Source organism: Gordonia sp. Swx-4, from assembly GCF_030316175.1.
GTDB lineage: Bacteria > Actinomycetota > Actinomycetes > Mycobacteriales > Mycobacteriaceae > Gordonia > Gordonia alkanivorans.
The window spans coordinates 1-56892 of record NZ_CP128198.1; the positions used below are offsets into that span (position 1 = coordinate 1).

Annotated in this window: 63 protein-coding genes (1 of these 63 only partly in view); 32 read left to right on the forward strand and 31 right to left on the reverse strand. The window is 65.7% G+C overall.

What is annotated here, in order from left to right:
• Positions 1-465 precede the first annotated feature (465 nt).
• Positions 466-894 (forward strand): DUF6615 family protein, encoded by a 429-nt coding sequence (locus tag PWF70_RS23565; protein WP_286353027.1) that lies wholly within the window; start codon positions 466-468, stop codon positions 892-894.
• A 65-nt stretch (positions 895-959) separates the two neighbouring features.
• On the opposite strand, the gene PWF70_RS23570 is transcribed toward PWF70_RS23565, so the two are convergent.
• Entirely contained in the window at positions 960-1877 is a 918-nt protein-coding gene (locus PWF70_RS23570) for a XamI family restriction endonuclease (protein ID WP_286353028.1), read from the reverse strand.
• Entirely contained in the window at positions 1846-3507 is a 1662-nt protein-coding gene (locus PWF70_RS23575; RefSeq protein WP_286353029.1) for a methyltransferase domain-containing protein, read from the reverse strand. The genes PWF70_RS23570 and PWF70_RS23575 overlap by 32 nt, the downstream gene beginning before the upstream one ends.
• Positions 3508-3945: 438 nt before the next feature.
• On the opposite strand from PWF70_RS23575, the gene PWF70_RS23580 reads away from it, so the two are divergent.
• On the forward strand, positions 3946-4302 hold the full coding sequence (locus tag PWF70_RS23580) for a hypothetical protein (RefSeq protein WP_286353030.1): 357 nt from the start codon (positions 3946-3948) through the stop codon (positions 4300-4302).
• A 249-nt stretch (positions 4303-4551) separates the two neighbouring features.
• Here PWF70_RS23580 and PWF70_RS23585 read toward each other — a convergent pair whose 3' ends face one another.
• The 14 genes from PWF70_RS23585 to PWF70_RS23645 form a co-directional block, all read right to left on the reverse strand.
• A complete protein-coding gene (locus PWF70_RS23585; RefSeq protein WP_286353031.1) occupies positions 4552-4818 on the reverse strand; it encodes a hypothetical protein in 267 nt (88 codons plus the stop codon).
• A complete protein-coding gene (locus PWF70_RS23590) occupies positions 4815-5225 on the reverse strand; it encodes a WhiB family transcriptional regulator (protein ID WP_286353032.1) in 411 nt (136 codons plus the stop codon). Before PWF70_RS23590 ends, PWF70_RS23585 begins: the two co-directional genes overlap by 4 nt.
• Positions 5222-7210, reverse strand: a complete 1989-nt coding sequence (locus PWF70_RS23595; RefSeq protein ID WP_286353033.1) for a ribonuclease catalytic domain-containing protein — start codon at positions 7208-7210, stop codon at positions 5222-5224. The genes PWF70_RS23590 and PWF70_RS23595 overlap by 4 nt, the downstream gene beginning before the upstream one ends.
• Positions 7211-7214: 4 nt before the next feature.
• Positions 7215-7697, reverse strand: a complete 483-nt coding sequence (locus PWF70_RS23600) for a hypothetical protein (RefSeq protein WP_286353034.1) — start codon at positions 7695-7697, stop codon at positions 7215-7217.
• A 27-nt stretch (positions 7698-7724) separates the two neighbouring features.
• The gene (locus PWF70_RS23605; RefSeq protein WP_286353035.1) at positions 7725-8291 is read right to left on the reverse strand and encodes a MerR family transcriptional regulator; all 567 of its coding nucleotides are present in this window, start codon (positions 8289-8291) and stop codon (positions 7725-7727) included.
• A gap of 127 nt (positions 8292-8418) precedes the next feature.
• Positions 8419-8712: a hypothetical protein gene (locus PWF70_RS23610; protein ID WP_259936288.1), complete on the reverse strand. Its 294-nt coding sequence runs from the start codon at positions 8710-8712 to the stop codon at positions 8419-8421.
• Position 8713: 1 nt separating this feature from the next.
• Positions 8714-9490 carry a hypothetical protein gene (locus PWF70_RS23615; protein WP_286353036.1) on the reverse strand — a complete coding sequence of 259 codons (777 nt, stop codon included), beginning with the start codon at positions 9488-9490 and terminating at the stop codon, positions 8714-8716.
• On the reverse strand, positions 9490-11184 hold the full coding sequence (locus PWF70_RS23620) for a hypothetical protein (protein ID WP_286353037.1): 1695 nt from the start codon (positions 11182-11184) through the stop codon (positions 9490-9492). The genes PWF70_RS23615 and PWF70_RS23620 overlap by 1 nt, the downstream gene beginning before the upstream one ends.
• 64 nt (positions 11185-11248) lie before the next feature.
• A complete protein-coding gene (locus tag PWF70_RS24160) occupies positions 11249-11683 on the reverse strand; it encodes a ParB family protein (protein ID WP_353507334.1) in 435 nt (144 codons plus the stop codon).
• Positions 11680-12597 carry a ParA family protein gene (locus tag PWF70_RS23625; protein ID WP_286353038.1) on the reverse strand — a complete coding sequence of 306 codons (918 nt, stop codon included), beginning with the start codon at positions 12595-12597 and terminating at the stop codon, positions 11680-11682. The genes PWF70_RS24160 and PWF70_RS23625 overlap by 4 nt, the downstream gene beginning before the upstream one ends.
• 601 nt (positions 12598-13198) lie before the next feature.
• The gene (locus tag PWF70_RS23630; protein ID WP_247452245.1) at positions 13199-13450 is read right to left on the reverse strand and encodes a redoxin NrdH; all 252 of its coding nucleotides are present in this window, start codon (positions 13448-13450) and stop codon (positions 13199-13201) included.
• A gap of 2603 nt (positions 13451-16053) precedes the next feature.
• Positions 16054-16245: a hypothetical protein gene (locus PWF70_RS23635; protein WP_286353039.1), complete on the reverse strand. Its 192-nt coding sequence runs from the start codon at positions 16243-16245 to the stop codon at positions 16054-16056.
• A gap of 998 nt (positions 16246-17243) precedes the next feature.
• Entirely contained in the window at positions 17244-17543 is a 300-nt protein-coding gene (locus PWF70_RS23640; RefSeq protein ID WP_075863452.1) for a WhiB family transcriptional regulator, read from the reverse strand.
• Complete coding sequence (locus PWF70_RS23645) at positions 17540-17929, reverse strand: hypothetical protein (RefSeq protein WP_247452242.1); 390 nt, start codon at positions 17927-17929, stop codon at positions 17540-17542. Before PWF70_RS23645 ends, PWF70_RS23640 begins: the two co-directional genes overlap by 4 nt.
• A 528-nt stretch (positions 17930-18457) precedes the next feature.
• Between PWF70_RS23645 and PWF70_RS23650 the strand changes: the two genes are divergently transcribed.
• Genes PWF70_RS23650 through PWF70_RS23665 form a run of 4 tightly spaced genes read left to right on the forward strand, consistent with a single transcriptional unit; the run spans position 18458 to position 21013 of the window.
• On the forward strand, positions 18458-19087 hold the full coding sequence (locus tag PWF70_RS23650) for a hypothetical protein (RefSeq protein WP_247452241.1): 630 nt from the start codon (positions 18458-18460) through the stop codon (positions 19085-19087).
• A 26-nt stretch (positions 19088-19113) separates the two neighbouring features.
• Complete coding sequence (locus PWF70_RS23655; RefSeq protein WP_247452240.1) at positions 19114-19515, forward strand: hypothetical protein; 402 nt, start codon at positions 19114-19116, stop codon at positions 19513-19515.
• Complete coding sequence (locus PWF70_RS23660) at positions 19499-20053, forward strand: ImmA/IrrE family metallo-endopeptidase (RefSeq protein WP_075863456.1); 555 nt, start codon at positions 19499-19501, stop codon at positions 20051-20053. The genes PWF70_RS23655 and PWF70_RS23660 overlap by 17 nt, the downstream gene beginning before the upstream one ends.
• Positions 20054-20056: 3 nt before the next feature.
• A complete protein-coding gene (locus tag PWF70_RS23665; RefSeq protein ID WP_286353040.1) occupies positions 20057-21013 on the forward strand; it encodes a hypothetical protein in 957 nt (318 codons plus the stop codon).
• A 7-nt stretch (positions 21014-21020) separates the two neighbouring features.
• Here the strand turns inward: PWF70_RS23665 and PWF70_RS23670 are convergent, their stop codons facing one another.
• The 8 genes from PWF70_RS23670 to PWF70_RS23705 form a co-directional block, all read right to left on the reverse strand.
• Complete coding sequence (locus PWF70_RS23670) at positions 21021-21887, reverse strand: SAM-dependent methyltransferase (RefSeq protein ID WP_075863458.1); 867 nt, start codon at positions 21885-21887, stop codon at positions 21021-21023.
• Positions 21881-22576 (reverse strand): MBL fold metallo-hydrolase, encoded by a 696-nt coding sequence (locus PWF70_RS23675; RefSeq protein WP_247452238.1) that lies wholly within the window; start codon positions 22574-22576, stop codon positions 21881-21883. Before PWF70_RS23675 ends, PWF70_RS23670 begins: the two co-directional genes overlap by 7 nt.
• A gap of 67 nt (positions 22577-22643) precedes the next feature.
• Positions 22644-23090, reverse strand: coding sequence for a helix-turn-helix domain-containing protein (locus PWF70_RS23680; RefSeq protein WP_286353041.1), 447 nt, complete (start codon positions 23088-23090; stop codon positions 22644-22646).
• A 124-nt stretch (positions 23091-23214) separates the two neighbouring features.
• The gene (locus PWF70_RS23685) at positions 23215-23964 is read right to left on the reverse strand and encodes a hypothetical protein (protein ID WP_286353042.1); all 750 of its coding nucleotides are present in this window, start codon (positions 23962-23964) and stop codon (positions 23215-23217) included.
• A complete protein-coding gene (locus tag PWF70_RS23690; protein WP_075863462.1) occupies positions 23961-24197 on the reverse strand; it encodes a hypothetical protein in 237 nt (78 codons plus the stop codon). The genes PWF70_RS23685 and PWF70_RS23690 overlap by 4 nt, the downstream gene beginning before the upstream one ends.
• 1 nt (position 24198) lies before the next feature.
• Positions 24199-24597: a hypothetical protein gene (locus PWF70_RS23695; RefSeq protein WP_075863463.1), complete on the reverse strand. Its 399-nt coding sequence runs from the start codon at positions 24595-24597 to the stop codon at positions 24199-24201.
• A 217-nt stretch (positions 24598-24814) separates the two neighbouring features.
• Positions 24815-25441 (reverse strand): hypothetical protein, encoded by a 627-nt coding sequence (locus PWF70_RS23700; RefSeq protein WP_286353043.1) that lies wholly within the window; start codon positions 25439-25441, stop codon positions 24815-24817.
• A gap of 22 nt (positions 25442-25463) precedes the next feature.
• The gene (locus PWF70_RS23705) at positions 25464-25838 is read right to left on the reverse strand and encodes a hypothetical protein (protein WP_286353044.1); all 375 of its coding nucleotides are present in this window, start codon (positions 25836-25838) and stop codon (positions 25464-25466) included.
• An 85-nt stretch (positions 25839-25923) separates the two neighbouring features.
• On the opposite strand from PWF70_RS23705, the gene PWF70_RS23710 reads away from it, so the two are divergent.
• Complete coding sequence (locus PWF70_RS23710) at positions 25924-26127, forward strand: helix-turn-helix transcriptional regulator (RefSeq protein WP_247452236.1); 204 nt, start codon at positions 25924-25926, stop codon at positions 26125-26127.
• A gap of 73 nt (positions 26128-26200) precedes the next feature.
• On the opposite strand, the gene PWF70_RS23715 is transcribed toward PWF70_RS23710, so the two are convergent.
• From PWF70_RS23715 to PWF70_RS23740, 6 genes are all read right to left on the reverse strand, one after another.
• Positions 26201-26641 (reverse strand): hypothetical protein, encoded by a 441-nt coding sequence (locus PWF70_RS23715; protein WP_286353045.1) that lies wholly within the window; start codon positions 26639-26641, stop codon positions 26201-26203.
• An 85-nt stretch (positions 26642-26726) separates the two neighbouring features.
• Complete coding sequence (locus PWF70_RS23720) at positions 26727-26906, reverse strand: hypothetical protein (RefSeq protein ID WP_247452234.1); 180 nt, start codon at positions 26904-26906, stop codon at positions 26727-26729.
• A 106-nt stretch (positions 26907-27012) separates the two neighbouring features.
• Positions 27013-28398 carry a hypothetical protein gene (locus PWF70_RS23725; RefSeq protein WP_286353046.1) on the reverse strand — a complete coding sequence of 462 codons (1386 nt, stop codon included), beginning with the start codon at positions 28396-28398 and terminating at the stop codon, positions 27013-27015.
• 79 nt (positions 28399-28477) lie between these two features.
• Positions 28478-29629 (reverse strand): DUF8176 domain-containing protein, encoded by a 1152-nt coding sequence (locus PWF70_RS23730; RefSeq protein ID WP_286353047.1) that lies wholly within the window; start codon positions 29627-29629, stop codon positions 28478-28480.
• Positions 29630-29676: 47 nt separating this feature from the next.
• Positions 29677-30075 (reverse strand): hypothetical protein, encoded by a 399-nt coding sequence (locus tag PWF70_RS23735; RefSeq protein WP_286353048.1) that lies wholly within the window; start codon positions 30073-30075, stop codon positions 29677-29679.
• Positions 30076-30104: 29 nt separating this feature from the next.
• Positions 30105-32366, reverse strand: a complete 2262-nt coding sequence (locus PWF70_RS23740) for an FtsK/SpoIIIE domain-containing protein (protein WP_286353049.1) — start codon at positions 32364-32366, stop codon at positions 30105-30107.
• A 1081-nt stretch (positions 32367-33447) separates the two neighbouring features.
• Here PWF70_RS23740 and PWF70_RS23745 point away from each other — a divergent pair.
• From PWF70_RS23745 to PWF70_RS23855, 23 genes are all read left to right on the forward strand, one after another.
• Positions 33448-34479, forward strand: a complete 1032-nt coding sequence (locus PWF70_RS23745; RefSeq protein WP_286353050.1) for a conjugal transfer protein — start codon at positions 33448-33450, stop codon at positions 34477-34479.
• 53 nt (positions 34480-34532) lie between these two features.
• Positions 34533-34961 (forward strand): hypothetical protein, encoded by a 429-nt coding sequence (locus tag PWF70_RS23750; RefSeq protein WP_286353051.1) that lies wholly within the window; start codon positions 34533-34535, stop codon positions 34959-34961.
• A 52-nt stretch (positions 34962-35013) separates the two neighbouring features.
• Positions 35014-35490, forward strand: coding sequence for a hypothetical protein (locus PWF70_RS23755; RefSeq protein ID WP_247452227.1), 477 nt, complete (start codon positions 35014-35016; stop codon positions 35488-35490).
• A gap of 26 nt (positions 35491-35516) precedes the next feature.
• Positions 35517-38105, forward strand: a complete 2589-nt coding sequence (locus PWF70_RS23760) for an ATP-binding protein (RefSeq protein WP_259936715.1) — start codon at positions 35517-35519, stop codon at positions 38103-38105.
• Entirely contained in the window at positions 38105-40327 is a 2223-nt protein-coding gene (locus tag PWF70_RS23765) for a hypothetical protein (RefSeq protein WP_286352998.1), read from the forward strand. Before PWF70_RS23760 ends, PWF70_RS23765 begins: the two co-directional genes overlap by 1 nt.
• A 12-nt stretch (positions 40328-40339) precedes the next feature.
• A complete protein-coding gene (locus PWF70_RS23770) occupies positions 40340-42022 on the forward strand; it encodes a peptidoglycan DD-metalloendopeptidase family protein (RefSeq protein ID WP_286352999.1) in 1683 nt (560 codons plus the stop codon).
• A 38-nt stretch (positions 42023-42060) separates the two neighbouring features.
• Positions 42061-42690, forward strand: coding sequence for a hypothetical protein (locus tag PWF70_RS23775; RefSeq protein WP_259936718.1), 630 nt, complete (start codon positions 42061-42063; stop codon positions 42688-42690).
• Entirely contained in the window at positions 42687-44054 is a 1368-nt protein-coding gene (locus PWF70_RS23780; RefSeq protein ID WP_075863226.1) for a hypothetical protein, read from the forward strand. Before PWF70_RS23775 ends, PWF70_RS23780 begins: the two co-directional genes overlap by 4 nt.
• Before the next feature lie 154 nt (positions 44055-44208).
• Entirely contained in the window at positions 44209-46233 is a 2025-nt protein-coding gene (locus PWF70_RS23785) for a cutinase family protein (RefSeq protein ID WP_286353000.1), read from the forward strand.
• Positions 46230-46496 carry a hypothetical protein gene (locus PWF70_RS23790; protein WP_286353001.1) on the forward strand — a complete coding sequence of 89 codons (267 nt, stop codon included), beginning with the start codon at positions 46230-46232 and terminating at the stop codon, positions 46494-46496. The genes PWF70_RS23785 and PWF70_RS23790 overlap by 4 nt, the downstream gene beginning before the upstream one ends.
• Before the next feature lie 37 nt (positions 46497-46533).
• Complete coding sequence (locus PWF70_RS23795; protein WP_075863223.1) at positions 46534-46728, forward strand: hypothetical protein; 195 nt, start codon at positions 46534-46536, stop codon at positions 46726-46728.
• Positions 46729-46752: 24 nt separating this feature from the next.
• The gene (locus PWF70_RS23800) at positions 46753-47421 is read left to right on the forward strand and encodes a hypothetical protein (RefSeq protein ID WP_286353002.1); all 669 of its coding nucleotides are present in this window, start codon (positions 46753-46755) and stop codon (positions 47419-47421) included.
• A gap of 215 nt (positions 47422-47636) precedes the next feature.
• A complete protein-coding gene (locus PWF70_RS23805; protein WP_286353003.1) occupies positions 47637-48173 on the forward strand; it encodes an HNH endonuclease family protein in 537 nt (178 codons plus the stop codon).
• A gap of 20 nt (positions 48174-48193) precedes the next feature.
• Entirely contained in the window at positions 48194-48586 is a 393-nt protein-coding gene (locus PWF70_RS23810) for a hypothetical protein (RefSeq protein WP_286353004.1), read from the forward strand.
• A 59-nt stretch (positions 48587-48645) separates the two neighbouring features.
• Complete coding sequence (locus PWF70_RS23815) at positions 48646-48951, forward strand: hypothetical protein (RefSeq protein WP_286353005.1); 306 nt, start codon at positions 48646-48648, stop codon at positions 48949-48951.
• Positions 48952-49185: 234 nt separating this feature from the next.
• On the forward strand, positions 49186-49356 hold the full coding sequence (locus PWF70_RS23820) for a hypothetical protein (protein WP_158037506.1): 171 nt from the start codon (positions 49186-49188) through the stop codon (positions 49354-49356).
• On the forward strand, positions 49353-50066 hold the full coding sequence (locus PWF70_RS23825) for a hypothetical protein (RefSeq protein ID WP_286353006.1): 714 nt from the start codon (positions 49353-49355) through the stop codon (positions 50064-50066). Before PWF70_RS23820 ends, PWF70_RS23825 begins: the two co-directional genes overlap by 4 nt.
• Before the next feature lie 163 nt (positions 50067-50229).
• On the forward strand, positions 50230-50538 hold the full coding sequence (locus tag PWF70_RS23830) for a hypothetical protein (RefSeq protein WP_139319486.1): 309 nt from the start codon (positions 50230-50232) through the stop codon (positions 50536-50538).
• Complete coding sequence (locus PWF70_RS23835) at positions 50535-51251, forward strand: hypothetical protein (protein ID WP_286353007.1); 717 nt, start codon at positions 50535-50537, stop codon at positions 51249-51251. Before PWF70_RS23830 ends, PWF70_RS23835 begins: the two co-directional genes overlap by 4 nt.
• 70 nt (positions 51252-51321) lie before the next feature.
• Positions 51322-51654 (forward strand): hypothetical protein, encoded by a 333-nt coding sequence (locus tag PWF70_RS23840; protein ID WP_259936728.1) that lies wholly within the window; start codon positions 51322-51324, stop codon positions 51652-51654.
• Between the two features lie 117 nt (positions 51655-51771).
• Positions 51772-52437, forward strand: a complete 666-nt coding sequence (locus tag PWF70_RS23845; RefSeq protein ID WP_286353008.1) for a hypothetical protein — start codon at positions 51772-51774, stop codon at positions 52435-52437.
• A 29-nt stretch (positions 52438-52466) separates the two neighbouring features.
• Positions 52467-52880: a hypothetical protein gene (locus tag PWF70_RS23850; protein ID WP_286353052.1), complete on the forward strand. Its 414-nt coding sequence runs from the start codon at positions 52467-52469 to the stop codon at positions 52878-52880.
• The gene (locus PWF70_RS23855) at positions 52880-53743 is read left to right on the forward strand and encodes a hypothetical protein (RefSeq protein WP_286353009.1); all 864 of its coding nucleotides are present in this window, start codon (positions 52880-52882) and stop codon (positions 53741-53743) included. Before PWF70_RS23850 ends, PWF70_RS23855 begins: the two co-directional genes overlap by 1 nt.
• Positions 53744-53784: 41 nt before the next feature.
• Here the strand turns inward: PWF70_RS23855 and PWF70_RS23860 are convergent, their stop codons facing one another.
• Positions 53785-55152: a hypothetical protein gene (locus tag PWF70_RS23860; RefSeq protein ID WP_286353010.1), complete on the reverse strand. Its 1368-nt coding sequence runs from the start codon at positions 55150-55152 to the stop codon at positions 53785-53787.
• A 276-nt stretch (positions 55153-55428) separates the two neighbouring features.
• Here PWF70_RS23860 and PWF70_RS23865 point away from each other — a divergent pair, with 276 nt between their 5' ends.
• Both PWF70_RS23865 and PWF70_RS23870 read left to right on the forward strand, forming a co-directional pair.
• The gene (locus PWF70_RS23865) at positions 55429-56121 is read left to right on the forward strand and encodes a Csf3-related protein (protein WP_286353011.1); all 693 of its coding nucleotides are present in this window, start codon (positions 55429-55431) and stop codon (positions 56119-56121) included.
• A 160-nt stretch (positions 56122-56281) separates the two neighbouring features.
• Positions 56282-56892, forward strand: the 5' portion of a protein-coding gene (locus PWF70_RS23870) for a hypothetical protein (RefSeq protein ID WP_286353012.1). Its footprint extends 919 nt past the window's final position; only the first 611 of its 1530 coding nucleotides appear in the window; it begins with the start codon at positions 56282-56284; its stop codon lies beyond the right edge, outside the window.

The following is a 56892-nucleotide window of genomic DNA, read 5'->3' on the forward strand; positions in this document are numbered from 1 at the left end:
CGCAAGCGCCCTGTCGGGGTACGGCGCGCAAGCGCGCCCGAAGGGGCGCCGCAAGCGGCGCCGTGGTGGCGTGCGTTTCGGCGTCCCGCTCCCCATCGGCCTACGGCCGATTGGATCGAAGGTGGTTGTAGTACACCGTGTTTCATGTCGCCAACTCTATCACGACTCCCGTCGGGCAACGGTCCTGGACGCCGCCAGTGTCGGCCTGCGGCCGACCCTGCACCCACACCCACCGACCGCCCTGCGGGCGCTCTCTGACTCCATATGAAACATACTACCGCACAACAGAATTAAAACCCATTGCCACACAACCAATTCCCCTACGGGAATCTACGCCTGACGCGACCGATACTCGCACATCCAACCAAAAGGCCGGCGGCTTCCACCGCCCTCTGCGCTAGCGCTGCTCCCAAAACTCCTTTCTCCCCCCGTATAGAATTCGGGACTCCAAGGGAAAGGACCGTCATGGCGAAACGGGGGGCGAAACCTGTGATTGATCCGAGTCACTATGCGGCGTTACTCCGTGCTGCCGGCAGTCTCGATCAGCTTTCGCATAGCGCTTGGGATATCAGCAAGGGCTCCTACCTATCAGGCAAGGGGCGGGTGCGCCGAAGCGAGACGACCATCACCGATACCTTCCTGGAGTCGCTGGACGCCATAGGCGTCATCGAGTACTACAAGTTCGATGCCCACGACGAGGAACCTCGATTGGGCGCCGACTGGGAGTGGTGGATCGGGTCGGACGCAGACGGCTGGCGCTGTGCACGTATCCAGGCCAAACGCGCAAAACACTATGCCCCCGCCACCTCCGATGTGACGCCGGCCTACTCCGAACTCAAGCACAAGGTGAACGGCCAGCTGCAGCAACATCGAGTTGTGCACGTGTCCAAGTAGGAGCATCTCCGCGACTCATGGTGCGGGTTCATCAAATAGGCAAGTGCCACATAGCAACTCGGCAATCATGGCTGCGTGCTTTCAATGAAGGAGATCATTGAGCGGAGGTCGTGCGCCCAGAATAGTGTGAGGCCGTCAGCCTGTGCGCTCCGCAAGTTATGAATCTTGAAGACTCCTGAGAGTACCGCCGTCGGTACGACATTGTTGGTTCCGAACTCGTGGTTCCATGTTGTCGCCTTCGCTGCGGCGTCATTGTTTAGGCGCTTCACACTGTTCGTGGCGGAATTGCTGACTTTGCACTCGATAGGCATTGCGCGGCCGTCCCACAGCCTGGCGATGATGTCGGCTTTGCGGGTGCCGAAGAGGCTCTCACGGCAGAACTCGCCTGCTTCTGGGAGGTCTGCGGAGTTCTGGACGTGGCGGCGATCAACCTCGACGAACTCGTTGTCGACCAGCGCGTCAGCTACCGCATTCTCTTGCTCATCCTTCGCCGAGTTTCGCCGGGCGGTCTGTACCTTTTGGGTGGCGATGAGCGCCGCCGTTGAGATGACAGCCGCACCGCGTTCGGCTTCTGTCGGCTCACGTTGCTCCGAGACCCAAGGGAACCTGTTTCGGTCGAGACCTAGCAGAATCGTGTCGATTATTCGCTGCGCTGCAGCAGGTTGCGTCGTCAGGATCTTTCGACTGAGCGACGTATTGGCCAGCACCTTCAGGTCGTCCTCGCTGATCGCTGGCGAGGCCAAGTAGCGGATCGCTGTCAAGAAGTCCGGTTGGGTCAGCAAGTCCACAGCCTGAGCGTGCAGATCCGTGAGGTCGACGGTGCCTTCGATCAGGTCCTCAACGGTCTGCCGATAGTCTTCGAACGAATCGAGATACTGCTCAAGGGGTTCCTGTACACGCATTTCACGAAACGCGGCCATCGCCGTTTGAGACGCATCCGTCAGTTCTTCGTCAGTCCATCTGGGTGGAACCACCTGTGCCATCCGTTGCCGCCTCTCGAAGCAGATCCAGGCTCGGAATCGGCAGGCGTTCCATTTCCTTTGGCTCGAACTTAGTCAAGCCGCCCGCATACATCCGGCCCTGAGACAGGGTAACGGCAGTGCGCAGGTGGCTGGCAAGGGTGTCCAGAATCGTGTCGTCCAGTTCCTCACGGGGGTATAAGCCGTGCGCGATATTGATGTGGCGAGCGCTGATGTCGTTGCGGACGAAGGCCGGTGGTCGGCGGGCCATATACGTGGCCAACACGGGCGCAGCAGCTCTCAGACCGACGCTATACCATGCTTTCCGGTTGGCTGCCACATATCCCTTATGGACGTTGAGCTTCTTTGCGTCGGCAAGGAAGATGTCGATGCGCTCGCGGTCGGTTCCCTCGAACTGAGAAAGATCGGTCGGCAAATCGATCACGTATTTCAGGTCAGCGGGTTCCGACAGACGTATGCCCGCCTTGAACAGATCCCGCGCCTTGGTGACAGATCGATAGAGAACAGAGTCCGGCAGATCGATGTCACCACTCGAACTCACCCACACGTTGTTGGCGCCAGTAACCGCTCCTCGATGGACTCTGCACAGCTCTCCCAGCTCCATATACCCTAGGGGCAGTTTCGGATTGACGCGGGTGAACACTGACCACCGATTTGACTCGACGAGGCGATGACGTGCGACTCTACGACCACCATCGAGAGCGCCCAAGTCTGAAACTTGCTTGACATGGCGAAGTTTCATTGAAGAGGGTTGTTCGCCGATCTTGAAGCACGCGATCGCGCCAGTGGTTGTGGCATCCGCAAAAGGAGCAACAGTCGGGTCAATTACGTGCAGTGATTGCCCGCCGAGTTCACCGAGAAGGAGCTGGCGCACCAGGCTTCCGTAATTGACGTCGAGCCACTCGGAGCTGGTGATGAATGCGCCGATATCGCCGGATCGACCCAGAGTTGCAGTTGCCAGGAAGAAATGGACATGCAGCCCGGCAAGAGAACTCGCAGCCAGGCCGCGCTCCCGCGCAGTCTCTTGCAACCATCGCTTCCACGACGGATCAATCTGGTGATGCCGGACATACGGAGGGTTGCCCAAAAACAGTGTCGGGCCGTCGATTTCATCCAGTTCGAGTTCACGGTAATCGCCGAGGTGGACTGCCGATCGCTCCGCAAGGCCAGCTGCGGTGAGGTTTGCGCGCAGCATCAGCGTCGCTATCGGGTCGATGTCGCATCCAACGACACTCGCGTTGGGGAACCGCCTCGCAGTAGCGAGCAAGTAGCGTCCTGACCCGGTTCCTGGATCGACGATGCGTTGCGGGTCGCCGTTGTTGGCCGCCCAGTTCACCATCGCATCGACGATCGGCTCCGGCGTGTACGTCTGGCCCAGCGGCCTTCGCTCCTGCGTACTCACGATTCTGCAGTACGCATCGCCCAAGGGGTCACCACCACCCGCGATGGCCTTGCGAGTGGTCGCCAGGACGCCAGCAGTGGGAGGTTCTCCAGCGGCATACTTCTTGATGAGGCGCCGTTCGTCGGCCGTCAGACCCTCCCATTCCGCGCCCAGTGCAACACTCAGGCGGACCAGCGCACCCAAGTCGGTCACCCATTCCACGCCTGCGATGGTGGCATCCGCGTCTGACATTTATCGCCCTTAACCCTCGCTGCGCAGGCGAAATACGCCACGCGTAACGCGCTCGAAGTATCGTTCATCCTGAAGAGCACTACGATACGAGGACTCGGGCGCGGTCCCGACTTTGGGCTCGACTCCGGCCTTGATCTCCTTGATGGACGCTGGTTTGCCGTCGAGGCCAGCCAGGTACTCACGCATCGCGCCTTTCAGCTCGCCGTGTGGCCGGCGCCGTCGCTCAGTACTCGCCATTAGGTCGTCCTCCTCAGGTTACTGACTAGTCGACGTTATAGCGTCGACAATACCACGGCTTTGTCACGCAGGGAGCAAATCGCCACGCCGGGGACAGGGTAGCCACCGTTCCGGCCACTACCGCGACGTAGGTCGCCACACATCGAAAGAAAATGTTGAAGAAAGACTTTTCTTTGGCCCTAGATGGGCTACTATGTTGATGTGACCGCAGAGTTCAAAGCACTCAGAGACTCCGTCCAGCAAGCTGGAGGTGTTCAAACCGTCTACGCATCGGAACTCCGCGACGCCATCGGTGCCGGAAGGCTCACCCAAGGCGTCAACTCCAAGATCAGCGACGAACTCCGGGCCCAGGGCCTCGGGCATGTACCCCATGACCCCGAAGATTTGCCGACATCACAATGGGAGTTGGTCCGTCTGTACGATCTCGGCTCTGCAGTCGGAAAAGTTGTGCTCGCAGCGCAATTGCCTGGCGAAGCCAACGATCGCACCCTCATCGAATCGGTGACCGGTGACGCGGCAGACATTCTCGAAAAGGTTCGGGTGCTGGTGGCCGAGTGATGTGGTCATCAACAGTCCCAATCTCGACACTCGGCAATGGCGCGATGCGCTGCGCCCTTCATCACGACTGGAGTCGATCATGCGAGAGCCGGTAAAGAACCTGCCCGCCACCATGTGCGGACTGGACGGATGCCCGTATCCCAAGCATTCGGGCACAATCCTGGGAATCCCTCTCTGCCAACAACATCAACGCATGTACGTGAACCGAGGGACTCTCGGCGACCCGCTAAACCTGGGTTCAGTTGAATGTCAATACACCCGAGATGGATACCCCATCAAGGACTTTCGACCTCGCAATCCGGAGACGGGGGACCTGGTCTGCTGAGTCGACCCCGCGACGACGGGCAGCCCCACGATGATCCCGACGGTGAGGGTGACTCCGAGCCAGTCGCCGTGGCGATACCAGTCGATCGCGAACGGGAAGCACATCAGCCAGATCCAGGCGAGCATCCCCGCCCAGGCAACGCTGCCGGCGAGGGCGTGTAGACCGGTCACGATCCGCGCGAGCGTCGTCATCGCTCCACCGATCGCCGGCCGGGGTAGGCGATGGCGCGGAGCTGCTCGATCGCGGTCACACGGACGGCCTTCTGGCTGGCTGAACCGGGCGGGGAGATGTAGACCCCGGCCCAGAAGCCGGTGAGGTGGGCGGTGTCGTCCAGGGCGACGCGGGCGCATCCTTGCCGGATCGGACAGCGACGGCATTCGGCCATCTCCGCGTGCCCGGCACCCGCCCGGGCGGTGGACAGCCGATCGGGGAACCAAGCGTCGGGGTTGCGGGCACACGCCGGGATCACGTCGGCGGGTAGGTGGCGGGCTGGGGATTCCACGAGCGCCCAGGTGGGGCCTTGGGTGGCCGCGCGCCGATGACGGCTGGGATACAGCGGCGCGGTGCTCACATCACCAGGGATGACGGTTGTGCTCATGCCCCGCCATCGTGGGAGGCGGTGGCGGCCACCGCTGGTGGGTTGTCGAAAAGGCCGGTGACTGCGGCGTGGGCGGCAGCGGTTTTGGCCGCCTTGATCGTCGATGCGGCCGCGGTAGCGCGGGCGGGTCCGGCGGTGAGGGTGACGGTGAACATCCGCTGATGGGGTGGGCCGTCGGGGTGGGTGTCGACGTGCAGCTCGCCGGCGCCGATCGACGCGGCGAGGGTGGTCAGCCAGCCGACGGGGTTTTTCAGGGCGTTCGCGCGGCGGCGGGCACGCCGGGTGTCGTCGTCGCCGCCGAGCGCGGCGTGCAGTGCGAACGCATCCCAGGTTCCCTCGCCCGGCACGGAGATCGTCGGGGTTGGCGGCTCGGTAGGGGTGGCGGTCGGCGGCGGCGCCGGCACGGACTCGCACTCGGTGCCAGGCTCGGGCTCGGGCTCGGGCTCGGGCTCGGGTTCGGGTGGTGGTGTGGTGGGGTCGGCGCTTGGGGTGTGGTGGCCGATGATGTCGAGCAGGTCCCACAGGGCGGCGTGTTCGGTGGCTTTCTTGACCGGACCGGTGTGCCAGCGGGTGGTCATGGCCTCGAGGTGGGCGCGGGTGGCGAAGGTGCGTTGGTGGGGTGGGCCGGCGATGTCGGTGTCGAGGGTAGGGGTGACGATCTGTCCGCCGTCGATCTGCTGGAGCGCTGAGATCGCCGAGGGCGCCAGGTACGCGTGCTCGGCGCGTAGCTGTGCAGTGAGGGTGGCGCGCAGTGTTTTCCAGTCGGGGTGATCGGTGGTGTAGAGCACCGCGATGTGCCCGGCGTGTAACCGCCCATCCTGGGCGCGTTCGGTCAGTTCGGTGGCCACCGAGGCCGGTGGCGTTGCTTGGGTGCCCAGGCGCAGCACGCGCAGGAACTCGCGGTCGTTCATGTGCGACAGGTCGCCGGCGGCGATCGCCGCTTGGTTCGCTCGGCGGGTGCGGGCTTTCTGCGCTGTCTCCGAGTCGGCATCGCGTTCGGCGGTGATCGCGGCCAGGGCGTCGGCGATGGTGGCCAACTGTTCTGCGGTGTAGGGCAACCTGGTGCCGTCGAGGTGGGCCAGGAGTTGGCGTTGGGTGACCAGATCGGCGTAGCGCCGCAGCGGTGAAGTCGCGTGCGTGTATGCCGGGATCTGCAATCCGATGTGCCCGCGGACGGTTGCGCCGTAGGTGGCCTTGGAGATCGCGGTGTTGAGCTGTCCTTGCAACGCGGCCAGTTCGGCGGTGGTGGTGACCGTGGACAGCGCGGCGGCCAAATCCGCGAGCCGGTCGACGTCAGCGGGTGCGACGGGGTTGCGGAGGTGGTTGCGGAACAGGATCGGCAGCTCGGCGTCGATGGCGTACTGCGCCACAACGGTATTCGCGGCGATCATCAGCTCCTGGACGATCACATACGCCGCGGCGTTGTGGCCCTCGGGCAGTGCCAGCAGTCGGCCGTCTTCGCCTGAGACCAGCCCGCGGGTGAGGTCGTAGACCACGAACGCCCCGGCTGCGCGCCGCCGGCCGGTGAGCACCTGCGCCAACTGGGCGGCCGTCGACAGCTGTTCGTGGTGCACATGCGTTGGGTCGTCGAGGATTGTGGTGACCTGATCGTGGGTGATCGCCACGCACGATCCGGCGGCTAGGACCTCGCGACCGAGGCCGGCCAGAGCCACGTCGCCGTCGGCGCTCACCCGGAGGCGGATGGTCAGGGCGTCGCGGTCACCGGTGGCCGACAGGGTTGCGGTGTGCTCGAGCTGCGCCCCGAGCATGGGCAGTGTGCCCTTGGCGCGGTAGCGGGTTTCGACCCGGGTTGCTGCGGTGCGGTCTGCTGGCGATCCGGTCGGCACCAGGTCGGCGACGTTGGCCACGAACACCGCGACGTCCCAGCCGGTGGCGGTGGGGGTGATGGTGATCGCGTCGTCACGGTCCTGGGTGGTGGACGCGTCGATCATCAACGCGCACTTCGTGGCAGTGGTCGTGGTCATCTGGTCACTCGCGTGGCCACCGGCTCGGACTGCGGCCCTGGTGGATGGCGTGGGTGTTGTAGGTGTGGAAGTGCTCGGCGATCTGTTGGGAGACGGCGGGGTCGGCAGCGTCGGAGGGCGGGAGCTTGGTCACCATGTCGATCACCAGATGGTGTTGGCGGTTCACGGCGTCGGGGTCGGTCTCTGCGGCCATGGCCGCGGTTGCCTGCGGCAACCAGTGGGAGGGGTGCTGCACGCCCGCTCCCCCACGGCGCGCACGGGTTGTGACACACCACTGCGCGAGCAACTCGCGGGCAGTCTCGTCTTCGGACGCCGCATGCACCGCAGCACTGCGCTCTCGCGACACACTCATGTCCGCGGTGGCGTCGAGAAATCCTCGTGCGGTGAGGATGTCGGCGAGTTCGGCATTGGCGACCTCGTCGCCGCGGGAATGCCACCACAGCGTCATCATGTAGACGCCCACGGGCTTCGACAGCACGTCAACCACTACACAGACCTCCAGTTGCTTCGTTGATCAGACTGCTTCGGACACGGCTGCATTGCGTCGCTGCGCGAGGTCGTCGACGGCCGCCGCTGCGGTGGGGGTGGCGTCTTCGGCGGGGAATTGGTGCACGGTGCCGGCCAGATCGGTCAGGGTGTGGCCCACGGCGATGGCGAACACGCCTTGCCCGCCGTGGAGCAGGTCGATGATCTCGGCATCAGAGGTGGCCTCGTAGACGGTGGTGCCGTCGCTGATCAGGGTCGTCTGCGCGAGGTCGGTGGTACCGCGGTCGGCGAGGAACTCGACCGCGGCGCGAATGTTGCGCAACGAGATCCCGGCGTCGAGGAGTCGTTTGACGATCTTGAGCGCGAGGATGTCGCGGAAGCTGTAGAGACGTTGCGACCCCGACCCGGCGGCGGCCTGCACACTCGGGGTGACCAGCCCGGTGCGGGCCCAGTAGTCGAGCTGGCGGTAGGTGACGCCGACGATCTCCAGCACCGCCGGCACCCGGTAACCGGTCGTGGGGGTGTCGACGGTGGCCACGGTGAACAGCTCGGGGGCCAGCTCGTCGAACGAGCCCTGGCCTGCATCGTGTGCCATCGGCTATGTCCCTTCGGTGTGGTGATCGTGGATCTCGGGTTGATGTCAGCGTATCGGGCCTCAGGCGGCCACGGCTGAATCGCAGGTGTTTGCTCGATCGCGCGCTGCTGGGCGGCCTGAGGCCCGTTCAGGGCGCGGGAGCGGGCGATTGCGTGCCGGCGCGGTGGGTGCGGAACTGTTCGGCGAGGTCGGGGTTGGTGGTGGCCAGGAGTGCGTAGAACCGGTCAACCTCGACGCCACGGGTGTAGCTGGCGGTAGGCGGGCTGACCGAACCGGCGGCATGGAAGGCGGCTTTGACCGCCGAGGACTCCCCTATCGCCAGGGCCTGGCCACGTGCGTGTTCGACCCTGTCGACCAGTTCTACGAGACAGTCGAGGGTCAGTAGCAGATCTGGGCTCGTCGGTCTGGTTGCGTCCGTCATGTCAGTTCCAGTCGATGCGGAAGTCGCGGACGCCGTCGAAGTGGAATCCGGTGTCGTCGTCGAAGTCGTCGAAGGCGGCGAAGTTGACCGAGGCGTGTTCTTCGAGGATGGCGGCGACGCGGGCGTGGTCGTCGCGGGCCAGGGCGTCGCCGAGGGCAGCGATCTGTTGGCGGCTCATCTGGGTGTGGTCGAGGCCTTGGGGTCCGCCGAAGTCGAAAGATTTGGCCATCCGGTAGTCGTAGTTGCCGCCGTCGGTGCGGGCGTGGACGTCGGCGGTGAAGTGGATGGTCGGTCGCATCCGGGAGACGTCGACGCCGCTGTCGACGAGGCGCTGCGCCACCTGCGCATCGACGAGGCGGCCTTGAGCGTCGGGCCGCAGGCTCTTGGTGCGCCCGGCCCGCCAGTCATAGACGGCACTTGGTGAGCGGCCGAGTTGGCGTGCGGCTCCGTCAACCCCGCCCATGCGGGTGATCTCCGCGCGGCGAGCGACGAGGTCGGCGGTGCGGTCATCGGGGATGCGGCCCTGTTGTTTCCAGCGACGGAAGGTGCGCCGCGAGGGCGGGCGGCGACCGGCATCCTGGGCGGCCTTGCAGGCGGCGTCATAGCCGATAGTGCCCAGGTGATCGGTAGGGGTGCGCTCACCCACCAGACCCGCATCGGCGCGCGCGAGATCAGCCGCGGTGCCGGCAGCGACCGAGACCTGCCGGCCGGCGGCCGCGGTGGTGGTGGCGGTGGGCTCGTCGCGGCGTTCGCGACGGCGCGGCCGGAACTGGGCCATCAGCTCACCACCTCACTGGTGGTCACTGAGTCGTGGTCAGGGATGGAATCACTTGCGGCAGTGCCGTCGTCGTCTGGTTGCCCAGAGGCCGTGTAGGCGGTGTTGATGGCTTTGCGCACCTCGGTGGGTGTGGTAGCCGTCAGCAACGCAAGGATGACGTCGTCATCAAGAGGGCGCCGCTTCTCGACCACGAATTTGCCGAGGTAGGTCAGTTCGTCGGCGAGCTCCACGCCTGCGGGCGCGAGGTAGGTCCAAGCGTCGGTAAGGCCTTTGATGGGCCAAATGTTGTGTTCGCGTGCAAGTTTCATGGCTTTGGCGCGGGATCGGTGGCGGGCGTGAGCTTTGATGGCCGCGGCCCAGATCGGCTGGTAGTGGTGGCGCATGTGGGAGTCCCAGTTACGGTCACCGGCGATGCGTCCGAGGTAGCCCTTGTAGATGTCAGTAACCATCGACTTGAGGATCGGGTCATCGGCCTCCACGGCAGCTTTGCGGGCGGCAGCGAGCAGTTCCTTCCACCGCTTGAGCACTTGCCCCTGCTCGGTGGTGGTCCAGGCCTCAGTGATCGCCAGATCGGCGATGTCGAGGCCCGCTCCCCCATCCGGGATGGGTGCAGTCAGGCTGATGATCGTTTCGGTAGTCACCCAGGTCGTCACGGGCCGGTCGGTGCGCATCCGCGGATGCGGCAGGGGCAGCTTGTCCGGTAGGGCGAGGGTGTCGGCGGCCGGCAGCGTGATCTGCCAAACACCGAACGGAAGAGGGCTACTGGTGTGGGCGAGTTCCTCAGCGTCGGTGCTGTGGTGAACCAGTTCGCCGTATCCCAGGTTGATCATGCCGGCACTGGCCAGATACGAGGCACGTTGGTCGATCGTCACCAACTCGTCGGCGGCGTCCACCTCCTCGGTGTCGATCCAGCCACGCGACCACACGATGACCGGTTCAAGCTCGTCGGCATCTGTGATATCGATGGGCGGCAACGGAACTGGCGCATCGACGATGATGCCGCGCCCGGTCTTGCGGCGGTCCCGAAAGATCCGGTCGAGGATCACCGCCCCGGTACGTGCCGGGGTGATCCCAGGCAGGACGCCGAGGTTCTCGACATGCCAGCACAACCGTCGGGCCAACTCCCGGGCGGTGTCCATCTCGTCATCGAAATCGATGAGCGTGCCTGCGGTTTCCGAGCCAAGGATGCCCATCCGGTCGTGGTTGATGCGTGCAGTCCACGCCCAGCCCTCGAGGATCACATCGACCATCAGCTTGCGGTTCCCGGCCGTGTGAGACAGGTGCAGGCGATAACCGATCTCCTCCCCCGGCTGGTACAGATGCCAGCCGTCCTCACCCTGCGGCGTCAGGAAGGGGCCGAGCAGTTCGCGGGTGGCGTCATCGAGACGAGCGATCACATCGGTCTTCATCCGGCCCTCACGCAACTCCTCATCGGAGTAATCCGCCTCGTCACCCGGATCGACATCGTCCGGGCCCCAGCCGAGCTGTGCGCACGCGGCGTCGATCACCCACACCTGCGCCGGCAACCCCGCCGGGGACAACGGCTGCCTGCGCTGACGCCACTCCAACACCTTCAAGAGCTTGTCGACCGAATCCACCGGCTTGTCCACCAACACGATCCCCGACGGGGACAGCACCTTCGTGGAGGTGACGATCATCGCGTGATCGTCAGCGCTGGTGGCTCGTCCGGTCACGGCGCTCGACCCACCTTTCACTGCTTGGCGTTATTGCTGTCATTGACGTTTCAGAACTGGCTACTTAGGTCTCCAGGGGTCGACCTGCGGCTAGCGGCCCGTCAGGGCCTCCGAAGTCGTCGCCGTGGTTGTGCGCGGCTTCTCGTCGCCGTGTTTCGGCGGCCACAGCTTTGTCAACGAAGTCTGACCACGATCGGTCTCCTTCCAGGTGCTGTGTGGCGCGGAATGCGCGGCGGGCTCGTGTGAGGTTGGGTTTACGGAAGTAGATCGTCGACCGCGTTGTGAGTTCTTCCTGCGGTTCGGACCGCTCCGCAGGGGCAGTAGGTGCAGCCTGAGTGGTTGCCGGCGCTCGGTTCTGCGGACCAGTTGCCGTCACCCGGGGTTGTTGCTCGCGGTTCTTCTTCCGTAGGCGGCGAAGGTCCCCTCCAGCAGGTTCGGCCGCCTTGGTAGGACGGCTGGGTAGGCCTGAGATGATGCGATCCGGAGTCTCCTCGGTCATGCTGTTTCGGCCTCGCTTTCTGCGGCAGTCACACGTTGCACCAGTTCCTGGGCGACAGCCATTAGGTCGTCGGCAACAGATGACGATGACTGGGGGGCCAGAGACTGGGGTTTGGCTTCGCCGCGGCGAATCTCATACCACTTCGGCCCTGTGCGTACCACGTTGTCCAGCTCGTGAACCAGCAGTCCACGGGCCCGGGTTGCCTCTGCGGTGGCTTCGGAGTGCCGCACCGCCGCTTCGAAGACGACAGCGTCGTCGTCGAAGGCCTCAGAAATCGCTGTCCGGGCGCGCTTCTTGACTGTGGTGGCCGACGTGCTGACGCCGGCCAGCACGACGCCCAGTAGGTCGAGATCGGGATTGATGTCGAGGACCGACTCGAGTCGTTTCGCGACTGCGTACAGGCCTTTCAGGCTTGAGGCGTCGGTCTTTGTGGGCACCAACGCCCAGCTAGCGGCGGCGACAGCCGCTGTTTGAAGGGTTTCATCGCCGGGCGGGCAGTCGATGAGCACAAGGTCGTATTCACTGGTCAGTGGGCTGAGAATGGAGGCTAGCGCGAGCTTCGCCCCCACCGCATCACGGCTCGCCCTGGCGACCAGCGCGGCGGTCGCTTCCTCCAACTTCGTGCCTCCGGGAAGGACGTCGAGGTTAGGGCGAACGTCTTTGACGACCTCTATGTCGCCTCCGACGATGAGGCCTCGCGCTAGGGCCGCCCCCTCGTCATCGGTAGATGTTTCCGTGTAGCCAAGGTCTTCGGCCAGGTTTCCCTGTGGGTCGAGGTCCACCAGGAGCACGTGATACCCGCTGTGAGCCAAGAGGCCGCCGATGTTAGCTGTGAGGGTGGTCTTGAGGACTCCCCCTTTGCCGTTGATCACGGCTACCACTCTGTCTCGATGAATTGCCTCAGACGCTGCCATGGTGTGCGTGCCTCTCCGTGCCTGTCGTTCGGATCATGTGGTCATAGACGTTAATAGCAGCATTGACTGTTTAACTGCCGAAACCGCTAAAGCTGCCATAGGAGCCGTTCCCGCTATTAGCGGTATGAGCACTATTATCACCAACCACACCTACGCTGTCAATACCCTTAATGCCATCATTACAGTCATAGGTGACACCCGCCTGCCCGCCCTTAAGCGCCGACCGCCTGCATCTTCCTCGACAGCCAGCGCTGCCACCGCAAGGCGGGTTAGGCAGTAATGCTGCTATTGATGTCGTTAGTCGCCGCGTCAAGAGGGGGGAACGCGAGGCCGTCTCCTGGTGACCCCATTGGTTGCCGACAGTCAATTCCCTATGTCCTGCGTCGCTAGGGCTGCTAATACCGTTATTACCCTCATTGACTGCGTTAGCAGCGTTGCTGCCAAACGCACCGCCAGCCGAAGCTGACCGACTGTCCATGTTCTGATGCAGGAGCCCCCAGTGGCCACGATCGACGATTGCCCGGACAGACGCCGGGCGGCGTGAGCCAGCGGCCCTAGCCCGGTCGCCTGATCTGCGGGAACTGTCATGGTCTAACCGTGCTCATGAGGCAACTGACGACAACGATGCCTCTTTCGCCAGTGCCTTGATGTGGTCGGGCCGGAAGCCGGACCAGTGCTTGTCGCCGGCGATGACGACGGGGGCTTGGAGGTAGCCGAGGGCCATGATGTGGTCGCGGGCTGCGGGGTCTTGGGTGATGTCGACGATTTCGTAGTCCAGGCCTTGTTTGTCGAGGGCTTTGTAGGTGGCGTTGCACTGGACGCATGCGGGTTTGGTGTAGACGGTGATGGTCATCGGTGCGCTCTCTCTTCTAGGGGTGGGCGGGTTGGACGCCGGCGTGACGTGGGTGCGGGCGGGGCCGGTGGGGGAGCAGCGGATCGGGGTGTAGAGGTGTGCGTCGCCGCGGAGGTGGAGGTCTGCGGTGGGTGCGAGCTCGGGTGCGGCGATGAGGACGCGGGTGTGGTCATTGGCGCTGATGACCGGTTCGGGGTCCCAGGCGATGATGCTGGTCTGATCGGTGCCGGCTGCTCGAGCGCGGTCGCAGAGTTGCAGTTGGCTGTGGTGGTGTCCGGTGAGGGTGGCGGCGTCGAATCCTGTTGCGGTGGCCCGGCCGTAGGTGTGGACGGTGGTGGTGCCGTGGGCTTCGACGTGGGCGGTGTCGGTGGCGTGGACGGCACCGCTGGCGACCAGGACGGCTGCGCAACCGGTGATACGGACCTGAACGCCGGCGGGGATGTCGCCGAGGTCGATCAGCCCGTCCTGAGGTGGGTCGAGTACGGTGCGGCGTACTTCGATCCGGTGGCGCCCGGCCTGTAGGAATCGGGCGAATGTTGTTGTGTCGGTGGCACATACCCATGGCGCCGGTGCCGCGGTACGGGAAACGCCGGTGCGTCGACGTCGTTGCTGCGGTGGCTGATGGTCTCGGTGTGGGGTGGTCGGCGGCATGCGCAGGGTGTCCTTTCGTGACGGTGGTAGTGCGGTTCTGCGTTGTGGGGTGAGCGCGTCGGCGATTCGGCTGGTGAGCGCGGTGCGTGCTGCACGCACGAGTTGCCGGGCCCCTGTGGCTGGGCGCTCGGCCGCCGTTGGTGCGTCGGGGGGCGTCGTAGGGGGTGCGAGATCGGGGTAGGTGGTGGTGATGTCGTCGCAGACGCGACGCAGCTCATGCAGCGCTGACAGCGCCCGACGTCGTTGTTCCTGGTCAGGGGCGTGCCAGGCGCGACGCTCGGCGGCGGTGACCGCGGCTGCGGCAGCTGCGCGCTCGGTGACGCCGAGGGCGGTGGCGGCGTCGTCGAGAGCCAGGGAGGTGCGGGTCCAGGCGGTGCCCCGGCCGCGGCCCACCCGGGTAATCAGGCCCGCCTCGGTTAGGCGGTGGAGCACCGCGAGGGCTCCGAAGGTTCGGTCGCCGGGAGCCAGACCGCTGTGGGCGGCCAGGGTGGCGGTCACAGTGGGGGTGGGGGAGCTGAGCGCTTGGTAGAGCTGGCGGCAGCGTTGCCCGAGGATTGACCAGACGGGGTGGAGGGGGAGTGTGCTGGTTAGGGGTGTCCTGTCATGTGGCACACCCCCTGGGTAAAGGTCTGTGGTCTCTGTTCCGGGGTGGCGCAGGGTGTAGTGGTGAGCGTCGGTGGCGTCGTTGTCATACCCGGATCTCCGAACCCGATCGAGAACTCCTTTGGTGGTGAGTTCGCGGAGGTAGCGCGCTGCTGTGGGGGCTGTGATGCCGCCGTGGAGCCACTGGGAGAGATCGCGGCATGAGATGGGTCGGGAGTGCAGTCCGCGGCCGTCGGAGAAGCGGTGGTGGACGATTGCGCAGAGCGCGGCTTCCAGGTGGGGGTGATTGATCCAGCGGCGGGCGCGGGTGAGCCACTGGTCGCACAGATCCTGGTCGGCCGGGTCGACAGGGCCGCGGAAGTTAGACCACCGGTCGAGCTGGGCCTGGAAGAACGTGTGTCCGCGGTCGGCGCGGCTGCGGTACTTGGCGAACACGGGCAGGTCGAAAAACTCTTGAGCGGATTGCCAGTCGCGAATGTTGGCATCCCACAGTGCTGCGAACGCGGCCACTGCCGCCTCGGAGCGTTCACCAACCTCCGGTCGCGCCTCCAGCGCAGCCCGCTGGGTGGGCGTGAACTCTTTGTGCGGCCGCCACTGCCCGGGTGCGGCGGCCACCGCGTTGACGCTGGGTGGGGTAGGCGAGAGCGGGGGCGTGTAGGTCACCGTCACGCTAGCCAAGGCCGCGGCCGTCTGTGTGAGCGCCTCGGCAGGGGACAGGGCAGGGGTGTGGCCGGATTCCACGCCTGCGTGGGCGTGGAGTGCGTCGTCGTCGAGGGAGAGTGGGACGCACCGCCCGCCAGCGGCTTTCAATGACGCTGAGCCAGGGAGGCGTACACCGCGGCCGCCAGCGATCACATCGACTGCCCGTGTATCCAGCCCGGCCCACGACCGCACTGCGACGATCGCCTCGGTGAATGCCGTCCATCCGTGGCTGGTGGGGAACGCCCACGCCGCATGGCAGGAGTCGGCGGACCCAGACGCGGCTCGATAGACCAGGACCCCGCCGGCGATATCGGCGGCGTCGCGCAACGGCGGCAGGATCTGTTCGGCGCAGCCGTCGAGGTCGACCACCACCAGATCCGGTCGCAACGGAGCGACCAGCGCCGCGGTCTCGGCGCGGCCGTCGAGGACGGCGTACATATCCTCCAGCGACCCGGCAGCGACCGGGACCGGTTCGTTGTCCACCGCAGAGCGGTCGAGCACCCGCACCGCGGCACCGTCGACGGTCAGCAACCGGCAATACGCCGCCCACGCCGACGGCAACAACCGTTGTGGCTCAGCATGTTCCGGACTACGAGACGGTGCCGACCCATCAGTGCTGGCGACAGCCTGCGCGGGCAGGGTGGCGGTCATCGCCGAGCACCTATGTCTGCGGCCGCGCATGTTCCGACCACGAGGTGGCCATCCACCCGGTGGCGATACAGATCGGCGACACCGGTCTCCACCAGCTCGAGCACGGCGTCGATCACAGTCGCCGGCGGTGGTGCGTCGACGGCCGCGATCAGCTGGGTCAGGCTCAGCGTGTGGCAACGCGCCAGCATCGACACAGCTGCCTGACGCGCACGCGTGAGCGCCGCTGGTGTGGTGTGTGCGCCCCCGTCCAGTCGAGCTGAACGGTTACTCCCGCACGTCGCCGCGAACGCTGATACGGCTATGTGCGGGGTATCGAAGACAACGCTGGTAGGGGCGTTCGCCCCGACAGTCACCGGATAGGTGGTCGGGGCGTTCCCACACAGACCTCACCCAACGCTCCAACGAGCGTTGTGACCAGCGGTGATGTCTGCGCGGGAGATGTGAAAGAGGCGACACGGCAACGGTGGTTGCCCGTGCCGAGGGTGTGCTTTACCATCAGAAGTGCCTGAGGCGGCAATTCCTTCCTTTTAGGGAGGCTCCCGGGGTCTAGCGCTAACTAGATTCCGAACCAGTTCTCGGGGTGAAGCGAAGCGGCTAACTTCGCTCCCCACTCGAAAATCCGTGTACTCCCCTTCGGGGGGACCGGTGTCTCCATCGCTGTGTAGTTATTCGCTCGCTGGTGTCCTACGGCGGCTCCCATTCCGCCCCGCTACGGGCAAAACGACTGCTACGCAAGACATTCGCGTGTTGTCGGCTACATGACAGAGGCCTCCTCGCTAGGTGTAGACATGGGTCCAAGCGTGATCGTTTCACGTTCGTGACCTTCGACGATGGAGGCGCGCCACGGGTTGCCAACCTCGGCACGGGCGATGGGCGAGTCATGCGGCGGCTCCTGGGGTTGGCTTGCCAGATGGTGCGCTCTCGCGTCTGGGCGGGCGTCGCCGCAGATACGCCAGGAGTGCGTGGACAGGGATACGTTCGCCGTCGTCGCCGTAGGCGTCAGCTGCCCAGATCAGTCCGCGGGGCGCGACACCGCTGTCTGCGAGGTCTTGACGGCATGGCTGTAGGGCCGGGCAACGCAGGCATGCCACCAGGGACTGATGGGCTGATGCGGGGGAGTGGATGAGAACGTCGAGGTCCCACTGCTCGGGTTGTCGGGCGCATGGTGTCGGCTGTTTGCTGATCATCAGCTCGCCTTCGCCCCGGCCACGATGACGGAATCACGGGCGCGGGTGTTGATACCGCCCCATACGCCGTATCGCTCACCAGCATCCGCGGCCCACTGCGCGCAGGCGGTCTTGACTGGACATGCCTGGCACACCAGGGTGGCAGCGGCAGTCGACTGTCCTTTGTTGGGGAAGAAGATATCGGGATCGGTCTGCGCGCAGATAGCATCGCCAATCCAGTCACGCGGCGAGGGATCGGTATCGAGAATCTCCGCTGCGAGGTCTGCCCAGCCGCCGACGCGGCGGTGATCGGCGTTCACGCCACTACCGCCTCATCAGAGTTGGCGACGAAGCGTGCAGCCGCCACTGTCGCCGCGCCTTCGGCCCACGCCAGGGGTGCGGTCAACGTGGTGCCGTCTCCGACAATTACGGTGCCCGTCTCGGGTCGGACGGCAACGTAGCTGCCGGGAAAGAAGAAGTAGAGATATCCGGGGTCTCCCCAAGCGGGTGTTGCCGGTGCCGGCAGAACCACCACATCAGCCTGCTCGGCCTCGGTGAGTTGACTGGCGCTGCGGAACCCTGCCCACCAAGCCGCAGCGAGCAATGCCACTCCCGTGGCGAACGCGCTGTCAGCGGACAGCTCCTGGCCCCGAGGAGTGTGCACAGTCCCAGCTACCGCCAGAACCATGTGCGGGAACTCTGCCACGGTGAGTGGAGTAGGCCAGTCAAGCGTCCCTGGCTGTGGTGCTGGCGCTGCAACCGAGAGCACGGCTAACGATGCAGTAGCGCTGTCGAATCTGTGTTGGGTCATGTGAGTGGCCCCCAAGGCGTGTGATGGATCGATCTGGTGGTGTCGCTTCGAGTGCGACGTGAAAAAGTTTTCTGCGTGGCGTCTAAATTGCCTGACTGGGCGGACGTGCCTGGAGTTTCGTGCCCTTATCACCCACTTGTGTCGCCCTAGTGTCCAGTAGTCAGCAACTCTGGTCCATGCGAGCATCACACTAAGTCACTTTTTCTCAGTGCACAACCGTTACACGCACGGCGCAGCGTGGGTCATCTACACTGCAAAACTATGGAAAGTGTGGATCTTACGTGGCTTATGAGGCTTCATCCTCGTTTTCATGACACGCTTCCGCCTGTGGGGGCCACACAGTGGTTAGGTCAATCCGATACGGTTCCACTTATGGCGGATGGGCCACAGGTGCCACAGGAATTGCAGAGACTGGCGAGTGCGGTGAGTGAACGCCGACGCACGTTGGGCTTGACGCGTCTACAGGTGCACGAAAACGGCGGGCCGGCCGATACCACCTTGGCGCGTATCGAGGCCCCTACGCCTGATACCGCGCCGCCCCGCCCCACGACCCTTCAGAAGATCGACAAAGGTCTGCGGTGGCCGGAAGGAACAGCGGCGAGCACCCTCCATGCTGGTACCTCGGCGGCGCGGCGCGAAGAGGTGTCCCGGCCGAGCCTGGAGAACAGCCTGTCGTTCGCGACCGTAGCGATGCCAGTCGACCTTATTCACGACGTGGTACGCGCAGCTGATCGTCTGCTCTCTGAACAGCCCGAATCCGAATTCAGCTCCGGCCTCCGCCACGCTGTTCAGCGACTGACCGCGGTCTACGTCACCGAGGTACTCGAACGCGTGGGCGGCCCAGGCTCAGAGATACCGCCAGCGATCGGAGTGACCTTCCGGCCTCACCTGACCGCCCCGCTAGCCGAAGACCACGGCACGCGAATCGAGCAGCTGTATCGACGCTGGCTGGCAGGGCTCGTTTTGCCAAGCGATGCGCACCACCTCGTGCCGAGTTTCGAGGCCCGATTGGCTGCAAAACGCAAAGATATAATGCTCCGCACGACGAACTAACGACATTCCTCGAGGAGTGATCCCCTGTGAACGCACCGATGAGCTTTGCCGACCGGCTGCACCTCTTGATCCAGCTAGCGGTGGCGAACAAGACCTTGGCAGATGATTCCGCCAAGGTCTTGGCCAATCGGCTAGGCGAGCACCTTGGCGAGGCTATGGCCCCCAGAACCGTCCAGTCGTGGCTCGACGGACGACAAACCCCGAGCGAGGTGCATCGACAAGCTCTCGCCGAAGTCCTGGGGTGGGGCGAACCCGACTCGGTGGACATCATGATCTCTGACGACGTCGAGAAGTACGGACCAATTGCACTCCAGGCAAGGACCGTGTGGAGTCTTGCGGCGAATGAGACAGGACTCGTCGCGCTGAGAGCTTCTAGCAAGCCACTATCTCCGGAGGCGATGGACAGTCTTGGTGACCTCGCTTCGTGACGATCCCAATTACCGCGCCGCGTACGACGTTGTCGAATCGCTGCCGTTCTTCCGTCCCTGGACCATCGAGTCGCTGGTAGCGAAGGTCTCTCTGAGCCGAGGGAGGCCGATCGCTCTGCGCCGCCTGCCTGATGATCTGGCCAAGCACTGTTCGGCCGCCTGGTTCCCGAAGCCTCACGCCGACTATGTCTATATCCGCGACCAGCTGACCGACGTCCAGCGCGAGATCTCAATTTCGCACGAGCTGGGGCACATCCTGCTGGCTCATACCCTGACCGACGACGAGCGTGCCGACTATCTCAAAGAGATCTTTCCGCGCGTCCCCAGGGAAGTCCTCAAATTGCACGTCGCATCAATGCAGTGCTCACCGCTGGCCAGATGCAACTACGAGCACCCGTTCGAGCAACAGGCTGAATGGTTTGCCCGGCTGCTCATCTCCAAAGCGGATCAATACCGGGACGTGCTTGTCCCTGACCACGCCACGCCCACCCAACGCAGGATGCTTGTTCAGGCCTCCCGGGTCTTCGGCTGGCAGTAGACGATGGCACTCGTCGTCACGATCGCGTTGTGCGGTTCTCTGCTGCTGCTGGTCCTCTACCGCATGTGCAATGTCCCGCCGAACGCTTCGCCAAGCTGGTGGGCATTCACCCAGGTGGCTGCGCTCATCGCCTTTGCGAAGCTTGCTCGCACACCCGAAATCGCCGACAGCTTCGGCGAAACGGTGCTCTATGCCCTCACTGGGCAGCACAATCTCATGACCCTGGTGGGTATGACGTTGGGAGCCTTGGTGTCTGTGCCGGCCGTGGTGTTCATGCTCAGCCTCACCGGCTACCAGCCGTCCTGGCGACGCGGGTTGCTGGCGGAGTTGGCAATTATCGTCGCGATGGTGGCCACGTTCTTGTGGTCACCGATTCCACGAAGCGGGCCGACTTCCTACATCACCGACGGCATTCCCCAACCGTGGTCCATGTCGACCTGGGCGTACTGGAGCATCTTCCTCGGTGTCATCGCCACAGCAGCGGTCGTCAACCTGGGTCTGGCCCTCAATGCCTTGACCATCGTTCCGCTGACAGGCCCGTTCGGCCTCACACTGCTCGGTTGGGCCGCCACCGCAGCTTCGGCAGCACTCTACCTCGGCAACAAGATGCTCAATCTCATCGTCGAGAACGCCTCCGATGACAACACCCGCAACTGGTACCTCGATCACGCACCATCGATATCACTCGCCTTGGTACTTCTCATCGTCGTGTCGGCTGGAGCGACCTTGCTGGTTTATCCGGTGAACCAACTTCCACGCCGGTATCGCCGGTATCGCACACTGCGTCGCTCGGCTGCGCAGTGGGAGCGCGCGCGACACTCAAATCCACAATTCGCCCTTCCAGGAGTCGCGATCCCGAGTAGCAACCGACTTCACCTCTGGAGAGCAGCCAAAGACCCTCTGACTGCTTACAACTTGCAGGTGGAACTGAGCGACATCGCTGACGTCACGCGGGTGTGAGTAGACCTCACCGGTCGGCTCGGATGAGCCAGGTGACCTCAGCGCCAGCGCGCTCCGGCTCTCCGTAATCGATGCTGCGGCCCAAACTCTCAGCTACTCGCGCGATGGTCGTAGCGTCGGTTGTCCATCCGTAGTCGCCAAGCCAGCTCGCTGGGTCTTCGACGACGGATTGAAAGCCATACCCCGATTGTGTTGCTGTTGAGTTCATCTCGCGGGTCTGTGCATCTGATCTCGATCCTGGCCCGAAGTGGGCCACCAAGAGTGTGCTGCCCGACGCGCTCAATCCGCTGACGGTAGAGAGGACCGAGGAAGTCTCGGCATCGCTGAGGTAGAACAGAATGCCCTCAGCTACCCAGATCGTCGGTTCCGCTCGATCGAAGCCGGCCTTGACAAGTTGGTCAGACCAGCCGGGTTCAGTGATTGAAGCGGTGACCTGCCGCCAGGTCGCGGCAAGCTCGATCGATGGTTCCTCGGCGAAGACCGTCGATTTGAACATGGAAATCTGTGGGAGATCGATCTCGAAGACTGTGGTGCCCGCGGGGAATGAAAGTCGAGTCACACGACTGTCGAGACCAGCAGCCAAGATGACCACCTGACGAGGCTGGACGGCGCTGTACAACACGCTCCCGATCTGTTCATCGAGCCACCAAGTACGCACGACGTTCGACTCAAAGAGCCGTTGACCAGTCATTTCAGAGAGGCTTACTGCGCCCATCTCAAGACCTGACGCGGCCACCAGGTGCGCCGCGGCGAGATCAGTTACGAGTGGATTCTCGGACTCGAGCTCCAGGGCGCGCATCTTGGCGGTCAGCACTGCCGTTGCGCTGATGCCCTCTGTCCAGTCACCAGCGGCCGACCCCGCAGCGTTCACCATCCTCGGGACCGCCAGTCCTCGAGGTGAGGTCGCTCGTCACCAAGAGTGGTGTCGTCACCATGGCCGGGGTAGACAATCGCGTTGTCGGGATATCGATCGAATACCTGCGTGGTGACGTCGGCAAAGAGACTCGCGAAAGCCGCAGCGTCGGCGGTCTTACCGAGGCCCCCAGGGAACAACGAATCGCCGGTGAAGAGGTGACTCTGCCCCGACGCGTCGGTGAAAGCCAAGATGATGGAGCCGGGCGTATGACCGCGCGCCTCGATCACTGTTACAGGGGGCAACTCGCCAATTCGTATGGTGTCACCTGAGGCAACTGTGCGATCGGGAGTGACCGGCAGCTCGGAGGCCGCAGCTCTCGACGCAGCCGTCGCACAGGAGAGCGCTTTGACGACGTCCGGCAACGCCCACCAGTGGTCGATGTGCTCATGAGTGGTTGCTACAAGCTCCAGTCCGGCGGGACACTCCTGGCGTACCAGCTCGACGATTCGCTCGGCGTCATTGGCGGCATCAATCAGCAACGCCTTTCCCGTAGCTGCGCATTGCAGCAGGTACACGTTGTTGTCTGCGCCGCCCACCGACATTTTGATGATCCGGCCGCCAGCTATCTGACGCACTAACGGGTTCTGATCAGGAGTGACGTGGCCCCCGGCTGTGTACTCGGAGACAGGGATCGACGAAGAAGTCATGCCTCTATGGTGCAACAACAGGATCGTTCCACGGCGACGACGTCGCCGTTCCCCGAACCAGCGCGCCTCACTCGACGTCGCCGAACCGTAGCTTGCGTCCGCGCTTCCACGCCGCGGTGATCTGGTTCTCCGTGACGCCATACGCTTCGGCGAGCGCTGAGCGGATGTGTTCGGGAATGGGGGAGATGTAGGTTTCAGCGTTGTACAACGGGGTGGTGCCGATTCCGGCGTTGTTGGCGGCATCCTCGCCCCGCAGGCCCCGCCATTGCCGCAGCTGGCGCAGCGTGGGCTGGTTACGTGGGGTGTTCGTCAGGTCAGCGGGATGAATGCTGAGAGCCTCAGCTAGACGCAGCGCATTGACCTCGGAGGGCACGCTGCGGCCGACCTCCCAACTACGGGCGGTGCCGAGCGTCACTCGGCACCGCACAGCGATATCAGCGCGGGTCAATCCCGACCGTTCGCGGAGCAGCTTCAGTCGTGCCGGCTCAAAGTCTTCCAAACCGCCAGTGGACATATGCGAACGATATAAGACACGTCCCGATGCGCAGTGCATCACCGTTCCGAAACTGTGCAATGAACTTGTTGAAGGAGTGAGCAGCGCCACCGACGTCAGATGCGGCAGCGAGTGTGAGGTTGGCTTACGTCAAACGCATCTCAACGAAAAGGTCGAGCTGTTGTCCGGCGTATCCGTCGGTGTGGCAACTGCATTCGCACGTGTAGTGGTCAGCGGGAACAACGATGCGAGCCGAGGTGGTCTCGGTGTAGCGCGACCACCCTGGCCGGAAGGTGGCGACGTATCCGCGGGGGCCGTGCTGGCGGCGCGCGGCGGCGTGACGCACGCTGACGTAGCTCGGCCGAGCGTGGCCATGCCAGCAGCCCACGTGACCGGCGTCAGCGCAGTGCGGTGAGAGTGCCGGCGGTTGGGTGCAGGGCAGGGTAGTGAACCATTCGCCGCGGGCGTCCTCGAGTTCGGTCTGAGCGTGCAGGTCGATGGCTTCCAGCGCGATCGAGGTGAGGGCGGTCAGGTTGCGGCTGCGGGTGGCCCAGGCATGTTGTGCGCGCTCACGCAGCTCGGCGGGCAGTGCGTCGGCCCACCGGCGCAGGCGCGTCAGGGTGATCGACACTTCGCGGTGTGGTGGTTCGAACCGAAGGCGTGAGGGTTGTCCGGCGTGGAGGCCGGTGGTGAATCGGTCGGTCACCTCGTAGTGCGCCCAGGTGCCGGTGAACCGTTGACCGGTCACCTCGTAGTTGCGGCCGAACCCTCCCCCGCTTCTGCGCGACTCGCGTAGACGACGGCACTCCTCGCCCGGGTTGGCGATGACCGGGGCGATGACGTGGACCCACTCGCGCAGCAGGTCTCGCTCATCGGCTGACAGCCTGGCAGTCACCGAGCACTCCTGACGGCTGCCGGTCGGGAGGCGGTGGCCGCCGCCTGCGGATCGTCGTCACTGATCGCCGCCGGATTGATCGCGGTGTCGGCGTCGAAGCCAGACACGCTGCGGTCATAGGCTTTCCCGGCCGGGCAGGTGGCCATGTGCAGACGTCGACCGGTGTCGGGCAGGACACGGTCGACGAAGCATCGGTGGTCGCAGTAGCGGCAGTAGGCACCGGGCATGGTCAAGTCACTCCTCGTGGTGGGTGCCGGGGCCTGTGGTCGGTTCCCAGGAGCCGGCGTCTTGGTAGTCGCTGTCGTCGAGGTCCCACCATTGGCCGGTGCGGGGGTCGAAGACGGTGTCGTGGAGGCAGTCCGGGCAGCGGTGCACGACCAGCCGGGCGTGAATGTGGCGGTCGCGCAGACGGCCCCGGCCGATGGGGATGACGTTGGGGCCGTAGGCGATGGTGCGGGTGCCGTAGCAGGTGAACGGCCTGGTCGCCGAACCACAATTGCCGCATCCCTGTGTGCGTGGTGGCGGACAGAGGGTCACCGCGGGCATCGGTTGCCAGGGTGACCAGTCGACCGGGTCACCGTCCCAGCGTGGCGGTAAGTCGTGGGCGCGCAGGTTCAGGCTCAACTGGGTCACCGTCGATCACCCCCCGCACCGTGCGGCTGTGGCGGCTCAGCTCAAGGTAGTAGGCGCAGTCCTCGCAGAACCCGGCGTCGGGGTCGAGGCAACAGCGTTCACAGTGTCGGTCCTCGCGGTGGCAGTCACAGTCACAATCGACGCCCAGTTAGGTAGGCGCAGTGGCGGTCAGGGTCATCCTCATGGTGTCCTCCCTAGGAGTCACCGGTCGGAGTGGTCACTGCACGGCCTCCTGCGGGTCGAGGACGACGAGTGTGGGCGCGACGGCGCCGGTCAGCAGCAGGCGCGCGCCGTACAGGTGCCCACGGATCGCGGGGTGGGCGGTGGCGCGGATCTGCTGGTTGATCGAGGCGGCGATGAGGTCGCGGACCTCGACGTCGGGTAGCCCGTCGACGCCGCCGTAGTTGCGGGGATCGCAGTAGTTGAGGTGGCGGGCGACCGCGGCGTGCACGGTGCGCTGTTCGGCGTCGACGTCGCGATTGGATGCCAGGACGCGCCGCTGGTGTTGGGCGATGAGCATGCGCAGCTCGGCCCGTGCGGTCGGCACGTACTCGAAATCGTCTTCGCTGGGGTGCGCGTCGACATCGAGCTCGCTGGAATCGACCTCTCGCGCGGCGGTGGCCGCCAGGTGGCGGATCGCCGCGGCGAAAAGCCCGCAGGGCGCGGGGATCTGATTGACGGCGGCGATCTCGTCGCAGGCCAGGGAGAACTCGATCGACTCGAAGACCCGCGGGTTCAAATGCCCGATGACGGTGAAGGTGGTGCGCACAGCTGGGTGCTCGGCGAGCTGGGCCACCGTCCAGGTGGCCGGGTCGCCGGCGGGGTGTGCGGAGTGAATGCTCATCAGCTCGTCCTCGAGGTGGGGGTTATCCGGCGGTGCGGTAGCCGGTGTAGATCTCGGCGATGATGCGGTCCAGGGCGGCGCAGTCGTGTGGAGAGAGCGCGGCGAGGATGCCCGAGTCGGTGTGCGCGGTGAGAACCGCGGTACCGATCACCGCCCGCGGTGTGCCGACTCCGGCCGTGGCGATCTGGGAGGCCACATCGTTGTAACCGATTCCACCGACAGTCACCCTGGATAGGGGTTCGAACAGTGTCCACAGGTCCAGGTGATCCGCGAGGTGGGTGAGGGGCAGCGGATTGAGCGGCCCGCCAACGACTTCCCGCAACGCCTGCTCGGGATTAGAAGATGGCAACTCGACGTACTCGGCGTCACCGCGATCAGTGAGAACTAAGGCCTTCATCGTCATTCCCCTCTGTTGACCCGCAGCCGAACAATACCTCCTTTAGGGGGCAATGTGTAGCCTAAAGGAGGTATTGTTTCTAGACGTGTACCGCTACCTGTCGCTGTCGGAATTTGCCGATCGCGCAGGGCTGTCCGTGGCGACCATGAAGAGTTACTTGCGCAAAGGACTCCTGCCCGACCCTGACGCGCTGGTCGGACGAAACCGGGGCTGGAAGGCTGAGACGGTCGACTACTGGATCCACAACAGGCTCGGCCGCGGCGCCCGCACTGATCTTCGCCCACGCTGAACGAGGTTCTGAGAAATCTGATCATGGGTACGGTGCTTTCTCCGGCCGAACCTGTTGTGTCCGTTGATGTGTACTACGAGACGAACAGCGTGTACTGGACGGGCTTCTGCGGGACCGCGGGGGTGGCGAAACCGATGCCGTGCAGCCCTGCTCCGGTGCGCAGGACCTGCGTGACGGGTTTGCCGCCGCGGGGGCCGGCGCTGACCGGTGCGCTCCAGTGGTAGCGGGCGGGAATGGTCCAGTTGGCGAAGACACGGGTGGTGCAGACCGGGTTGCGGGCCCAGCCTGGGCCGTCGCCGGTGAATCGTCCGGGGCGGTAGGTGACGAACAGCTTCCCGGGCTGGCGGGGATCGGTCTTGGCGCTGACGTGGATCGTGCCGCGGCAGTTCGCGTGGTTGCCGAAGGTCCAGATCTCATCACCGTAGGCCGACAGCCGCGGCGCTTCGGTCGGGCGGGCGGTCGCGGCACCCGCCCCGATGGCCAGTGCAGTGGCCAGCACGCTCAGTAACAGCACGGCCGTCAGCAATGTTTGGGTACGGAATGTTGAAGTGTGGCCGGTGATCATTGTCGGAGCGGTCCTTTCAATCGAGTCAAAGTGATCAGAAATCGCGGTTCTCGCGAGCTGGCGCAGGATCGCGGACCGCGGCGGCGAGATGGTCGGTGACGTAGTCGAGGCCGCCGGTCCACTCCATCCACCACTGACCGTCGAGGTAGACCGTTGCCCGGTACTGCATGCCCAGGCGCCGGTCCTGGTAGGTCGTGAGGTTGTGGGTGAACACGTCAGGCCTCCTGTGGGTGCACGCGGAGAGGACGGTGAACGGGGATAGATGCCGGGACAGGCCACCATGAGTGGCCCGTCCCGGCATGCTGCGCCCGCACCCCTCGTTACCGGCGGGCGTGTCTGGGGCCGGGGTTGGCCGGCTGCTTCTTCTCCTGGGGCCAGTCGACGTCGATGCCGGGCACGACTTGCTTGAGCTGGTCGCTGGCCTGGCGGGTCCACTGGTTGACCGTCTTTTCGGCCTGGTCCTTCGCCGCACCGAGCGCGGCGTACGGTGCGCGGGCCTGCTCACCGCTCCAGTTGGCTTCGAGGTTGCGGCCGCCGACGTTGACCTGCGCGTTGACATCTCCGCGCATGTTGACCTGGTAGTGCACGGCCGGCAGACCGGCTTTGGCGGCCTGGTCGGCGGGCAGGTGCACCTCGTACTGGTTGGCGCCGGGGTTGTCGATCACGACCTGCTGCTGCGGCTTGGGCGGCTGCGGACGCACCGGTTCGGGCTCGCCCGGGAGCCGGGGGCGGTCCGGACGGGCGCCGGGGTCACCGGCACCGAGGGCGTGAGCGATCGCGCCACCGGCGACACCACCGGCCACACCACCGGCGATCGCTGCGGGAACACCGAGCAGCGCAGCACCTGCTGCGGCACCGATGCCGGCGCCCGCGGCGATCGCGCCCGGGGTCTGGGGCCCGGGCGCGGGGAACGAGCCGACTGCGGCACCCACACCGGCACCGATGAGCGCACCACCGATGCCGCCGACGACCGCGGCCGGGATACCCGCGGCCGCCGCACCGGCGGTGCCGCCGAGCGCGACACCGATGATGGTGGACGCGGCCTGGCGGGAGGCTTCGTCTTCGGGCACACCCACGCTGATGAGGCCCTGGGCGATCTTGGCTTCGCCGTAGGCCGACCAGGCGTTGATCGAGTTGCGCTGACCGTCGGTCAGCCACGGCGCGTCACGCTTGAGCTGGTCTTCCTCGATGACGAAGTTGCCGACACGCAGCGTCTTCGGCGGTGGGGCGATCGGGCGGACCGGGGCGACCGGGCGCGGCAGGGTGTAGGCCCGCGGCGGAGCGGGGTTGTAGGCCTGGTCATAGGTCGGCTCGTTGTAGACCTGCGGCTCGACGTAGGGCTGATACGGCGCTTCCTGCGGCGGTGCAGGGATCACACCCGGCCCCGGGTTGTAGGTCGGCGGCGCCTGTGGCGGAGGGGTGCTGTCGCTGCCTGGATCGGGCTGGCCTGGATCAGCGCCACCTTGGCTCGGACCTTGGCTGGTCGAGCTGTCGGGGTCGGCTCCGCCCTGCTTGATGGCCCACGCAGGGGACGTGGTGAGTACCGCTCCGGTCATCGTGCCGCCGACAAGGACCGCCGCGATGACCTTACGCATGAGTGCCGGCGACGGCGGGGAGACAGCAGCCCGCCCTCGTCGCACGGCCCGAGGAGGTGTCAATGCGTCGCCGCCCGGACGTCCGGTGGGAACCGGCGAGGTGATGTACATGTCAGAAGCGCCTTTCGGTGGTGATGAATGGTGTTGTGGGAGTGAGGAGAATCGGTTGAGGGCCGAAGTCGGGGAACTTCTACTTGTCGTCGATCTCGGAGACCCAGTGCTTGCCGCCGATCACAGTGGTGGTGACGTCCTGGCGGAACGTCTGACGCTCACCGCCGGCCGCCGGGATGATCGTGTGTACGACCTCGTACACGGTGGTGTTGCGGGGGCCAGTGCGCTTTTCGGTGATGGCAAGGCAGTAGCGCATATTGGGGTCGAGCACGTCGATGTAGCTCTGCAACGTGATGGCGGTGCCGACCTTGGCGTTCGACGACACCACCGCGCGAGCAGCGTTTCCGCTGCGCCACTTGTAGTAGCCGTAGTTGAACGCTTTGATCGCGTTCGGCCCACTCGTCTGGTTCCCCGGGTCACGGCCGGTGGTGAGCGCGCCGGTTGTGCGGGAGGGACATTCGACTTCATCAGAGGTCGGGTCGGCGGTGGCGACGGGTGGAGCTAGTGCGGTGGCCGGGTCGAGAGGTGTGGTGTCGCCGCCGCCGACCCCGATACCGACCAGGGCGACCAGGGTGATCAGACCAATCACCAGCAGCGGCGTGCGGTGGCGCCGCCAGACGGTACGCAGACGACCACCAGCTGGTGGTGGCACGTGGGGGCCTCGACTGCGACGTTCGGCGGTCGGTGTCGAGCGGGGTCGCGCGTTCGGGCTGACGTGACCGGGGGTGACCCCGCGCCAGGGGCTGTCCTGCTCGACTGCTGCTGCCTCAACGGGGCCGGGCTGGCTCGCGGCCTCATCAGCGGCAGGCTGGGCCAGCTGCTCATCGACAACAGGGGGCACGTCCGGCGCAGCGGCAGGTGCGACGATCTGGCCGCCGGTGTGCCCGCCATCGTCAGCGATTGGGTGCTCGTGCATCTCGACCGGCGGGGGAGCGCTGGGCTCCACCGGAGCGGCCTCGGGATGCTCGGGTTCTGGGGCGGCGGCGTGGGCGGGGTGCCATGTGCCGTCGGGCGTCATCTCGATGACATCGCCGCGCCCGGTTGCAGGATTGCGTAGCTCGAGCAGGACCGGCTGATCGTCGCTCGCCGCGAGGTGGTGGGCGTAGTCGAGGATCTGTTCCTGGAGCTCGGCGCCGCTGATAGCGCTGAACTCGATGCCGTCAGTGGTGGTGGCGGTGGTGGCCGAGGTGATTGTGACCACCACTGCGTTGTCGACAGTGGATGCACTCATCGGAGAAACCTCAGATCAAGGTCGAGGGGTCAGTCGGGCGGGGCCGATCAGATGGCCGACAGGGCGTGCTCGTGGTGATTGACGCCGTGCTCGCTGGTGTCCCTTGGGGTCTCGGTGCCGACGTCGGCGGGTAGCTCTTGGCGCCATGCGTCGATCTGGGCGGCGGCTTGGCGATGCCGCTCGATGGCCTTGTCTCGCCGCGGTCCGGCAGGGTAGGTCTCCAGCAGCTGCAACCGTTCGGTGATCGCGGCCTCGAGTTCGTTGAGGCTGGCGTGTGAGATCTCCGTTTTGTCGTCGATACGCGCGGCCCAGGTCGGGACCGGCTTGGACAGTGTGGCGCGCTGTTCCCGCACGACGGGCTCGCTGGTGGCTTTGGCGTCGAGCGCGGTGCGCACGGCAGCCACTTCGTCGGGAGCGGGGGTGAGGATGGAACGCAGGATGCCCATGACAGAGGTGTCCTCTCTTCGGTGGTGGGTTAAGCGACAGAACTGGTTTTGTCGAGATCGATGGCGTCGGCCTCGCCCGGCTCGGCGGTGAGGACGACTTCGTCGGGCGCGAACTCGGCGTTGAGGGTGACGCGCGGATTGGCGTCGTCGCGCAGCTTCGCGCGCACGAGCTTCTTGCCGACCCGGGTAACCGCGACGACTGTGGCTACGGTTCCGTCGTCGTCGACGTGCACCCGCATGCCCTCGGTCAGGTCGGCGGCGTAGACGCCGTCGTCTCCGGCGGTGGTCGGGTCGAGGCCGGCGATCGGTGCCGGCGGTTCGGGGGTTGACTCGCGCTGCTCGGTGAGGAAGGTGCGCATCTCTGAGGAGAAGCACGCCATGATCGGCCCATCGCCGGGAGTGCGGATCAACCCGCCGACCTTCTGTAGGTGCTCACGCACTTCGGGCACGAAGTTCTGCAACTGGGCCCCTGCGATGGCGGCCTCGCGCAGCGCGGTCACGATCTCCTGGTCCTCGGAGTCCAGGCGGTTCCACCGGTTGGGGTGCATGTCGGGGTTGGGCGTCCAGTGCACCTGTGCGTGCATCGGTCGGCCTTCGGCGTCGGCGACGGTGGCGCGCCCGGGCACACTGGCGTCGACGTCGCGTCCCACGTGGGCATCACCCCACATCATCTCCGCGCCCTGCTGCGACAGGCTCGACAGCGAGATGCGGGTGCCGAAGTTGTCGCGCACCGAGGTCGCGTCTTCACCGAAGTTGGTGGCGTCAGGGCGTTGCACTCCCAGGATGATGCGGCCCTGCAAGCTTCGGATGAGCGCGAGAATCTCACCGATCTTGCCCAGCGGGTTGGAGTTCTTGACGAACCGCGCCAACACGGCCTGCTCGTCGTCAGGGTCGTCCTTGTCGCCCTTGTAGGCCGCCGCGCGCCGCAGGAACGCACTCATCACGAAGAACTCATCGAGCACGACGATGAACGGCGGCAGGTTCTCGTCAGGGATACGCAGACGGTGCAGAAACTCCCGGCGTGCCACCATCTCCGCGTGCACGGCGTTGATGAACTCGACGATCTGGCGGACGTGATAGATCACCGACGCCACACCCGGGTACTGATCGAATCCGTCGAGTTCGAGCATCTTCACATCCACCGCGCCGGCCACCGGCACTCCACGCGCGATCGCTTCGGTGATCAGGGTCCGGATCAGCGAGGTCTTACCGCCACCGGTTCGGCCTGCCGCGAGCACGTGACCGCGAGACGAGGACTTGTGGATGTTCCAGGTCGCCAGCACCCCGTCAGCCGCGGTGGCATACGGGATGTCGTAGAGCTGCTTGTCGTTCATCCCCCGGTAGTCGCTGATACTCAGCGGCAGGTGCCGCACGCCGCTGGGCAGAGGCTTGGCCAGCCGGATGGTGAGCTGGTTCTCCTCGGGGATGACCGCCACGAACCAGTTCCACGCCCCGTCCTCGGTGACGTGCCGGGGCAGACTGGCGACCAGCGACTCTCGCAGCTTCTGCTGCAATCCCGGGAAGGCCGCTGACAGGGTGGTCTTGTAGGAGATCGTGAACCCGATCTCGGTCCCGCTCTCGTCGCGGTCGATATGGGTGATCCGGGCCTCGGGAAGCGGGAACTTCTCGTCGAGAATTTCGGTCAGCCGCTGCACGATCGGGCTCATCCCTGCGGTCTGCGATTGCGGGTCGTCACGGGTGATCACCAATCGGGCGCTACCGGCCTGCCACTCGACCTGCATCTCCCACACCCGCGCCCGCAGCAACCGGCGGGCCAGCGAGTCGCCGCGGTACCGGTTGGCGTACTTGGTCAGCGCATCGACAAGTTCGCTGTACCGCCGATCGCTGATGACCGACCCGTCGGTGAACGACACGATCACTCGTCGCGGCGCGGTGATACCCGCTGGATGTCGAACCCGTACCCGTTTAGCAGTCAGATGGGTGGTCGAAGCAACCATGTTGGTGATCGCGCGACGATGCCGAAACGCATACCAGCGCAGCCCATCTACTGCGACCGCCCCCACGGTGGCAGTGACCGCGGCTGCCTGCCATCCCGACAGCTGGTCGAGCACCGACACCACCTGGGCCGTCACAGGTAGATCACCCGCGGTGTTCAGGAGCCAGTCACCGAGCGGATCAGCTTCGACGGCCAACACGGTGACGGCAGCTATCGCCGGACTGACCGGCACAAACGATGGCAGACGAACTCCGGCACCATCAGTGCCGCTCTGACGAGGCCGCTGGGCGCGGTGCGTCAATGCGCCACCGATGTCATCGACCACCTGCTGCACGAACCGAGCAGCCGGATCAGAGGACCCCGAACTTCCCATCGCTACAACCCATCATTCGAATACTCCGACATTGCAATCAAGCTAACCACATCAGGCAAACACAACACACAAATAACTGCACACTCGGCGTGTTTGCGTCTCCCTTGGCGGCTGGAGATGGGCGCCCTGGTTCCTGCCTTCGCTTGCGGGTCGGGTGTGCGACATGGCCCGGGCTGACCGTCTCCGACACGCCGACGCGCTGCGAGATGTTTCCCAGACGTCAGAGCGGCGGCGTAGGGTCGCGAGCGACCCGTAGCCGCCGCTCTGCCCCCGAAGGGGGAGTGCCCCGCAAGCCGCGTCAGACCTCGAAAATTGTTGAGGCAAGCCTACTCACGGGCGTAGCGATCTGTCCTAGTGTCGGCATCACACGCCAGGTGTTGCTGGGTAGGGCCTGCCCCCAGGGCGCGCTCGCTTGTCGCCGTGTCTCTGCATACTGGGCGCCGCCGCTGCGACATCCCCGCAGCAGAAGGTCCTGTGGAATGCCGCGTGATGCGCCCTCGATCCTGCCGGTGCCAGACGTGACGGGCGCTCACCTGCACGCAACACGCCACCCAAACCCTTCGCGACGAGTAACCAACGTGATTAGACTCCACAAATAAGTGCACGACGCGACGCGATTGGACGGATCGTGTGAGACGAAAGGGTCAAGCTGGTGACATCGACGGAGCAACGCCCCGAGGGTGACCTGCGTGGAGTCTTTGAATTCCCCGCCCCTGCGCTCGATCAGGACCCGGTCGATAGCGACCTCCACGACGACGACACCGCACTGTCGCGGGGGGAGCGGTTAGCGCGGCTACGCGGCCAGCTCAGTGTCCCCCGGATACTGCGCCGTCACGAAGGCTCCGATGCCCAGGCCGCCAGTTCGGCGGATCACAGTCCTGAGGACGAGGAGTTCATTGCTCGCGCTAACGGCACCAGCACACAACGGCTGATGACCCACGCCGCGCGGGCGGCGGTGATCGCGGCGCTGGTGTCAGGACCTATCGCGTTGTACCTCAGCGGCGGATCATCAGCGGCCCCAGAAGTAGTGGCGCCGCCTGCTGTGTCAGCGGTCGATAACACCGCCCAGTTCGCAGCCAGTGACCTCGCCCAGCAGTTCGTCTCGGCCTGGCTGACCACCCACCGCGGTGACGAGGGATCGCTGCAACGCTTTGTCGACGTGGATGCCGGGACCGGCGCGCTGCCGGCGCAAGCGCTCTACGAGTCCGCCGACACCCACATCGCCGGAGTGCGTGAAGTGTCTGGGGTCGACGGCGCCGACACCTACGCGGTGACCGTGTCCGCCGAAGTCACCCCCGCCGGCGCTGACACCGCAACCCGCCGCTACTTCCAGGTGCCAGTGGTGGTGTCAGACAAAGGGGTGCGCGCGATGGCGATGCCCGCCGCTGTACCGGCACCCTCCACCGGCCTGACAGTCAACCTCGACTACTCCAACCAGCTCAGCTCTAACGCCGCGATCGTCACCGCCGCACAAGGATTCCTCTCAGCCATGCTCACCGGTGACGGCGACGTCACCCGCTTCACCAGCCCTGGAACCAACCTCGGTGCGATCACCCCGGCCCCGTACGCCTCCATCTCCGTCATCGGAGCCCGCACGCAGAAGTCCCTCGGGGACTCTGCTGAGACCCCGGCTGATGGCCAACGAGCACGACTGCTGCTCACCATCTCCCAACAACCACCCGGGACCGCCAGCTCCACAGATGCACTCACTGGGGCCTATGCCCTGACGATGGCTGCACGCGCGGGCCGCTGGGAAGTCAGCGCACTCGATCCCGCCCCGGCGGCCGGCGTCAACGGATCAGACGTCGCGTCCTCGCTGGCCGGCGAGGAGGACGAGAACACCGACACTCCGACCCGCGCGGAGACTTCTGCTCCCGCCAGCAGCGAACCAACCTCTGACTCCGGCCGCGGTGGCGGTGATGACGAGGCGGGCTCTGACGACGTCCTGCCCACAGTGACCAGCGAGCCGAGCAGCCCGCGCGGCTCCACCTCTGCCCCCACCTCAACACCGTCATCCGGCGGCGGTGGTGGATCACTACTCGGCCCCGGCGGCATCGATCTGGGACCTCGATAACCCCTTGTCCCATCAACCCATCACCGACCACTCCACATGCGAAAGGACTCCTCATGATCACCGAGACAGCCACCCAGATCGTTCTGGCCGACGGGCTCATCGACACCTTCAACAACCTCGCCGGCGACGTCATCAAAGCGTTGCTGACCGTCGGCGGCGGCTTCGCCGTCTACATGGTCCTCAAGGAATTCGTCCGGGGCGGCCTGGTCGCGGGAATCGTCGCGGTTGTCGGCGGCGGCGCGATCCTCTGGGGACTCAACAACATGGACTTCCTGTCGGAGAAGACCGGCGAGACCGTCGAAAACTCCTCAGGCCAACTGGCACCTGCACCCGAGCTGGCAGCGACGACCGTGCGGCTCGACACCAGCGGGGAGCACCCGGTGGTGGTCTTGGCGCGCAGTACGCCGCTGGTTCAGCCAGGAGTCGCGCCGACGGCACATCGCACGGTCACCGACGTCGTCGTCGACGGAGCGCGGCTATGACCTGCGTCCACCACCACAGCGACGCGATCTCCTTCCCGGATGCGTGGCAGGTATGACCAACCCACAGCAGCAGCAACCCGCTGAGGTCATCCGCAACTTCACCGCGGCGCGCAAGTTCCCGCAGCTGATCGGTAAGACCCCGGACGGCAAACGCATCGCCGGTGGCCCCTACACGCTGACCCAGTTCGTCGGCGGTGCAGGAGCCCTGGTCGGGCTGTATCTGACCCGCGGCGTGTGGTGGAGCCAGCTGGGCTTGCAGTGGTCGATCGTGCTGGTGGTCACCGTGGTCGTCGGCACGGTGGTACTCCTCGGCCGCATCCGCCCGGGTGGGCGGAGCCCCTTGTCGGTGGCAGCAGGGGCCGCGCGCGCCCTCAGCGCGGAGGCGGAGACCCGAACGACTGCCGACCGCGCGTCACTGTCGCCGACCGCGGCGATCCGCCGAAAGCGCGGCCGCCCACATGTGGTGCCGGCCGCGGCCTACATCTGGCCCACCCCGCCCACACCCCATCCCCACACGACGACTCGATAGACCAGACCGAAAGGAGTGGCGTTGTGGTGCAGCGTCAACCGACCTACGCCCTCACCGGCAACCTGCGCTTCACCCGCGACGGCACGGTATGGGCCGACTACCTCCTCGAAGGCCTGCCATATCGCTACCGGCGCCTGGCTGACAAGGAAGGGGTCCGCAACGCCCACACGATGCTGGCGCGCGCCCTACCCGGCGAGGCGATCCTGCTGGGACTCACCGCCGATGAGACCCCGGAACTAATCGTGCAACGCATGCTCGACGGGGTCGACCTCGACGAACACGAGGCATGGCTGGCCGAATGCGAAGCCACCCTGGGCAGTATCGGCCAGTTCCGACCCGGCACCCGCGTGTACTGGCTCTCGGTGCCACTGACGGGCACCTCGGTGAAAGAGAAGGCCGCGACCGCCGGGCGCGCCATCTGGCATTCGGCCACGGAAATCCTGGGGCTGCCGCACTCCCGGGTGCCGGCCGAGGAGCTGCTGGCTCGCCGCGACCAGGCCCGCCGGATCGCGGCGAGCATTCCCGCGGTCTTCAACCCCATCCCGACCACCCCGGCGCAAGCGGTGTGGTTGTGGAATCACATGCTGCGACGCGGCCTGTTCGTCGATCCCGATGTTCCGGTGGCCGCCGACACTCCTGAATCGAAAACAGCCGGCGCGTTGACGGCTGCTCGGCTCGATGAGGGCGCCCTGAGTGACCGAGCTGACTCGGGCGGAAAGTCCAAACCATCGAGGTTCACCACCGTGCTCAAGATCGACACCCCGTGGGAGGTCGACCCGCCCCCGCCGTCCTATCAGACGCTGTCGGTCATCACCGACACTCCCGCCGGCGGCACCCACTTTCCCGGTTCGGAGTTCTTCACCCTGGCCGAATCCATCACCGTCGAGGACCCGGCGCGCCCGGACGCCAAGATCCCGGTCGACGTCGATTTCGCCCTGCGGATCGTCACCCGCGCCGGGGGAGATGTGCTGCGTCGCAACCGCAAAGCGCTCAAACAGCTCAATGACCAGTTCCACCAGCGCGAAGGGGAACTCTCCACCGGCCGCAGTGTCCTCGACGTCGCTGCCGAAGCGCTCGCCGAGTACTCCACCCTGCTCGAATCAGACAAGAATGAGATCGAGGTCGGCTGGACAGCGATCTTCGCCACCTCCGGCACCACCGCGGCGGCCGCCCAGGCCGCGGCAACCGCGCTGGCCACCGAGTTCGCCAGCCAGCAGTTCCGCCTCGCCCAGCCGTTGGGATACCAAGAGGACCTGTGGTGGGCGATGGTGCCCGGCGCGCCGGCGCCCCGGGTGCTCGCCGAGTTCACCCAGATCACCACCAGCGGCAAATTCGGCGCGTTCGTTCCCGTCGTCGCGGCCTCCCTGGGCGATCCGAGCGGGCCGCTGCTGGCGCTGTGCATCACCACTCACGTCCCCAGTGCGGTGCACTACGACGTCTCGGCGCTGACCGAACGTGACGTGTCGAACTCGGTCGGCGTCACCGGTGAACTCGGCGCCGGCAAGTCTGAGTTCATCAAGCTCGTCGCCGGCCAGATCGTCGATCGCGGCGGACAGGTCCTGGTGATCGACCAGTCGGCCTCAGGGGAGTACGCCCGCTGGGCCAGTTCAGTGGCGCATGCGGTCGTCGTCGACATGGTCGACGCGGGCTACAGCCTCGATCCGTTGCTCATCTTCGGCGGGGCCAAAGGTGCTGAACAGACCGAGACCATCCTGCGCGCGCTGCTGCGACTGCGGGTGCAAGACTCGCGCGCAACCCTGCTGTCCGAGGTTCTTTCGGAGAGCTACCGCGCCCGCCACCCCTACCTCGGCACCGGCGGAATGGTCAAACACCTGCTCTCGGGCGAATGCGCCCTCGACGGCGCGCTCGAGGTAGGCCGCGCCCTGGAGGTCCATTCCCGCAAGACCTACGCCCGCGCCCTGTTCGACGAGACCCTGCCGCCGCTGCCGATCGACGCACCCGCGATCGTGTTCCGCACCCAGGACGTCTCACTGCCCTCCCGCGAGCAGATGGAAAAAGAGCACCTGTTCGACAACCTGACCCCCGAAAAGCAGTACGGCCACGTCATCTACACCCACATCGCCAAACTGTCGCAAGGCATCATGTACGCCGACCCCGCCCAGATGTCGGCGCTGGTCACCGACGAGGTCGCTCACATCCTTTCCGGCGCCGACGGTCTGGAGATCATCACCGAAGTCGTCAAACGCGGCCGCAAAGAAAAGGCCGCAGCGATCCTCGGCGATCAGGACTGCGAATTCGGCAGTCAGGAACTGCGCGGCCTACTCAAGACCCGCGTCGCAATGCGTCACACTGACAAAACTCTCGCCCGCAAAGCCCTGGACTGGGTTGGGCTGGACCCCGACGCCGAAGACGTCCTAGAGGAATACACCACCAACACCGCTCCGATCACCCGTCCAGCACGGCACGCCACCGACAAGCCCTACGTCAAGCCAGAACGCCGCGGCGAAGGCTACATGCGCGATGCCTCTGGCGCCGTGGGCCGCATCAAAGTCCTGCGCTCGTTCCGTACCGACCGCCAAACCGCCAGCTCGACCACCACCCCGCAGAAGAAGACGCAGACGACCGCGAAGACCCTGACCCCCGAGGTGCTCTGATGCACCCGCAGCTTCCCGGTATCCGCCTCGAATGGCCGCGCCCGGTGCGCAGCGCGGCCCGATGGGTGTGGTCGCGGCGCTGGGCGCGGCGTCTACTGATTCTGGTCGCCGTGTGGCATCTGGTCGGTGCGATCATGTTGGTCCTCGCACCGACCGCCGAGGCGGCCGACGGCGCTGCGAGCAGCACTCTACGCAATCTGTTCGGCTGGATGAACATCAAGGATTCCCACGGCATCAACTCCGCCGACTACTACCTCTCGATCGACGAAGGTGGAGCCACCAGCCCCATCAAGGCGGTGTGGGCGTGGATCATCAACCTGGAATACAACGCCTACCGCGGCGTGGTGATGATCGCGATCTGGTTCATCAAGCAGGCTCTGTCGTTCAAATGGCTCGACATAGTGACCAGCCCCATCTCCGACATCGCAGATGCGGTCACCTCGCTGACCGGGCAACTGCACATGCGGCCGCTGATGCTCACTCTGGCCGGTTTTGCGGTGGCGCTGTGGCTCTTTCGTGGACGCTATGCCACCGGTCTCTACGAGCTGCTGATGTCGCTCATCATTGCCGCGGGCGTGCTGGGGTTCCTGGCCAACCCGGTCGCCACCCTCGCCGGAGACGACGGACTGATCTCCAAGGCCAAGGACTACTCGCTCGAGGTGGCCACCGGCATCGGCAACGACGGAAACACCAACGGAAACCCTGACGCCCAAATCGACGATCTCACAGGACAACTGACCGACACGTTCATTCGCCAGCCCACCCAACTACTCAACTTCGGTCGCGTCCTGGACACCTCGAAACAAGACGGCGCCGCCGCGTGTGTCAAAGCCTTCGACGAGGCCTACCTGAAAAAGCCCCCCGAGCGCTCGACCCTCGGCGAGATCCGCGACAGCGTCGAAGACATCCCCCTGGTCGGCGGTGCCGTCGACAGCGTGCTGCCCGGCGGCGACGACGCCAAAGCCCGCGTCCGCGACGCGGTCGGCAAATGCCCCGGGGGCGAACAAATGAAGGACTACGCCGAGAACCCCGGACCCGAACAGGCCATTGCCTCAATGTTTTTGATCCCCGCGGCAGGTCTGGTCTTCCTGTTCGCGCTCTACCTCGCCGGACGGGTGGTGCTGGCGACCGTGGTGGCGTTGTGGAACGGAGTGAAGCTGATCCCAGGCGGCCTGCTCGGCATCGCACCGATGTTCCGTACCCAACTGATGCGATCGCTGGCCGACGTCGCTATGGCGTTGCTCCAGGTGTGTTTCGCGGTCATCTTCACCTGCGCCTACTGCATCATCATCACCTCGGTGTTCGACAAAGACGACGTCCAGCTGATGGCCACCGTGCTCATCGCCGACGTCCTGATCCTCATCGCCCTCGTGATGTTCCGCAAAGGCATGCTCGGATTGAACAAGTGGTCCGACCGACTCACCGAGATCATGTCGCGGCGACCGGGCGCATCGCCGGTGGCCGTGAAACAGAAGACCGCACCGTCGGCGCACGAGATGCTGGCCCGCGCACAGGCCGTCAAGCACGGCTACAACACCGCCAGAAAGGTCGGGGGCACTGTCGGCAAGGTGGTCTCCGGCAGCGGGCAGGCCGTGGCCGCTGTCGGCACCGGCGGAGCCTCCGCTGTCGCGGCGACGGCAGCCAAGATCGGCGCCGAGTACGCCGCCACTCAAACCGCGGCGGCCGTGGCCGCCAAGTTGGGCGAGTCCACATCAGGTGCGCGCACCGCCGACGATGTTCCTGCCACCGACGCCCCTGCAGCGTCGTCGGGTCCTGCTCCTGTCCCCATGGGCACAGGAGGGGGTAGTGCAACGTCGAGCCCCGACGACACCCGCCGACGCTCACAGGCGCTGTATGAGACCGTCACCAAGGTCCGCGACATCCAGAACCGCCCGCTCACCCCTACCGGTACGAGCGCTCCGCCGATCGCCTCCGCCCGCGGCGCAGTCTCTGCGGCTACCCGGCCCTCCGATGCTCGTTCGGCCACCGACCGCGTTCGCTCGCTAGCCGAGGACAACCGTAGTTTCCGTCCGCGAACATCGGCTGATGGCACGCAAGTCTGGGTGCCCACGCCCCGCGCAGCGGGTTCTCCATCCCCACGGCGGACCCCGGCGCCACCTGCACCGACTCCGCCGTCACCTCGGCCGGCGCCGCCGGCGCGCGATGCCGCCCGTCGGGCCGGTGGCCAGGTTGACGGGCCACAACCCACCAGCGTTCGCTGAGCGAGGGCTGCCGTGACAGTCACCACCGCGCCTGCACCGCCTACGCCAACACGACCACCCACCACCGACGCTCCGGGGAAGCGTCGGTGGTGGTTGTGGCTGCTCGCCGTCGTGCCGGTCGTATTCCTGCTACCACCATTGATGCTGGTGATGATGGTCGGCGGCAGTGGCGGCGCCTGCGGGCCGATCCCGACACTCGAGCTGGCTCCGGGTGGGGCACAAATCGCCGGCCTCAACCCGCAACAGACGCGGATCGCCGCGACCGCGGTCGGCAGGGTCGCAGCCCGAAAACTGCCGGCCAAAGCAGCGATCATCGTCATCGCGGTCGGGCAAGATGAATCAGGTCTGCGGAACCTATCGAATCCGGCAGTGCCAGAATCAATGTCGCTGCCCAACGATGGCGTGGGTTTCGACGGGGGCTCGGTCGGCTATTTGCAGCAACAGCCCCAGTACGGCTGGGGCACAGCTCAAGAGCTGATGAACCCTGCGATCGCCACCGACAGGTTCCTCAACGCCCTGATCAAGATACCGGGCTGGCAGAGCATGGACCCCGCCCAAGCGGCTACCACGGTGCAGCGCAACGCCACCGGTGCTGCTGCCTATCAGGAGTTCATGGGATCGGCGACCAAGATCGTCGCCTCGCTGTCCGACAACTCGCAGGTCACCGACTATGTCGAGACCGTCGGTAGCGATGCAGCTGCGGCGGTTCCGGAACAGAGCGCATCGCCGGGCACACAGGTCAAGCCGATGAAGGACGGCACCTACCAGGTGTCCTCACCGTTCGGTCCGCGCGGCGGCGAACAGCACCAGGGGATCGACCTGGCCGCTCCGGTCAACACGCCGTTCTACTCCGTCGCCGACGGCACAGTGGTCGACGCGGGGCCCGCCAGCGGGTTCGGGCAGTGGATCGTTCTCAACCATCAGATCGACGGCAAACTGTTCGCTACCGTCTACGGCCACATGTATCCCGATGGCGTCCTGGTCAAAAAGGGACAGAAAGTCACCGCCGGGCAGCTCATCGGCAAAGTCGGAAACAACGGCCAATCCACCGGTGCACACCTGCATTTCGAAGTCTGGGATAGCGGGCACCGCGACTTCGACGGCGGCCACGCTATCAACCCCGCCGCCTGGGCCACCACCGGCACCAACCCCAGTGGCGCCGCGGCTCCTGGCAACGGCGACGCAGCTTCCGGCGGTGCGGCGTGCCTCCCACAAGCACCCGTACCCGGCGGCGCCGACATCGAGGGATTCCGACCCGGAGGACCGGCCGGACCCAACATTGTCGCTGCTGCGGCCTCCCAGATGGGTATCCGCTACTCCTGGGGTGGCGGCGACCTCAATGGACCCACCAAGGGAATCAGTGACGGCGGTGGCGCCGGCGATGCGCACCAGGACTACGCGATTCCCGGCTGGGACTGCTCGGCGCTGACCCGCTACGCAGTGCACAAAGCGACCGGCAAGACCATCGCCCGCACCTCCCAGCCGCAGTCGACCGGAGGCATCCCGGTACCAGACGAGGCACACGCCGAGCCTGGCGATCTGGTCTTCTTCGGAGGACAAGGCAGCGCCACACACGTCGGGATCTACATGGGTGGAGGGAAAATGGTCAACGCTCCTCAGTCAGGCACCAAGGTCCGTATCGACAACATCCACAACGGTTTCTCCAAACCGATCACCTTCCGCCGCTACCACTGACCCGCACAACACAATCGAAAGCCTTGGGGGCCTTCCACATGAAACGACCACTGGCCATCGCAGCCACCATCGTCGGTGCCGTCGCGTTGATCGCCGCTGTACTAGTCCTTGCTGGCGCCTTCACCGACGACCCGCCATCCCCAGTCAGGCCACCGTCTGCGACCTCTCCGGTCACCATCGCCCCCGGACAGGACCCACGCACTGACGCCAGCGGCACCGACTCAGCTCCACCGCGATTCGCCGAACCGTTCACCGACGTCGACCCCGCCGACCCAATCGCGGTCATGCAGGCCGGACTCGAAGCGCTGTTCACCTACCGGCCCGGGGAGGACGCCACACAACTCGCTGCCGCTCGTCGCGCCGAACCACTGCTCGGGCCCGCCGGTATCGACGCCGGATTCGCGTCCCTGGCCCCGATCACCGGAGCCCAATGGCGCCAGTGGGCACAGGCGCGTGCCAGTGTGAAAGCAACCGTGTCGATTCCCGCCAGCAACGACAATCCCGACACACCGACCGCGGTGTCGCGCATCGCCACCATCACCCACCAGGTGACAGATCCCGCAGGCCGTCCGGCCGGGCGCCCGCCGAGCCCGTTCGCGGTGTACACCACCGTCAGCAAAGACACCACCGGTGCCTGGCGCATCACTAGACTCTCTGTCCAGCAATGACCGCCGACGACAACGACCATGACCACACACGAGAGGCACCCGCGATGAGCGAGGACACCGAACTGACCTGCGACTGGTGTGTTCTGTATTCCATCGCCCAACCTCGCACCGTGAGCTACGGCATCACCGTGCGGGACTGCTGTGCCGGCACCACCATCGACTACCTTCTGTGCGATCAGCACTGGGCGATCCTGCGCGATCAACGATTTCCCGCCGAGTGCCCCCGCTGTGGCGACCTCGCCGCCACTCTCGACGACATCGTCACCACCGTGATGCCCCTAGGCGACTACGAACACAGCGAACTGTCTCCCGACACCGCCCAATACCCCGCGCCGGCCAACGCGACCGCAACACTGCTGCGGACCGACACCGACCTGCCCAACGCGCTGCGCGCGGTCACCCAAGTCACCACGCACTATGCGAAGGCCGATTCCGACGCACCAGAGGCATCGGCAACCGACTCCTCGGCAGCAGAGCTCACCCCGGACTACGACTACGTGACCATGGCCGAGGAGATCTGGCTCTATCGCCGCGAGCAGCAACGTCTCGACGTCGACTACGAGCAGTACGGCCGCCACATCGATGACCTGTCCAGCCAACTCCGCGAGGCCACCGCTATCAACGATGCGCCCGCGGCGCAGTATCTCGATGCGCAGCTCGCGCATTGGCACCAGCAACGCCAACTCGCCCAGGACTACGCCCACGACTCGCTCAAACACGACCGGCAGGCGTTCGCGATCTGGCGGCAGACCAGCGACGGCCAGTTCTTCACCGACTGGGTCACACGCGCTTTCACGATCACCACCTGGATCGCCGACGTCGACGAACGCTGGCATCAGCGTTGGCAGGAACTCCTCGACGACACCATCACCGCCGAGGAACGCGCCGCGCACGACACGGGCATCTGGATACCCCGCCCACGCCGCCATACAGTGCTGCGATATTTGCGTGATACCGCGGTGGTAACCACCCTGGTGGGGCTCGTTGTCGCGGCCCTGCTAGGTCCGGCCTGGCTTGCGCTGGCCGCCGCGGGCGCGGTGGCAGCCGGTTACAGCATCTTCTCCGCCAGAGACACCACCTGGGAGTCTCTCAACCGCGCGGCCGCTCGGCAGTCGCGTGCACAACGCGTTGAGCGCTTCGGGTTCGACCCTCTCGACGAGCCGGATCGGCCCGCCCCACGATGGTCGGTCGAGCCCAACCCGATTGGCTACGTGGTGACACTTCAAACCGCGGCGACGACGGCGTTTGAGAGCCATCCGCGACCAGACGCTCTCCCCGAGCTGCACTATCCGGTGGTGGCTGCCACCTACACAGTCCCCGAAGGGATGCGCGAACTCCTGGCGTCCCTTGCTCCGCCTGCGTAACGCGCAGGAGGGGGCCGGTCGCCGCCCATGCGGTGACACGCCCGTAGCCAGGTAAACCGCACGTCTATTGGGGGAGCCCCGTAGTACGATTGTGCACATATTTGTTCGTGATAAATGGCTTGTATGTTCGCGTAACCGCGGAGGGGGCAGTGAGATGACCGTCGCGAAGGGGTCACGACGCCGGCTAAGCCGGGCGACAGCAGTGGGCGTTCCTGCCGCGTGCCTCAGCCTCGTCATCGCTGTGTTCGCGACCTTCCTCATGCCCGCGGCATCCTCGGCGGCGCCGAGCTGCCCGAAGGTGGCAGTGGTGATGGTGCCGGGCACCTGGGAGACCACACCCACCGCCAGTCCGCATCAAGCGACCGGGATGCTCAAGCAGATCACCGACCCCATCGCGGCGAAATACGGTGCGGCAGTCCAGATCATCTACACCCCCTACACCGCGGATGCGTTCCGCAAAACGACTTATGGTGCGTCGAAGGCCGACGGTGTGCGCGCACTCAATACTCAGCTGTCTAAAATCACGGCCGCCTGCCGGGCAATCAAGGTCGCGTTCGGCGGCTTCTCCCAGGGTGCCGACATCGCCGGTGACGTGGCCAGCAATATCGGTAACGGCAAGGGCCCCCTCGAGCCAGATCAGGTCCTGGCCGTAGCGCTGCTCGCCGATCCGAAGCGGGGCACAGCCGGCGAGGTCGGTGTGGGACCGCAGCCGGTGGGCACCACCGGCATCGCCGGGCCCCGCCAACAGGGGATGGGCGCCCTGGCAGGAAAAGTGGCCACCATCTGCGCCCCCGCCGGCCCCGGCCGCAGCGCAGACCTGTACTGCGGTGTCGACGCCAAACGCGACGGCCTACTGGCCAGCCTCGGGACCATCCTCAGCCAGAGTGGGGCCACCCCCACCGGCCCCACCTCCGACTCGACCACAAGCGGGCCTGGTACCGCCGACGAGCTGGCAACATCGCTGACGAGCAACCTCGATCCGGAAGCTCTGGGCGGCATCAGCACCACGCATGCCGACCTCACCAGCGCAGCCACCCCGGCCGACGGTTCGGTCAACCCCAACCAGCTGGCCCAGACGGCATCGACCCTCGTCGACACCCTCTCCCCGCTCGTCGATATCGCTACCTCGGTTGCCGGAGATCCTGGACTGGCCCAGCGGCTCGGATCAGCACCCGCAAACTCACCCGAGCACGCAGCGTCCACCGTGCTCGGCGCGGTCAACAAGGCCGACCTCTCCCAAGCCGTGGGCACAGCACGTCAGCTCGCACAGACTGCCGGCCAGCTCAGCACCTCATCGCTCCCGGCGAACACTCCCGAGGCCCAGCAACTGACCTCCACCGCCAAAGGCCTGTCCAACCAGATCGCACCAGTCGCCGCCACCCCCGCTGACACCCTGACTACCGCCAGCAACGTCCTCGCCGTGCTGCAACCGCAAGTCCTCGTCGACCAGCTCACCAACGTCGCCAGCGGCGTCGGTGGCATGGCTGCCAACCTGCCCAAGATCATCGCCAACTTGCAGGCCCTGCCCGCGCGGATCGCCGCCGCAGACATCGACGGAAGCCACCGCATCGCAGGCGAACTCAACAACCTGTTCCGGCCTCTGGTGGCCATGGCCGCCCAGATCGACTTCAAAGCCGCCTCGCAAGTCCTGGCCATGATCCCCGACCCGTACGGCTACACCCAGATCGCCGCGATGGTGCTCTCGATCATCGGCAACGTCGACATCGTCCGCCTGGCCAACGACATCGGCCAAGCACAGGAAGTCGCCTGGGCCGCGCTCAAAAACCCGACCGCGCTGGCAGGACTCATCCCGATCGGCCTCGACATCGCATCGGTAGCCAGCGGCATGCTCACCGGCACCGCGGCCAAAACCGACCCCCAACTCCTCGGTCAGCCCACCGAGGTGTCGTCACAGACCGCCACTTTGATCCAGGGCGCCCAGACCAAGAACCTCGCCGGCCTCGCCGGATCGCTGACCGAGCTGGCCACCTCCAGCAACGCCAGCGACCTGACGAAGCTGGTCTCCCAAGGGCTCGACGCCGCAGCGTTTTTCGGCTCACAGTCCCACGTCAGCTACGGCAACCTCACCGTCGACAAGCACGGCCGCAGCGCCACCCAATGGCTCGCTGACTGGATCAACCAACGGATCGCCACCGTCGTCGGAGGAACCAGCGTATGAGCACCAACAGCCGTCACACACCCAATCCCGGTCGGCGCCTGGCCGCAACCCTGTTGCTCGCCGGAATCGCCGCCGTCCTGACGCTCGTCAGCGCCCCCCACCCGTCTGCGGACGCTCACGCGCTCAACCCGCCCCGAGTCCCGTGCCATCCCGGCACCCAGTACATCTCCGGCGGCGGCTGGCACCCCGGCTACGTCTTCGGTGCGCGCTGCGAACCCATCCACGCACCCAACAACCCCAACGCTTTCAAACACCGCAACTGAACCGCTTCGTCGCCGACCCGAACTGGAGGTTTCCGCTATGGCCACCACCGCAGAACTGGTGCTCGCCGACATCCTCGATGTCGGACCCGACGACGAGGTCGACCTCACCAGCTTGGCCCGCGAACTCGCCGACACCGGTATCGATCCCAGCGATCCAGCCAACGAGCACCTCATCCTCACCGCCGCCGAAGCCCACACCTACACAGGCCTCACCAGCGCCCGGACCGCCTGAACGTCACCCGGAGGACCCTCAGCCATGACCTCTCGTCACAGCACCATCCCCGGCGCAGACCCCACGTCCGCGCCCGGACGCACCACGCAGCCCCAGGGCCGACGAGGCACACTCGCCGTCGCAATCGTGGCCCTGGTGTTCGCCGTCCTGATTGTCGGCACCGGAATCGGTCTGGCGCGTGCCGACGACGCCCCGAGTGCTCCCGGCGACGCACCCACCGACAAGATCGGCGTGCTCACCATCAGCCACGTCACCACCGACGGGACACCGGTGGAGAACTCGGTGATCCAGTTCGAACGCGTCAACAACACGACTACCACGCCCCCCAGTGCCACTACCGATCCCAGTCCGACGACCACCACGCCGCCGACATCAGCAGTCGAACCTTCGACACGCACCGAAAACCCCTCGGAGGCAGCAACTCCCGCGCCACAACCGGCGAGCGTGCGACTGCCGATCGGCACCACCTTCGATCTGATCACCGGCAAAGAGCCCATCGTGCTCGCGGTACCCGAAGGTGACTACACCCTCACCCAACTCGGAATCGTGGCAACCGGCACGAACAGCGAAACCGGCCCCACCGCTGACAAGGTCACCGTCCACGTAACCGCCGGTAAACAGGTCGACGGCAAGCTCACCGACCGCACGCCCGCCAATACGTCAACGTCCACCGAACCAGCCCCGGGCAACTGATGCGCCGCCTAATACGACTAGCGATCGCCGTCGCCTTAGTCCTCGGCCTCGGAATGGGAACCGGATTCATCGACCCGCACAACCCCACCGACGCGATCACCCGCTACTTGTCAGTCCTGTCCCCGGCATCTGCCGACGCCCCACCCCCGACCACGGACCCAGTCGACGCCGCTCACGTCCAGGCGCTCCTGCGCACTGCCTCAGTAGTTCCCACGATGAACGAAGAACCCGGCTACCAGCGGTCATGCCGCAAAGGCAAAGGGTGCGTGTTCGGCCCGGCCTGGACCGACGACTCGGATGCGGCGTTGTCGCACAACGGATGCGACACACGCAACGACATCCTCAGGTCACAGCTCACGCACGTGCAGCTCGACCCGAAAACCCGCGGCTGCACAGTCCTCTCCGGCGTGCTCGATCCCGACCCCTACACCGGTGCGGTCCTCCAGTTCCGCAAAGGCACCACCAGCAGCGACATCGAGATCGACCACGTGTTCCCGCTCGAGGCAGCCTGGCATGCCGGCGCCCACAACTGGCCACTGGCCAAGCGGATCAGCTTCGCCAACGACCCCAGCAACCTGTTGGCCGCCGACGGCTCGGCCAACAGCGCCAAAGGCTCCAAACCCATCGCCGAATGGCTGCCACCCAACCCTGACTACGTATGCACCTACATCGCTACCTATCTCCAGGTCGCCGTGAACTACCAGCTGCCCATCACCACCGCCGATCAGCGCACTGCCCAACGACACTGCTGACCACCGCAGGAGGAGAGCTGATGATCACTACTCCCCATACTCAGGACCTCGACGCCCTGCGCTCCTGGCTGCGGTCTGCACTGTTCGTAATCGTCTCCGTAGGAGGTCTTTTCGGATTCGGCGCGGTGAGCTTCGCCGAACCGTGGCAGAGCCTCGCCGCGCTGATGATCTCTGGTGTCGTGATGGCCGTTGCTGCGCTGATAGCGGCGGCAGCATTCGGAAACAAGCCGCTTCTCGCGCTGCTACGTCCCGCCGCCGTGTGGTTTCTGACCCTCGCGTCATGGGTCAACGCCGTCGCATCGGTGTCATGGGCGCTGTACCTCACGATCCTGATCGTGTGCACCGCGCTCGTCGCTGCGCAGGCAATTCTTCGTCATCGGGTCCGCCGCTGCGAGGCAGTGGCGGCGTGGTGACGTCGGGCGCTCACCAGGGCGCAGCCAACACAAAACCGAACAAACCACAGGAGAGCGCCATGACCACCACAACCGCCCACAGCCGCGGCCTGCGCCGCGCTGCGACCGCAGCGCTGCTCGCCGCCTCGATCGCCACCGGACTCGGCACGGCCGTCGCCGCCCCGGCGACGGCCGCGGTGACTCCGATCGGCACCGTCGACGGCCACCGCGCATTCGGCATCGGACCCCACGACAGCGCCGCACAATGCGCGCCGACCGCCAACCGGTTGAACAGCTTCGGCGCCAAGAAGTTCGGTCCCCGGTTCGGGACCTGCTACCGCGCCGGCAACGGCCAATGGTGGGCCATCAGCCCCTGGTCGGCATAACCCCATAGAGACCCCTCCGGCCCGTGACATGGTCTGGCCCCCAACTAGGTCGACGCGGAACGGAGACGAGGAAGCTCGGGTGGCTCCCGCGCCGTCCTGGACGACGACAGCGCGGGCCCGGCCCCCAACCGCACCGGCTGTGCACCGCACAGGACGCGAAGCGGGAGCCACCCGAGCCCCGGCCCTCGGACCCCCAGTGCATCCCAACCGACGACCTTCTGGAAGGCGAACGCCATGACTGCCACAACCGCCCGCAACGTGCTGGCCGAGCTACTCGACCTACCCGACGGCCACGAAGTCGACCTCGGCGGCTTGGCTCGCGAACTCGAGGACGCAGGAATCGACATCGCCGATCCGGACAACACCGACCGCATCCTCACCCTCGCCGAGATGTACCGGTCATGACCAACACGCCCCGCCCCGACCCCTCCGACGCCCGGCCGATCGCCTACTCCGCTGTACCCGAACGCGAAGCCGATCCCGCCACCGTGGCCTACGGCCGCGGCCCGACACCCACCGCGGAGTTCACTCAGCCTGAACCGCACCAGCCAACTGCGGCGCCGACCCCACCGTGGCTCACCCCAGACCCGCCCCGCGACGACTACCGCATCGAGCCGGAACCAGCGCGGCTGGGCTTGTTCGTCGGACACCCGGGCAGTTTCGCCGCCGGGGTCGCGGTCACCGCGGTAGCGGTCGCGCTGACCGTCTGGCTCGCGGTGTACTGCGCCAACTCCGTACTCGCCCAGATCGACCCCACCAGCGACTGGTCCCGTCTCCCGCTACCTGTCGGTGAAGCGGTCGGCTGGTCGGTGGCCGGGGTCGCCGCCGCGGCCGGCCTGCTCCTGGGGCTGATGGCCACCGTCGAACCACCGCGCACCTACTACCGGTGGATGGTGGTGCTACTCACCGGCGTCGCGATGGCCACGGTGTACACCGCTACTGGGGAACCGTTGTGGCAGCACGCGATCGCTCCCCTCGCGGTGGTGCTGGTGGCCGCGATCGCCACCAGCATCGGCATTGGACTGGTTGGGTCCGATCGCACACTACGCACCCTCAACCAACGCACCCACGTCCAACCGGGCTCGCCGGCACATACCTGGCAGACACATCGATAAACCAAAGGAAGGAACGGCGATGCAGCACAACCGCACTGGTCGATCTGAACCGGTCACAGATGTCGGGGGCGTCCTTGCCGGGCTGAGTACAGTCATCGGCAACTTTGAGCCCACGCAGGTGTTTGTGGCCATCCGGTCTTGGAAGAACGCGGACTGTTTCGTCGTGCCCAGCCGCGATCCGGACGGCAACCCGATCCCGCCTGAGTGGGCCGGTCGTACCGGTGTGGTGGTCAACGATCGCGCCGAGGTCGTGGTCATGCGACGCACACTCACCGAACCGGAATACGACTATCGCCGCCAACACACAGGCGGACAGGCTCTGCCCAGCTGTGTCGAGGAGCTGACCGAGTATCTGTTCGGTGTGCGGTTCGACGACGCCCCCGACGCCACAGTAACTTTGTCGCATCGATGGATGGTTCACCGCGACCACACCACAGACACGCAACACGCAGCCGTCGGAGCTGCACGGTGACCCCCGCCAACGGTGCATGGGGTCCGCGCTCGTGGTGGTTCCGCCTTGCCGACCACGACGTCGATGAGCCCGTCCACACGCAGGTGCGGCTCCGGTGGATTCGGCACTGGGGTATTGCGGCACTTCACGGAGCGGTGTGCGCGGCGATATCGATGGTGGGGCTCTACGCACTGACACAGATCGGGGCCCCGCCCGTCGGCCCGGTGCTGATCGCGATCGGCAACCTTGTCGCCGCGCTGCTGGTGTTGGGCGTGCTGTTGGCGGTGGCCACGACCACAGCGTCGTATGCGGTGGTGTGGCTGATCGAGACCGTGCGCGGGCAGTGTCCGCGACCGATCGGGGTGGCCGCCGTCGGGGTGGCCGGGGCCGGTACCGGACTGTCGGTGGTGGCGTCGGCTCACGGTGTTCCCGCCGTTACCCGGTGGCTGTCGGGCGGATTCGCCGATCTACGTACGGCTGGGGCCGCAGCAGGAAATGTGTCGCACACTGCGATGTCTGCCGAGGTGGTCGTCCAGTTCTCTGCGACGGCGCCGTGGCTGGCGATGGCCACGGTCATCGCGGCGACCATCTGGCACGGCCCGCACAGCGGCCCCGCGGAGAACCGGGCCATGAGTGGGCGGCTGGACTACCGCACTGTCGATGCCACCGGCTATCTACCGGCGACGCTGGTCGATCAGTACCGACGCCCGAAGCGTGGCAACGCTAATGGATAACGTCGGGCCACGTGCGGACTCGAGTAGAGACCTCACCCACCACAAGCCAGCGGCTACGCTGGGCACGGCGTTGGCAGGATCACCGAGGACCGTTGGCGGGCAGCAGGCGCCACTTCCCGCTGCGCTCGAGCGGCGCGCCGATGAACTGACCGTCGGCGACATCCTCCTCGACGGTCCCGAACCTGCTCACGTCACCGCGATCCACATGCTCACCGACACCGCCACGGGCGCGGGATTCGTGCGCATCACCGCCCGCCACCACGGTGTCTACGGCGAGACCGAGGCATTCACCCTCACCGAACGCACCACCACCGTGCGTCTGATCGCCCTCCACGACGACGGCAGCGACGTCGACATCGACACCGACGACTCCCTCGACATCGAGACCGCCACAGACATCTGAATGGGTAGACTCGACAGCACTTCTCACATATCAGGTTCGCCCGCAGTATCGCGTTCCCGACAGGCCCGGCGGCCGGGGAGGTCCCAGACCTGTTCGGCTGCCGGGTCTCCTGCACTCGTGGCCTGGACCGCCGCCGGCCGGCCGATCCCACCCACGGCCGAACTACCCGGCCCGGGGGAGTGGTGCTGTTGCTGCGGGGCCACCGACCTGCCGCTGGTGGCCGCGCTGTCGGTGGTCTCCCGCAAGTTCACCGACGCCGAATCCTGGGTGTATGGGGGGGACTGGTTGTGCGCGGCGTGCGGATGGGCCTACAGCACAGCCGAACTACGCCGCACCGTGTACGTCGTCAACCAACGACGGCCGGCCCGCACCATCGTTGAGCGCACCGAGTTGGGGGAGTTGCTGACCGCGGGCCCCCTACCGGTCGACCGGATGGTGGTGGTGCCTGTCCGTGGTCGCCGCCACATCCTCCCGACCGCACGGTGGGGGCATGTCTGCACCGACGACACGGCGATTCGGTGGGATGATGCCGCGGTGGCGCTGTTGACCGCTCTGCGATGGCTACGCACCCTGCCCGGGGTACGTGCGGCCATGCTCACCGACCCCGTCCCACCGATGACAGTCATGCGCGCCGTGCCGGCCGACCAGTGGCCCCAGCTGCTCACCGCCTGGGACGCTCTGACGGTGTGGCGCACCCACCCCGGTGCGTGGTGGGACGCCGCGATCGCCCTGTCCACACCGAGCGGTACGGCGCCGGCCACGGCGACGAGGCGGGCAGGGTGAGCGCCACCGACGAGGGGTCGACGCCGACCATGCGATGGCGGGCCGCGGTCCCGGACCTCCCCGCGCTGTCTGACCCGGCCGCCATCACCGCGGAACGATTGCTGCTGCTGGTGCACTACGACCTGGACTGGGACTCCTGGATCGGCGATCACCGCCACCGCTACTGGGACGAGCTGCTGCCGGCCCGCGTGCGGGCGGCGACCTACCGCGCCGACAGCCTGGCCACCTGGTGGTCCCTACTCGCTCAAGCACTCCCCATCACGGTCACCGACCGAGCCCGGCGCCTCGAGGTCGCGCAGCTGCTCACCGAACCCTCGGCGCCGGTGCTCACCCTGCTCCGCGACCAGCTCCCCGCCCTGATCCTGCGGGTCCGGATCATCGCCGAAACCGTCGCCGACAATCGCCGCGCGGCTACCGAATCCGCGGGTGGAGGGGAGAAGTGATGGGGGAGAACCTGATTAGTGCGGTGTTCGACCTCGACATCACCGCCCGAACCTCGATCGTGCATCGCGACGACACCCGCAACGCCACCTCGATCGAGAGCCTGTTCCGCCGCGAGAAAGTCCTGACCCCGACCGGGGAGGTGGCGGTGGTGCCGATCATCTCCGGCAACGCCTGGCGCGGCATCCTGCGCCGCACCGGCGAAACCCTGCTCGCCGAGGTCCTCGACTACGCGGGCCAGTTGACGCCGGCGGCCGCGCACCTGCTGCGCAACGGCGGCTTCCTGCGCAAATCCACCCGCGAGATGACCCCCGAACACGAGCGCGAGTTGAAGACGCTGGTGCCGCTGATCGGGCTGTTCGGCGGCGCCGCCAACGCACGAGTCATGTCGGGAAAACTGGTGGTGTCCAAAGTCGTTCCGGTCACCGCTGACACCCTGCACCTGCTCCCCACAGCACCACCGGATGCTGCGGTACCAGCGTCGGTGCACACCATCCTCGGGCAGGAATCCACCAGCCACAGCAACGACCTGCCCGCCACCAACCCCACCACCGACGGTGAGACCGGCGAGGGGTTCAGCCCGATCCGCCTCGACACCGAAACCCTCATCGCCGGCACCCGCCTGTCCGGACAGATCCGCCTCACCCACGCCACACCGGTTGAGTACGCCCTGCAGGCCGACATCCTCGAGCACTTCGCCACCCACGGCCACCTCGGCGGCCGCACCGCCGCCGGCCACGGCCGCATCCATGCCACCCTCAGCCAGACCATCACCGCCGGCGCAACCCCCAGCGACGTCGACTGGCGGGCCATGGTTGCCGCGAGCCGTGACGACGCGATCGCCGCACTTAACGACCTGACTTAGATAGGCGCGAGGCAAGGCTGCGCGGATGGTCACTGGTGATGTCAGGGTGATCTATTCAGTGCCGTCTCGAGGTCGTTATAGAGATAGAACTCGCCATCTCCGGGTTTCCACGCTGCGCGGACATCACCCAGGAACCTGCGAAAGTGTTCAATTCGACCTGATCCGAGGTGGGTAGTTTCTGTTAGCAGTGAAACGGCCTTCGGTGGCATGTCCGCTGCCATCCGGCAATCCACGTTCGCCGACCACGCCGAAAGCGACTGTTGCAGAGCGGGGACCGTGAGGTACTGCGAGTGGATTCGAAGAACCTCACCGGCGCGCTCGCCTACCCTGAAGTTGTAAGCGGTTCGGAGTAGGGCGGGGATATGGGGTACGAAGTACGCCGAGGGGCGATCCGACATCACTGACGATCTGTGCGGAAAGTCCAACTGCTCAAAACGCTGCTCAAGCTGGGGCAGATGCTCGCGCGCGACAGTGTTGCCCACCAACGACAGGACGGCGACCGTAGTTGGATCGAGTGCCTCGTATGGATCGGCAGGGACCTGCGGAACCAGCCCGCCGACGTGTGCAACTAGCGAGTCATCGAGCATCGTCCAGAAGTAGTCCTTGTCGCCGAGTCTGCTGAGGGCTCGGCGTTGTGTATCAGTGTCGGCCTGGCGGTATCGATCTTGGCACCTCTGCATCGCTTCGCGAACAAGTACCCGATCGCGCTCCGCGATTGCGGCCAGGACATGAGCACATCGATCGGCGTATGCGCTCACAGATAACCTCCCGCCGACATCTAGTTCGCCAACAGCATGTTTGGCTGCGAGGGAAGCAATATTGCGTCGGGTGTTTGCGCGCACACGGTCGTAGAACAGGCGCTGGATATGGGTCGGAGTAGTCGCCGTGAATCCCGGATCGCAGGTGTAATCCTTGAAGACGTCAAGGATCTTCTTTCCCTGCGTTGGTGGGTGGATAAGTAATGCGTCGAGTGCAACCGAAAGGTTCGCGCGAGCTACGTCAGGCAGGGGTTGGTATGGCGCATCGAGAGAGCGAAGCGATGGATGCACGCACATGTTTCGGTCTTCACGGATGCGTTCCAGCGCACGTTTATCCACGCTGTCGATCAGTTCTAGGAGCTGAGCACTATCGAGTAGCTTGTTCTCGACCTTCTGCATCGCGATGGTGCCCTGAGGGGTTAGGCCGTGGGCTTGAGCCTCTTCAATCTCCTCTCGAAGATCGATGGCGTCTCTGTCGCCGTCGTCTGCCAGGGACCCGATCTTGGCGATGAGATCGGTGGTCACGGCTGTCCACGTGATGGTGATGCTCGCGCGTAAAGCGCCGCTGTTGTAGCACTGCCATGCCTCGGTGGCGAGCGCTCTGGTTTCCGGGTTCCATACCTCTTGGACCTGGGCATCAACCGCAATCACTCTCGTAACCCCTCGCAAAAAGAGACATATCCAGCAGGCTGCGGGAAGTCTATCTGGCGCCGATCTGGGCCTGGAGGTCGACGATGAGGCTCACCTCCGTGGTGTGCTCGACTGACCCGACGTGCGTTGGCATCCTGGGTGGGTGTGGAGATGGATTCGTGCTGACCGCAACGCCCTCGGCGTGGGGTTGCACTTCGCCAACCGACTGCCCGCTCGTCATGTGCAGCACCTCAGCACGAGACCGCGAGCGGTGAAAGCGTGAGGATACCGCTACGAGTGACTGCCGAACTGCCGCACGGGGTGTGCTTCGGCGCCCCGTGGGGGATCAGCCTCGATGGTCTGTTGGCCTCGGTGCTCTGGCACCGCCGCAAAGCCGTGGCCGCCGGTCGGGGCGAGGTCCTCACCTACGACCCCCTCGCGGTTCCGGAAGACCTGGAGCTGCCCCTGGCCCGCTGCGAGGCCGGCCAGCCGTGGCACTGGATGTGCACCTTCGCCCATACCATGCCCGCCACTCCACAGCCGGAGCCGCGGATGAGGTCGAGCCGCACTGATCACGTTGATCTGCAACGCCTCTCACCCTCGGTGCCCTCCACCGTGTCGGATACGCGCGGGCACTACCGCAAACGGCTGATCCCCGCCGTCGCGGCCGTCACGGCGACCGCGACGTGGCGGGCCGTCGGCGACCCCGACAGGATCGCCGAACTGCTCGGCGAGGTCACCGAGATCGGCAAGTACCGCACCAGCGGCGAGGGCCGCGTTGCCGCCTGGTCTGTCGAGGCCACACCCAGCGACGATGTTTGGTCCGCCGGCCACGAACACCACCCCGGCGTCCTCGGCCGCAGCACCCCGGCAGCATGCCTCGCTGACCACTCCCAGATCACTCACGGTGGGCGTTCCCGCATCGCGGTCCGTGCCCCGTACACCCACCCCAGCCGCCACGCGAACGCCGCCTACCTGCCTGCACGATGAGGGCTGTTCCGGGCGTGATTGAACCGAGTCGGACTAGCGATTGAGATAGACTTTCACCTCGGCAGATCGGTGAGCGGGCGGCCCGCCGCAACCACTCCACGGTCGCCGCGATTCGGACTTTCCGCCCACGGGGTCCGGCAATCGAAGGTGGTGGTGATAGGTGCAGGGGTCGATCGAAGCGGTCGTCGTCGATACCTGCGTGATGGGTGGGGGCCGACTGAGCATCGACAAGCTCGTTGGCCTGGCCGACCGGCTGGCGACACATTCCATCCCGCTGTGGGTGCCCACGCAGGTCGTGTGGGAATGGGCTGCCCACGAAGTACAGTCCGCTGTCAGCCACGCAGCACAGGCGAAGGCGCTGTGCAAGGCCGGGGTTGATGACGGTGCTGAAGTAACCTCCCCGTGGCGGGATTTTGCGGGTGACACAGGCAGAATCGCAGAGGACATCTCGCAACGCCTGCACGCCCGGATTGGCAGTATCTCGAACGTTGTCATTGTTCCGATGCTGGGGGACAACGCGATTGCAGGTTTGCGGGACCAGGTCCTGGGCACTGGACCTGGCACGAAAAAGAGCGACGTCCGAACCGGTGGCGTGGATTCATCATGGGTGCGAGACGCGGTCTCGCACGCGAGCCAGGACCCTCCCTACGGTTTGGTGTTCTTCACCGACAACCGCTCCGACGTAGAGAAGACACTGCACGAGTTGAAGATTCGCGTAGCTGATGCTGACGACACCAAGGACTACGGTGTGCGCGTGTGCGGCCCGTCAGA

Coding starts and splice junctions, on each gene's coding strand:
- PWF70_RS23565 (WP_286353027.1), top strand. CDS start 466: ATGGCGAAACGGGGGGCGAAACCTGTGATTGATCCGAGTCACTATGCG.
- PWF70_RS23570 (WP_286353028.1), bottom strand. CDS start 1,877: ATGGCACAGGTGGTTCCACCCAGATGGACTGACGAAGAACTGACGGAT.
- PWF70_RS23575 (WP_286353029.1), bottom strand. CDS start 3,507: ATGTCAGACGCGGATGCCACCATCGCAGGCGTGGAATGGGTGACCGAC.
- PWF70_RS23585 (WP_286353031.1), bottom strand. CDS start 4,818: ATGACGACGCTCGCGCGGATCGTGACCGGTCTACACGCCCTCGCCGGC.
- PWF70_RS23590 (WP_286353032.1), bottom strand. CDS start 5,225: ATGAGCACAACCGTCATCCCTGGTGATGTGAGCACCGCGCCGCTGTAT.
- PWF70_RS23595 (WP_286353033.1), bottom strand. CDS start 7,210: ATGACCACGACCACTGCCACGAAGTGCGCGTTGATGATCGACGCGTCC.
- PWF70_RS23605 (WP_286353035.1), bottom strand. CDS start 8,291: ATGGCACACGATGCAGGCCAGGGCTCGTTCGACGAGCTGGCCCCCGAG.
- PWF70_RS23610 (WP_259936288.1), bottom strand. CDS start 8,712: ATGACGGACGCAACCAGACCGACGAGCCCAGATCTGCTACTGACCCTC.
- PWF70_RS23615 (WP_286353036.1), bottom strand. CDS start 9,490: ATGGCCCAGTTCCGGCCGCGCCGTCGCGAACGCCGCGACGAGCCCACC.
- PWF70_RS24160 (WP_353507334.1), bottom strand. CDS start 11,683: ATGACCGAGGAGACTCCGGATCGCATCATCTCAGGCCTACCCAGCCGT.
- PWF70_RS23625 (WP_286353038.1), bottom strand. CDS start 12,597: ATGGCAGCGTCTGAGGCAATTCATCGAGACAGAGTGGTAGCCGTGATC.
- PWF70_RS23630 (WP_247452245.1), bottom strand. CDS start 13,450: ATGACCATCACCGTCTACACCAAACCCGCATGCGTCCAGTGCAACGCC.
- PWF70_RS23635 (WP_286353039.1), bottom strand. CDS start 16,245: ATGCTGGCGCGTTGCCACACGCTGAGCCTGACCCAGCTGATCGCGGCC.
- PWF70_RS23665 (WP_286353040.1), top strand. CDS start 20,057: ATGGCACTCGTCGTCACGATCGCGTTGTGCGGTTCTCTGCTGCTGCTG.
- PWF70_RS23670 (WP_075863458.1), bottom strand. CDS start 21,887: ATGGTGAACGCTGCGGGGTCGGCCGCTGGTGACTGGACAGAGGGCATC.
- PWF70_RS23675 (WP_247452238.1), bottom strand. CDS start 22,576: ATGACTTCTTCGTCGATCCCTGTCTCCGAGTACACAGCCGGGGGCCAC.
- PWF70_RS23680 (WP_286353041.1), bottom strand. CDS start 23,090: ATGTCCACTGGCGGTTTGGAAGACTTTGAGCCGGCACGACTGAAGCTG.
- PWF70_RS23700 (WP_286353043.1), bottom strand. CDS start 25,441: ATGAGCATTCACTCCGCACACCCCGCCGGCGACCCGGCCACCTGGACG.
- PWF70_RS23705 (WP_286353044.1), bottom strand. CDS start 25,838: ATGAAGGCCTTAGTTCTCACTGATCGCGGTGACGCCGAGTACGTCGAG.
- PWF70_RS23725 (WP_286353046.1), bottom strand. CDS start 28,398: ATGTACATCACCTCGCCGGTTCCCACCGGACGTCCGGGCGGCGACGCA.
- PWF70_RS23730 (WP_286353047.1), bottom strand. CDS start 29,629: ATGAGTGCATCCACTGTCGACAACGCAGTGGTGGTCACAATCACCTCG.
- PWF70_RS23735 (WP_286353048.1), bottom strand. CDS start 30,075: ATGGGCATCCTGCGTTCCATCCTCACCCCCGCTCCCGACGAAGTGGCT.
- PWF70_RS23750 (WP_286353051.1), top strand. CDS start 34,533: ATGATCACCGAGACAGCCACCCAGATCGTTCTGGCCGACGGGCTCATC.
- PWF70_RS23755 (WP_247452227.1), top strand. CDS start 35,014: ATGACCAACCCACAGCAGCAGCAACCCGCTGAGGTCATCCGCAACTTC.
- PWF70_RS23765 (WP_286352998.1), top strand. CDS start 38,105: ATGCACCCGCAGCTTCCCGGTATCCGCCTCGAATGGCCGCGCCCGGTG.
- PWF70_RS23775 (WP_259936718.1), top strand. CDS start 42,061: ATGAAACGACCACTGGCCATCGCAGCCACCATCGTCGGTGCCGTCGCG.
- PWF70_RS23780 (WP_075863226.1), top strand. CDS start 42,687: ATGACCGCCGACGACAACGACCATGACCACACACGAGAGGCACCCGCG.
- PWF70_RS23785 (WP_286353000.1), top strand. CDS start 44,209: ATGACCGTCGCGAAGGGGTCACGACGCCGGCTAAGCCGGGCGACAGCA.
- PWF70_RS23790 (WP_286353001.1), top strand. CDS start 46,230: ATGAGCACCAACAGCCGTCACACACCCAATCCCGGTCGGCGCCTGGCC.
- PWF70_RS23795 (WP_075863223.1), top strand. CDS start 46,534: ATGGCCACCACCGCAGAACTGGTGCTCGCCGACATCCTCGATGTCGGA.
- PWF70_RS23800 (WP_286353002.1), top strand. CDS start 46,753: ATGACCTCTCGTCACAGCACCATCCCCGGCGCAGACCCCACGTCCGCG.
- PWF70_RS23805 (WP_286353003.1), top strand. CDS start 47,637: ATGAACGAAGAACCCGGCTACCAGCGGTCATGCCGCAAAGGCAAAGGG.
- PWF70_RS23810 (WP_286353004.1), top strand. CDS start 48,194: ATGATCACTACTCCCCATACTCAGGACCTCGACGCCCTGCGCTCCTGG.
- PWF70_RS23815 (WP_286353005.1), top strand. CDS start 48,646: ATGACCACCACAACCGCCCACAGCCGCGGCCTGCGCCGCGCTGCGACC.
- PWF70_RS23820 (WP_158037506.1), top strand. CDS start 49,186: ATGACTGCCACAACCGCCCGCAACGTGCTGGCCGAGCTACTCGACCTA.
- PWF70_RS23825 (WP_286353006.1), top strand. CDS start 49,353: ATGACCAACACGCCCCGCCCCGACCCCTCCGACGCCCGGCCGATCGCC.
- PWF70_RS23850 (WP_286353052.1), top strand. CDS start 52,467: ATGCGATGGCGGGCCGCGGTCCCGGACCTCCCCGCGCTGTCTGACCCG.
- PWF70_RS23855 (WP_286353009.1), top strand. CDS start 52,880: ATGGGGGAGAACCTGATTAGTGCGGTGTTCGACCTCGACATCACCGCC.